The following is a 56,548-nucleotide window of genomic DNA, read 5'->3' as shown; positions in this document are numbered from 1 at the left end:
TCCTCCAGGCCCGCGCCTACGGAGCCGAGATCGAGCTCGTGGACGGCACCCGCGAAGAGGTCTCCGACGATGCGATCCGGCAGTCCGAGCAGATCCCCTACGCCAGCCACAACTGGCACCCCATGTTCATCCAGGGCACCAAGACCATCGCCTACGAGATGTGGGAGTCCCTCGACTTCACCGCACCCGACAACGTGGTCCTCGTCGCCGGAGCCGGCAGCAGCATCATCGGATGCGACCTCGCGTTCGGCGAACTGCTCGAAGCCGGTCAGATCGAGAAACGCCCCCGCCTGTTCATCGGACAGCCCGAGCACTGGGCGACCATCGCCGACACGTTCAACGGCGTCGACCCGGCCGGCCGCGGCCAGCGGATGCCGACGATCGCCGAGGGCGCGTCCATCGCCCACCCGGTCCGGCTGCCCGAGGCGGTGGAGGCCATCCGCCGCTCCGACGGCGCCGCCTACGCCGTCCCCGAAGCGGAGATCCACACCTCGGTCCGCGCCCTGAGCGCCCGGGGCCTGTACGCCGAACCGACCAGCAGCGTCGCCGCGGCGACCCTCGACCACTTCATCGCGACCGGAGAGATCGCCCCGGACGAGACGACCGTGGTCGTGCTCACCGGCGCGGGGCTGAAGTCCGCCGAGAAGATGGCCGCGGTGTTCGCCGGGCACGGTAACGGCACTCAGGAATCGAGCAGCACGCGATGACACACCCCACCGGCCGACAAGATGACAGCCCCACAGACCAGCCCGCGGCACCGGATGACGAGCACCTCGTACGGGAAGTCGAGCGCATCGCTGTCGCCGTCGGGCGCATGTTCCCAGGCCTGTGCGAGGTCGTCCTGCACGATCTGCGCCGACCCGACAGCGCCATCCGCGCGATCGAGAACAACCTGTCCGGACGGCAGATCGGCGACTCCGCCACCGAGCTGGGCCTGCGCCGCATAGCGGACCCCGACTACCCCGGCGTCATCCAGAACTACAGCAACCGGTTCCCCGACGGACGCCCGGCCAAGAGCACCTCGATCGGCATCAAGAACGCCGAGGGCCGCTACGTCGCCGCCCTGTGCCTGAACCTGGACGTCAGCACGCTGTCCCCACTGGCCATGGCCCTCGCCGGCCTCGTCGCCACCGATGCCGCACACCCAGGTGAGACCCTGGAGACACTGCGCGACCGCACCGGACGCGAACTCCGCTCGGCCATCGACTCCTTCGCGGCGCAGTACTCCAGCACCCCGCGCGCCCTCAACCGCGATCAGAAACGCGAGCTGGTACGGCAGCTGCACCGCGAGGGCTTCTTCGAGACCCGGAGCTCCGCACAACTCATCGCCGACCAGCTCGGCGTCTCCCGGGCGACCGTCTACAACTACACGAAGTAGCCACCCGATGAACGACCTCAGAACCGGCCGCGATCTGGCCCGGGAACAGCTCCCCAGCCTGCGGGGACCGCGGCGAGGGGTCGGTGATCGAACGACTGAGGTGGCGGGAGAGCCTGGCCCCCCCCGATCAAGACACCCGTTCGATCGACAGCCTTCGAGATCGGTACGGGCGACAACCACTTACGCGTCCGGATGCTCCGGCAGGGCGAGCCAGTCCGACCAGGAGATCTCGCGGCCGAGGAAGCGCGGCTGCTCGAACGGCCAGTCGGCGGCGATCCACTGCGGCACCAGCGCGTCGAGGGCCTGCTCGACCTTGCTGCCCACCAGCTCGTCCACCACCCACCAGGAGATCTCGCCGTCCGCGCCGGCCCTCCCCGGTGGGTCGATGTAGACACAGCCGAGCAGAGCTGCCTCCGCCGCGTCGAACAGCGCGTAGTTGAAGGACTGGTGTGCGGCGATCTCCTTCTCGTGCCGCAACAGGTCGGCCTGGTCGGCCTCGTAGGTCATGGTGGCCGCGGGCCAGCCCCAGGCCGGGCCGAAGATGGTCCACAGCCGCTCGCGCGAACCCATCACCGCCGGATAGTCGAGCGGGGTGTCCGCCTCCCGGATCGGCCGCAGGTGATGGCCACCGCCCGGCAGCGGTACCAGGACGGGGTGGACGAAGTCATCGGGAAGCCAGCGCATAGCGCCCGACCGTAGCAGCGCGTGGCCGTCCGCTCCCCTGGATTTTCCCCGCATACCGCCAGCCCTGTCTCATGTCGGGCAGGGCCCGCGATCACCCGATCGAGGTCCCGTTCGATCGTCAGACTCGATGATCGGTACGGCAACGGCTTCTCATACCGCTGCTGTCAGATGCGATGTGTCAGCACTGCAGAGTGGGTGTGTCAGAACTCAGCAGATCCTGCACACGTGACTCCCACGCCTCTCGTGGTCCGGGTGTGGTGTCACAGGCCAGGCGCGGTCGCTGTCGAGCCACCGGATGGCGGGCACGATCCCGACCTCGCCCGCAACATCGACCAGTTGCTTGTGGTGGTGCGATACGAGCGACCGGTGTAGTACTGCGGGCCGACCGGGCCACTGGTCCGGGCTTTGCCCCCTGGTCGGACCACAGCACCCTGCGGCCCCGAGCCCGCCCTCGTGCTGGCATCGGGGCCGCCTCAATGCCCGCAGCCCTTCGTGCGCGGGCCGCGCGGCCCGCGCAGGTCTCCGCCAAACTGCCCGCCCGGACCATCTGGCAGATACACGGGTCGGAGACCTTGTCGATCCCCCCGGGGCAGGACAGCGCTTCTGGTCGAAAGGACGCCGGCCAGGCCGCTCCCCTCGATACACCACGGGCCGGGTGGAGCTTAAACCCTTATTTATTGGCTTGTTTGATAGCGAGACAAGCGTTCAGCCACTTTATTACCTCATCCGACCGCGCAGGATGGCCACAACAGCGTTTCGTGGAAAGGTTTTTCAGCATGGCGGATTGGGTGAAGATCGCAGGCAGTCTCTCGGCCATCTCGGCGGGGTCCAGGACGACCGTATGGGGCGCGAACGCGGCGAACGCGATCTACCGGTACACCAACTACGACGGCAGTCCGTGGATCAACATCCCGGGGTCGCTGAGCGATATCGGCGCGGCGTCGGACGGCACCGTGTGGGGGGTCAACAGCGGCAACCAGATCTACCGGTACACCGGGGACCAGGGCACGACGAACTGGGTGGGCATCAACGGGAGCCTGGTCCGCATCGACGCGGGCTCCCGGACGAACGTGTGGGGCGTGGACTCGGCCGGCGGCATCTACCGGTACACGAACCATGACGCCAACCCGTGGATCAACATCCCGGGGTCGCTGAGCGATATCGGCGCGGCGGCCGACGGCACCGTGTGGGGGGTCAACAGCGGCAACCGCGTCTACCGGTACACCGGGGACCAGGACCCCTCGGATCCGTGGGCGGACGTCCCCGGCAGCCTGAAGCGGATCGCGGTGGGCTCCCGGACGAACGTGTGGGGCGTCGACCCCGCCGGCAGTATCTACCGGTACACCAACAACGACGCCAGCGGCACCAACCCCTGGGTCAAGATCCCCGGCTCCGCCGCCGACATCGCCGCCGGCGCTGACGGCACCGCGTGGCACATCACCAGCAGCGGCGACATCTATCGATACACCGGCGACCAGCCGAGCTGACCCCCCTACCCACCTGCGGGCCCGGCCGGGACCGGCCGGGCCCGCAGGACGAACCTCCAAGCCGAAGACAGGACGCATCTACTAAGAGGTCCTAACAGAAGCTGTTGATCATGTGACTGTCGGCTTGGTTGGTCGTTGGTCCGTTCGTGGCGAAGAGAAACTCCCGACCGTGGCTCGTCTCGGACGAACTGTGGTCGCTGGTCATGCCGTTGCTGCCAGCCCCGGCGCCGAAACTGGTGGCAGGGCGGCCGCGGGTTCATGACCGGCAGGCTCTGTGCGGGATCCTGTTCGTGCTCCACACCGGCATCCAGTGGGAGTACCTGCCCCAGGAACTCGGCTTCGGCTCCGGCATGACGTGCTGGCGACGGCTTGCCGCCTGGAACGAGGCCGGCGTGTGGGACCAGCTGCACCTCGTCCTCCTCAAGAAGCTGCGGTCCGCCAAGCAACTCGACTGGTCTCGGGCGGTGATCGACTCCAGCCATGTCCGGGCCGCTCGACGCGGCCCAAAAGCGGGCCCAGCCCGGTCGACCGAGCACGGCCGGGCAGTAAGCACCACGTCCTTGTCGACGGGCAAGGCATCCCGCTCGCCGTGTCGCTGACCGGCGGAAACCGTAACGACATCACCCAGCTGATGCCCCTGCTCGCCAAGGTTCCCTCAGTCGCGGGCCTGGTCGGCCGTCCCAGGCGACGACCGGACACACTGCTGGCCGACCGGGGCTACGACCACGACAAATACCGCCGTCTCGTCTGGGCTCAGGGCGTCAAACCCGTGATCGCCCGCCGCGGCGTCCCGCATGGATCCGGCCTCGGCGTCCACCGCTGGGTCGTCGAGCGGACTATCGCCTGGCTGCACGGCTTTCGCCGCCTACGCGTCCGATGGGAACGACGCGACGACATCCACGAAGCCTTCCTCGGCCTCGCCACCTGCCTCATCACCCACCGACACGTCCAGCGCCTTTGTTAGGACCTCTAATTGGGCGAGAACGATCTTGAACGGCTCACCACGGCGCTTACCACCACACTCATCAAGCCCGGCTTCTACTCGTCTGAGTCGAAGCCGGCCTTGAAGCCCAGTACGGGGTCGAGTTCGGCGGCCGTTCCGCACAGGAGCAGAGCCGGACGCCGGGCCGTTCGGCGGCGGCGAGCGCCTGGTCGAGCGAGAGCCCCGGTGCGTTCGGCGGTGCGTCGGCGCAGTCGACGGTGTGCACGACGGCGTGGACCGGTCCGCGTCGCCCGCCGAGCTGCTGGAGCACCCACCCCGACGGGCGGCGCGGACCCAGCAGCCGCTCCACGACCGAAGGCGGCTCCAGCCGCTCCGTGGGCACGTTCTCGTACGACACCCCGGCCACGGGCTTCAGATGGTCCTGCGGGCGGAGCCACATCCGGTACTCCGCCAGCTCCACCCCGCCGTCCTCGACGTTCCGGTAGACGGGGATCGAGACCAGGTAGACCCACCCGTCCGGGAGCTGGCGCCGCGCGTGCAGACGCCCGACGACCTCCTGCTCGCCGTCGGGCAGCAGCACCCGGATCGGCACCGGCTCGAACTCAGGCGACGTCGTCACGGACCCAGCGTAGAAGCCGAAGCAGAGGGTGTGACGTGCATCACTCCGCGTAGCAAAAGGCCGCTACCCCCAAATAACTACGTCGTAAGAACCTCGCCGGTCTCGTCCCCGTAGCAGTGCCTCAGGCCGCATTCAATACCTCAGCCCCGGGTGTTTCCCCAGGTCAGATATTGAATGCGGCCTTCTCCATGCCCATCGTGACCAGAGCTTGCGCAGCTTGGTCCTGCGGCCGTCACTATGCCTCCCAGCCGCCCGAGCACGGTCGGCTCGACGGCCCGTGGGACCAGCACGCGACGCAAGCACCACCGGACTGCTCACCTACCGCCCACGCCGAACTCCGGCGCCCGAGACAGCACTCGAAGGGATCCACCCAGCCATGGCCATCCACCAGCACAACCCCGCTTCCGTACCCGACCCCGCGCAGCAGCCGGCCGTCCCGCCCGTCCCCCCGCAGCAGCCCGCCGCCGACCCCAAGCCCTGGACCACGGGCCAGATCATTCACGGGGCCCTGACCGTCGTCCTGCTCCTGGCCATCGCCAGCCTGATCCTCCTTCAGGTCCCCAGGCTCGTTCCGGTCGCGGACGCCCTCGGCTCCCTCATCGGGGGTCTCGGAGCAACCGCCATCGGGGCCCTCACGCTCCGCTCGGCCCGCCGCCGGTGACCCGCCTCCGGCCCCGCGTCCGGGTGCGCGGGGCCGGACGCGGGAAGCCGCCCCAGAGACCGGCCCCCGGCGCCCCGCAGCAGCTCCACGGGCCGCGCCTCACCGGCCTCCCCGCCCAGCGCCCGCTACGAGGCGCCGTGACGGCGCCGCAGAGCGCCCCACAGGACCACGCGTTCACCCGCAGGAGTGACGTCCGCCCTCGCGTACACGGGCGCGGCACAAGCGGTGCAACCCCAACCGCCCTGGAAAGCAGGCCTATTGACACAAAACGGGATCATCCGTCATGTTTCCGGCGCGGCCCGGTGCCGGGCCGCGCCCACCGAGAGACCGGAGGACCGTCATGACCGAGACCACGACCACCGCCACGAGCGGGAAGCCGCCGGCGGACTACGGGCCGCAGCAGTTCCCCGACCGGATCGGGTTCGAGTTGTGGAGGTTCGAGCGCGCCCTGGCCAAGGGGCTCATCCCCGCCGCCGACGTCGGCGGCCGACGCTGGTCGGCGACCGTGGTCGAGGACGTCGCCGCCCGCGCCGACGACATCCGCACCGCGACCGGCACCCTTCCCGACATGGGCGCCACCCGCGCCGCCGAACTCCTCCAGGAGCGCTTCGGTGTCCCCGTCGACCCCGACACCCTTCGCGAGCTCCACCGCACCGGCCACATCACCCGGACCGGCACCTACAAGGGACATCCCCTCCTCGACGGCCACGCCCTGGAGCACTTCACCGACCAGGCCACGCTCGACCGCGCCCGCCACGACGGCCGGATCCTGAACCGCGTCGCCGCCGCCCGCCACCTCGACATCCGAGACGTCGACTTCGCCCACCTGGTCAAGGCCCGACGCCTCCACCCGGCCCTGCACGCCCACAGCCAGTGGCAGCCCCCCAGCTGGGCACCCGACGCGCCCCTCTACCACCTCGGCGACCTCGACACCCTCCTCACCGACCCCGCCTACGACTGGACCACCATCCGCGCCACCCCGAAAGGCCGGCCCTCCGCCCTCGCCCGCCTCCCCCGCCTCCAACACGGCACCGGCGGTGCGGGTCCGGACGCAGGTCTCTAGGGTCGCTGACAACCCACGCCGAAATGGCGTGCGCGGGCGAGGCCCGGCACCCAGAGCACTCTGGGCCGAGTACTGCCGGGCCGCCCCAACCCTCCTGTCACCCGCGCGGCGGGGTGCATCCCGCAGGCGAGAGCGTGCGCAGGAACCCGTGCCAACAGAAGGCACTCAGGTAGGTGTCTCAACAGCCCATCTCGTCCCCGCGAAACCGTTGTTAGGCATGAGCTGAACCGTGTTGTGACCGGGGCGGCCATCGAGAAGGCGCGCTCCATCCGCCACCCCGAGACAAGTGAAAACGACCGAGTTGTCCGGCCCGGGCGAACGCAACCACTTGGTGCCCGTGAACGGCTCGCCGGTGTGCCGCACGAGTTGCACGGTTCCGGTATGCGTATTCCCGTCGAGGTAGCGGTCTTCGTTCATCGCCTCAAGGGCGTCGAAGAAGTTGGTGAGATCCAGATCCCGCAGGTTGAGGAAAGTGAACTGACCGGCACCTAGAGAACTCATCTCCCAACGCGTACCGGGCTCATCCCTGTTTCCCAGGCGTGTCTTACCGGATTGATAGTCACCAACGAGGTACTTGCTGGCGGCCTTGCAGAAGAGATGCACCATGACCATGACGGGGCTCCGTTCCGTTTGCGTAAGGCTGGCCCTCTGTATCACCCGCGCGACTCACGCGCCCCATATATCTAGGCTCGCCCGAATTCCCCAGCCGTGCAACTTACTCGTCAGAAATGCCACGAGCCGGTGGACGCCGAAGAGACCGGGCACGGCGACACCCACCTGATCCGCTCAGAGACCTCGTCGATGACACAGGAAGGCCTCAACGAAGGGGTAACCGTCCCTTCGCCCTCCGGCGCATCCAACCCCGCTCGAGTGCGCCAGCCATACCCCAGCAAAGCCGCTGCGGCAGACGAACTTGGCGGTAGACCACGGGCCGTCGACAAACGCGCCGGTCCTGTCGACCCGGAGCGGCACAGCAGACACCCCCGAGCCGACCAAGAGGCACTGCGATCAGCCCCCAGCAGGTTGGGGCAAACCCGAATCACCGCACCGGCCTCCGCGCCCGACCCGCAAAGCCAGCCCACACGCTCCGAGCAGCCCACACCCTGAGCCACCAAACGGACATGACCTCACGTCACCTCACCTGCAGACCTCCAGCCCCAGAAAGGGCCCCACACGCAGCCACGCGCGCTGCGCACCAGCAGAGTCATGGGCCATCTTTGCGTCCCCGCACAGCCAAACGGTGCCGGCAACCTTAGACATATCGGTGACAGCGGCAGGGCGTATTTACTAAGACAGAAAACCCCTCGCGCAAGCCAGGAGCTGTTCAGAATTCCGGCAAACCCGACGACGTCCATAAAATCGAGGCGCGAGAATGGTAACAGCAATTCCTGAATCTATTCAGGAATTGCTGACATGATGAAACCCGAAAACAAGGCGACCGATCCCCCTAGCCAGCCGCCTTTCTGGAAATCGCGGAGCGAATTCCAGCGGTTGGATCGCGGAGCGATCCAACCAGGCGTCACGGAGTGACGCCCCATCAACTGCACTGCGGAGCAGGGCAGTTGAACCGCCGCGTAGCGGCGGCGCGTCGCGTCTGCGGAGCAGACCGCGCGCATGCGCGCGGTCTGCTCCGCAGACGCGACGCGCCGCCGCTACGCGGCGGTTCAACTGCTCTGCTCCGCAGAGCAGTTGATGGGACGTCACTCCGTGACGTCCTGTCGGATCGCTCCGCGATTCGACAGGTTGGCCCGCTCCGCGGTCCAGCCCGCTGGAATTCGCTCCGCGAATTCCAGAAAGGCGGCTGGCTGCGGCATGGGGGTCGCTTGATTTTCGGCTTTCCCTCATCGCATCACCTGAATAAATTCATATTTCGCGAGGAAATGCAATTCCCTCGCAGGATATTCCCTATTGCCCGGTTGGAATTCTCAATAGCTTGCGTTTGACGGGATGTGAGTCTTTTTTAGCAGATGTGCCCTGCCGCTGTCACCGATACGTCTGAAGCAGCCGGCACCGCTTGGCTGTGTGCGCAGAGACGGCCCATGACTCTGCTGATGCGCGGCGCGGGGCTGCGGTCGGGCCTCTTCTGGGGCTGCAGGCCCTCTGGGGTGAGCTGACGTGAGCTCATGTCCGCCTCGTAGCCGAGGGTCTGGGCTGTCGGAGCGTGTCGGGCGTGGAGGCGGGTGCGGCGGATCCGTGTCTATCCCAGTCGGCTGAAGGCCCATCGCAGTACCTCTTGGTCGGCTCGGGGGCGTCCGGTTCGCGTGAGTGCTCGGTGGGTGTGCTTGGTGAGGCGGGCCCAGTTGCGGAAGTTGCCGTGGGCGGCGTGCTGGTCTGCGTAGGCGATGGTGTCGGGGTCGGCGTTGGTCCAGATGGGGTGGTAGAGCGGGATGACGTCGAGGACTTCTGCGGGGGTGAGGTGGGTGAAGTGCTGCCAGATGAAGATGCGGGAGGACAGCATGGGTTCTTTTCGCAGGGTGGCGTGGCAGCCTTCTCCGCCGACGAAAATGACGGCGAGTTGGGTGCGGGGATCATCCCAGAGGTAGCGGATGTATTCCAGCTGGTCGCTGGAGAGCCACTGCGCTTCGTCGAAGACAATCGTGAGTGGCCGAGTAGCGAGCGCGATTTTCAGGAGGTTGTCGAATTCGCCGGTGTAGCGCGGAGGTTGGCCGGGGAGTTCGAGTGCGGTGAACAGTTCGTGGCGTACGGCGCGGGTGGTGGGGCGGGCGTGGAAGGTGATGCGTCGGATGTCTTCCTCGGGTTCGAGTTCACGCAGACAGCTGGTGACCGCGACGGTTTTACCGAAGCCGGCGCCGCCGTGGACGCACATCATCGCGCGGGCCTCGATCGTGTCGGCGATGTTCTCCCGGGCGGTGAGCAGTGCGCGGGTGGTGACGAGGCGGGCTTCGGGGAGGTGGACGTACTGGTCGGTGGGTGGGGGTGGAAGGTGGCTGGTCACGGGGTGTCCTCGTGGGGTTCTCGTCCGGGTGGGTTGGCGGGCCGGGTGTGGGCTTTGAGGGCGTCGGAGGTCGCCCAGGCGGCTGGTGGTGGCATGGGCGGGATGAGGTCTGGCAGTGCCAGGGCGGCCAGATCGGTGTGGTGGTGCCGGCCGAGTTCGCGGGCGGCCTCGGCGGCGGTGATGGTGTCATGGCGGCGTGCTTCGGTCGCCTCGGTGGCAGGAGCGAACCTGGTGCGACGTAGTTGCTCGGCTGCTTTGGCCTCGGCACGCAGGCGGTGGGCGCGCTGGGCGCGGGTGCGGCGCAGTGCGTGGAGCTGCTCGGGTGTGGCGTGGTCGGCAAGGTGGGCGGTGCCGAGGTGGTGGCCGTGGGGTGTGCAGACTTCGATCTCGTGGTGGTGATGGGGCATGAAGCGCACAGTGATCTCGCGGCCGGCCTGGCCGGTCATCCAATCGGCGATGTAGTCGCGGTTGTTGAAACGGACACCGTGGCTGGTGATGGTGCGTGTGCGGCTGTCGGCTTCGAGCGTGAACGACCACACGTCGGAGGGTGGGATGTCTGTGAGCGGGGTCGGATCGGCCTGCCAGGTCTGGAGCGGGGTGTTGCCGTTCAGGGCTGTGGGGCGGTGTTCGGTGTTCCACCACGTCACCCACGCGAGGAGCTGCTCGGTGAACGCCTGGAACGACAGAGGCGGTGCGGGCAGGCGTCGGTCGGGGCCGCGGTGTGGCTGTGTGGGGGTGTAGCCGGGCAGAGCGGCGAACAGCATCCGTGTCGCGCAGCGGTTGAGGTTCTCAACGGTGCCTTTGAGGTGGGGGCTGTAGGGCGGCAGGGTGGTGACGGTGGTGCCCAGGGCGCCGAAGGCGGCGGTGACGGTGTGGGAGAGAAAGTCTTTGCCGCGGTCGATGCGTACCTGTTCGGGCCGGCCTCCGAAGGGTCCGTACGGTTCGGTGCGCAGGACGGCGGAGCGCAGGGCGGCCAGGATCGAGGCGCGGGTGGGGTAGCCGGGGGTGATGGCGAGGCCGGTGATGGCCTTGGTCGCGCAGTCGATGAACCATGTGACGTGGGGGCGGACCAGGACGCCGTCGGCTTCGACACGTAGCGGGGCTTGGACGTGGTCGGTCTCCCAGACGTGGTTGCGCCAGGTACGGGAACGTTTACCGAACACGTCCAGGGCTCGTGCGGCTTGTGGGCCCTTGCGGTAGCCGGCCCGCTCCCCTGCGGTGAGATCACGACGCACCGCGCGCAGGAACGTCGACAGCGACGGGAGTGGGTCCAGGAGCGGGACAGCCTTGTGGGGCGCGCCGCTGGGGAATGGGCTTACTGGATGGTGGCGGGGTGGAGGTGGGGGTGGTGCGTTCTGGATGTGTCGGCGGGGTGGTGGCTGCTCGGGCGCGGGCGGCGAGATCACGGTGGACCGCGGAGGCGTTGCCGTGCCAGTACGCCAGCAGCACCCGGATCTGGGGGGTGATCTCGAACCGGTCGGTAGGGCGTGCGCCTGGTCGTTGGGCGGTGGCGGGTGTGGTGGTGGCGTCCGCGAGCCATCGCCATACGGTGCGTTCCGACACGTCGAGGCACTGGGCCGCGGTGCGGACGTGAGCGCGGGTGAGGCGGCGCTCGGTGCGCAGCACGAGGAGACGGCGTACGGCCGGGGCGCGCAGAGCGGTCAGCGAGATGGTGTCGAGGACGGGAGCGGTCGGGGTGGTGTCAGGGAGGTCTGCGTCCATCTGGGTCCTTTACCACTCCCTCGGTGGGGGTGCGGTTGGTGGTCGCGGTCAGGGGTGGGGGCTGAGGCGGGAGCAGGCGGCGGTGAGCAGCTCTCGGTCCGCGGTGTGATGGGGGTGGCGGGCCAGGGCGGCGTATGTGTGGGAGGTGATCTTCGCCCAGGTGCGGAAGTTCCCTCGCGCGTGTGTCCCGTCGGTGTGGAGCAGATCGGTGTGGGTGGCGGAGTGCCACAGGGGGTGGAACAGGCGCAGTGTGGTGGGGATCTGGGTGGGTTCGAGGCGTGGGGTGTGGTGCCAGGTCAGTACCCGGGAGGCCAGCGCTGGGGCGCGGGCGAGGGTGCGTTCGGCGCCGGTCCCGCACAGCAGGAGGGATGTCTGAGTGGCGGGTGCGTCCATGAGGAGGCGTAGGTAGTCCAGCTCGGGTGCGGCGATCCGCTGGACGTCGTCGATCAGCAGTACGCCGGGGTCTTTGAGGGCATCTGTCAGGACTCGGTCGGCGAGGTCGGCCCGGTGTGCCAGTGACTGGGCGGGGAAGCCGAACGCGGTGAGGAGCGCGGCACGCAGCTGCGGCAGGGCGGGCTTGACCGCGACGAGCGCGCGGTGCACTGGAATACGGCGGGGTAGCAGGCGCAGGGCCTCGTCGACCGCGATTGTCTTGCCGTGCCCGGGATCCCGGTAGATGCAGATGATGCCGCGGGCGGCGATCGTGTGGGTGACGGCTTCGGTCACTCCGCCCAGCTGCCGGGTTGGCACCACATGCGCGCCTGGTGTGTACAGGCGTGCGCCGGCCATGGGCGCAGAGGGCGGTGTTGGGGTGGGCGTGGAGGATGGGCCGGCCACGTCGGCGGGTTCGGGGATGGCCGATGGACGGGCACGGCCGGTTACAGGGGTAGTGCCCGGCAACGCCAGTTCTGCCAGTGCTTGGTCGTAGCGCTCCGGGGTCTTCCGTGCGTGGGACGGGCTGAGTACCTGAAGGACTCGGCCCGCCCGGAGATCGGCGCGTACGGCGCGGTGCATCGTTGCCAGCGAGGGGAGCGTGGCGGGTCGGGTGACCATGGTGGTGTGGGTGGTTAGTTGACGGTGCAGTTCGGAGACGTTGCCGCCGAGTTCCTCGAGGCGGGTCCATAACGCCTCGTCCAGCGTGAAGGCATTGTGCCGGTGGGCCGGGGAGTCCCGGGCCTGGCGGGCGGTGGCCAGCCAGCGCCATACCGTTCGTACTGACACATCCACAGCTTCGGCAGCAATATGGATATGGACCGAGGCCAGGGTTCCCGCCTCGTCCAACGCGAGGAGGCGGTGGACCACGGCCCGACGGGCCAGGCGCCGCTCCTGCGACCGAGAGCCGAGTCCCCACATGTCGGCAGTGGGTGGTCGCGACATCGTAGTGCCTGCGTCCGGGTCGTTGGCCGGTGTAGCGGTCATAGATTCCAGGACACCGTGGCTGTTGGGCGAGGAACACCGGAATGGGCATCCTCATGTCAGCCGACTGTCTGGTGTGCTCCGTCCCTTGTGTGGGCCACGACAGCCATCTGGTCACCCCATGACAGCCAAGATCCCTGCGTCAGAATCACGAGGCAGGCAGCTCATGAGGCCTTCAAGGTAGCCGGGGGTCAGTGCCACCCAACCCGCTGACACCACACCACCCACTCACAGCTGGAATTCGCTCCGCGATTTCCAGAAAACCCACCTGCCGGTCAACAGCGGCGCCGAGGACATGGTGCGCCTGGTCGCACCGACCGACCCTGACGAACAGGAAGGAGTCCGGCTCCTGGACCTGCCGGCATGGCTGGAACAGCGCATCGCAACCCTGCCCGTCGGAGCCGGCTAAGCACTGCTGGCGCCCCGAGCAAACACAGGGCCACGCCCGGACAGCGCAAGCGGAGCCAATGTCAGCCGTGATGCCACCGGCCGGTCCAAGTGAACTGCGCCCGTTGACTCCCTACATCCTCGTCTGCGGCACGGTCGGGCGCCGCCGTTGACCCGTCGCGCGCCATGCGGACAGGGCGCCAAGCGCCTGAAGGTGCCCGCAGCCGCCTTCCGGCGGGCCCGGCACACCGGCTCCTGATCCCGGCCCCGGACGCGTCGTCCTGCCCGTGGTCCCGGGCCACCGTGGAGGCGCTGGACGCCGACGCCACCCGGGCCGTCGCAGCATTGGGGCGTGGTGATCCTGCTGCGCGGCTTGCCCCGCTGGATGTCGCAGGAGGCCAGGGATGTTGTCGGTGGCGGCCGGTACGTTGCGACCATGGGTGTCTATCTGGTGAGCGTCACCGCGCAGGACTGGTCACAGCCCGGGGAGGACGGGTACGGGGACGTCGCCGCCGCGTTGAACACCGAGCTGAAGCGGCGCGGGCTGCCCCCTTACGAGCTGCAGGCCGCAGGGGAGGCGCCGGGCTGGTTCGAGGAAAAGGTCAGCCCGTCCATGGACGGCTTCGTGGCGCTGTGCAGGACGCGGCTGACCGATGCGGAGCTGTCGGCACTCCTCGACTGGAGCGTGCTCATGCCCTTCGCACTGGAGGAGGAGATCGTCCTTCCTGTCGGCACCGCGTACTCCGGCGAAGAGACCGTGGTCGCCGGGGCCCCGCAGGTGCTCGCCCTGGCCGAGCGTCTCGCCCGCGTCGTCGAACTGCCCGTGGACGCGATACCGACGGACGAGAACCTCACACTCAGCATGTGGTTCCTGGAGGGCGGGGTGGAACGAACCGCCCGGGCGCGGCCGGGACCGTGGGCAGAGGACCGGGACGCGGCCTTCTACGTGGCTCTCTACCTGCGCGCCGCGCAGTACTCCATGCGATACGGCTGTCCCATGACCTACTCCTGAGCCATCACGTCGGCCGACGATCGAGGGTCGAGGGTCGTGCCCTAGACATCTGCTTTTTGCGGACCGGTCTGCTCAAGGTGGCCGACCCGAGGTTCTTCGCCCCCCGGGCCGACTCACCGGGCCTTCATACGCCCCCATCGTCCGATCTTCCAAGCACACACGGCGCACAGAGAACCCGCATCATCCGCTTGCCAGGTGCTGTGGTGCCGCCACGAGCCCCCGTGCAGCTCCGCGGGGGTCGCCGTACGAAGCCTCTTCCAAGACCGTCAGAAGGAGCTGGAATTCGGCGTCGCCCAGCGCGTGGGTCACCCTGCCGAGCTGCACGGGGCACCGGCTCACGAGAGACGCGGCGAACCGCAGCACGGCCGCCTTGGCTCCTGGAGGCCCCCTGGGACCACGTCGGGGTCTTCAGGAGGTGGCCGACGCCGTCCCAGTCGACCGCCGGATACCGGGCGGAGAAGTCGATCACCGGATGGTCGACCGCGGCCGCCAGTTCCTGGTCATGGATGAGACGCCGCAGCCAGTAACCGTCGCTGTGAGCCCCCAGTAACTTCGTCGCGGCCCGCATCGGCTCATTCACCACCCCCTCCAGCAAACTCTCAGCAAGCTCCTCCTCCGTCGCGCTGTCACTGACCACAGTCATCGGCATCTCCATTCGTCATGAACGCGAACACGCCGGACAATGCGAAGTCATGGACCGGTGGTACTAACCGCGTCTTTCCGGCCGTCGCCGAGTCGACGTCCTGCCGTGCCCATCACCACGACGCCGAGTCAAGTCCTCGCCGCTGCGATTGTCTCTCCCTCGACGGGTCAGCGGCGAGGGCCGAGGGCAAGCTAGAGAGGGAGTCCCGAGACGAGCGCGTTCGGGTGGTGTACATCCCGACCGTCATAGCGTCATCGGCACGACCATCTGTCCGCCGGTGCCGAGCAGAGCGACGCATGCGGTTGCCCACCAGGCTGCGACTGCCGCGGCTGAACCGAGTCCACCGAACGCGGCAGGCCCCGGCGAGCACCAGGCCGGATCCCGCTGCCGCCCGGGAGCTCCGGCACGAACCGGCCGAGGACCACTTCGGTGGCAATCGGCCCAAGTTCCCTGGCACCGAACAGACTGAACGACGCCTGCGGCAGGAGCCGTCCGCCGCAGACGGCACCACACCGGTGAAGACAGACGAGGCCTGGCAGTTAAAAGTCCGCGACGCCCGTCAGTCTGAGTTCAGGCCCCGCCTGTTTGCTGATCTGGTCGAGCGCTGCCGGGGTCGACTGTCGTGGTGGCGATCTGTGCGAGGGCGTCCTGGAGCCGGCGGACGGCATCTTCCGCCTCTATGTACTCCTCGGGAGTCACAAGGACCGTGCCGAAGGTGCCGCCCTGGTCAGCCGGCAGGGCGCGCCAGCGCGGAACCGGTTCGAGTGCGTGGAGGGCGCCGGAGAGGAACCAGGCCATGCGGCCGTGCGTGCGTGCGAGGGCGATGGCCAGGACGGCGAGGGTTTCCCGCAGGTGTGCGAGCCGGTCGATCCGCGGCAGCGCCTCTTGGGTGTCTGCCGGGCGGATGACGTCACGCAGGCCGGTCTCGGCCTCAAGGGCGAGTGCGCGGTCGCCCGGCTCGAGCTTCCACACCTGGTCCTGGATCTGCTGCTCAGCTTCCTCGGCCAGCACCGCGACGATCCTTCGCATGTCCATACGGACCACTCTATGGAACGGATCCCACCGCTCGATACCGCCGTTGTCCGAACGCCCCGGACTCGAGCGGACCGGGGAGCAGCGCGGGCGGGTACGGGGCGCCGGCCCCACGCCGGGCACCGCCCGGACGAGCGTCGACCAGGACCACGGGCACCACCAGGACGTGGCCGATGCACCGCCGGGCCGGGCCGTGGAGGGTCCCTCACAGACTCACAGCCTGCCCGCCCACCAGGCAGAACAGTCTGTGAGTCGTACAGGGGTGGCGTGTCGTGTCGGCCGGGGTTGGTCAGTCGGCCGGCTCGATGGGGGGTGGGGCCGGGTGTTTTCATACCGCCAGGTGATGGCGTGTTCGACCTGGGAGATGGTGAGCCCGGTCTTCTGCGCGAGTTGTTGGGTGCTCAGGCTCGAAGCACGATAGTTGTCACAGGGGCAGGTCTGTCGTCACCGGCGAAGCTGAGGGGCGTTGTCGTCTGCTGAGCCGAGACACGCTAGTTGGAACCTGGCCAAGATTCTTGGAACCGAAGGTCAAGGCGGAAGCCGCGCGGCTCGAACGACGAGGTCGACGCTTCGGGTCGGTCCCAGGTCGAGTACGCGCTGGTCACCGCTGCCGGGTGGTTCCAACTACCGCGTCCCGGCACACGTCTGCGACCGGTCGCTGAGTCGAGTGCCGGGGTGTGTCAGCGTGTGAGGCCGGCGTCGCGGGCCAGGAGTGCGGCTTGTACGCGGTTGGTGACGTTCAGGGCGGTCAGGATGCGGCTGACGTGTGCTTTGACGGTACTTTCGCGCATGCCGAGTGTGTGGGCGATGTCGGCGTTGGTGTCGCCCTCGGCGAGCAGGGCCAGGACGTCCTTCTCGCGGGGGGTGAGGGGCTCGACGCGCTTTCGTGCGGTGGTGGCCTGTGGGCGGTTGGTGTGGTGGTAGCGGTCGATGAGGCGGCGGGCGGCGCTGGGGTGGAGCATGGCGGAGCCGGTGGCGACGAGATGGACGGCGCGCAGGATTTCGGCAGGGTCGGTGTCCTTGAGCAGGAAGCCGTCGGCTCCTGCGGCGAGGGCGTTGTAGACGTATTCGTCGAGGTCGAAGGTGGTCAGCGTGATGACTTTCGGCGGGTGGGGCAGGGCGCGCAGGCGTGTGATGGCGGTGATGCCGTCCATGCGGGGCATGCGGACGTCGACCAGGGCGACGTCGATGTGGTGGGCGGTGGCCTGCTCGATGGCGCCCAGGCCGTCGGCGGCCTGGGCGACGACTTCGATGTCGTCGTCGCCCTCGAGGAGGTCGGTCAGACCGAGGCGTACGAGGGCGTCGTCGTCGACGACCATGGCGCGGATCATGTGCGGGAGCCGTTCTGTTCGGTGGTGGGGTGGGGGATGCGGGCGGCCAGTCGCCAGGTCCCGGCGCCGCCGGGGCCGGCGTTGAGGTGGCCGCCGAGTGCTTCGACGCGCTCGCGCAGGCCCACCAGGCCGAACCCGGAGGGCACCGGCGGAGCGCCGGGGGCGCCAGGAGGGTTGGTGACCTCGATCAGGGTGGCGGGCGGGCCGTAGTCGACACGGATACGGACGGGGGCGTCGGGGGCGTGCTTGCGGGCGTTGGTCAGGGCTTCCTGCACCAGCCGGGAGACGGCGAGCCGGTGCGCCGCGGGGGCCTGTTCCTGCGTGCCCTCGATGGCGGTTTCGATGTGCTGCCCAGCGGTCCGCGCCTGCTCGATCACCTCTTCGACACTGCGTAGAACCGGTGCGGGCCGGGCGGGGGAGAAGGGGCGGGTGGGGGCGCTGCGCAGGGCGCCCAGGATGTCGCGTAGGTCGTTCAGAGCGTCGGTGGAGGCGGTCCGCAGGAGGGTGAGGCGTTCGGTGACCTGGGCGGGCAGGGGGTCTTTTCTAGTGGCCAGGACACCGGTGTGCAGGGCGATCAGGCTGAGGCGGTGGGCGAGCACGTCGTGCATCTCCGCGGCGATCGCGGACCGTTCTGCGGCACGGGCGGCTTGCTCGCGCAGTTCCCGCTCGATGCGCAAGTGCTCGATCTGCGCGGCCAGGGCCTCGACCAGGCGGCGGCGGCTTCCCGCCCACATGCCGAGGGCCACCGCCAGCGCCAGCAGAAGGGCAGGTCCGTAGGAACGGGTGGCCAGCAGGCTCAGCGCGGGTTGCGCCAGCGCGTTGGTGATCAGTGCGATAGCGGCGCCGGTGACAGCCAGCCAGGTCCGGCCTCGCGAGGCGAGATGGAACAGCGCGACCAGTAGCGGCAGTACCGGGCCCCACAGCCCTGCCGCGGCGACTGTCACAGCGGTCACCGCCAGGGGCCAGCGCCGCCGACCGGCCAGCGAAAGGCCCGCGACCGCCGCAGCGGCAACCGACAGCTCTCCCAAACCCTGACCGGAGGCGATGACGGCGTCCCGCATCGACGAGGCGGTCACCAGGAGGACCATCACCACATCGGCCCACGTTGGCCACCGCATCACGCTGCTCTTGTTCACCCCGCCAACCCTAGGCAGCCGAGCTCGGTCCGCCAGCCGCCGACCAGTCACCATCACCCCCTACTTTCGTAGGGGAAGTGCTTCGCACAAGGGCGGATTCGCAGGGGGCAGGCGGTTCGTAGCGTCGAAGGCATGGACGACTGGACTACCTCACACGACCGTGTCCTCGCGCAGCGCAACGCCGAGGGCTGGATGTTCCTCATCGAAGCAGCCCGCGACCTGCGCACCACCGGCGCCATCGCCCCCAGCAGCAAGGCCCTGGCCCGCCTGCTCACCGACCCGGTGGACGAGCACGGCGCACGGCCCCTGAACGTCCTTGAGGTGGGCGCGGGAACCGGCTCGGTCACCCGCACCCTCATCCGCCGGCTCTCTCCGGGCAGCCGACTGGACATCGTCGAGGCCAACCCCCGCTTCGCCGCTCAGCTGCGCCGCCTCGTCCGCTCCCACCCGCATCTGGCCGGTGAACGTGAGCGGGTCCAGGTCCACCACACCCTTGTCGAACACCTCGACACCGGCCGCCCCTACGACGTGATCGTCTCCGGCCTGCCCTTCACCAACCTCACCCCCGCGCAGGTCGAGACGGTCATGGACCGGTACCTGGAGCTGCTGCAGCCCGGCGGCACGCTCACCTACTTCGCCTACCGCGGCACCCGATACGCCCGCACCCTGACCGCCTCCCCCGCCGAAGCCCGCCGCCACCGCGCCGTCGAAGACGTCCTGGCGGGCTACCAGCGCCGGTACGCCACCGGCTGCTGGAGCGTGTGGGGCAACCTGCCCCCGGCCAAGGTCTGGCAGCTGTGTCGACCTGCCCATCCGGCCACCTCCACGGTCCCGGCGGTTCCGTCGGCCACCACGGTCGGTGCGAGCCGGTGAACACGCTGACCACTCTGATCAGCCAGGTTCCCGCACCCACCGCCTACGCAATCGTGGCCGCTGCGGTGCTCGCCGAGTCCGTGCTGCTGATCGGCGCATTCGTCCCCACTCTGACCCTGCTGCTGACTGCCGGTGCGCTGGCCCGCGCCGGCGAGCTGAACCTCATCCTGGTCATCGCCACCGCCTCGTGCTCGGTCGTGGCCGGTGACGCTTTCGGCCACCGCACCGGGCACCTGCTGGGCGGCCGCCTGCGCACCGGCCGCTTCGGCCGTCGCATCCCCGACGGCGCATGGCAGCGCGCCGATACCCTCATGGCACGACGCGGCGGCCAGGCCGTTCTCCTCACCCGGTTCGTACCCGTCGTACGCACCCTGGCCCCGCACCTGGCGGGCGCCACCCGGATGCCCTACCGCCGCATCGCCCCCTACAGCCTGCTCGCCGCACCCCTGTGGGCCGGCGCGGAAGCCGGCGCCGGATACGCCGCGGCCACATCCGTCCAGCACACCATCGCCCTCGGCGGCCCCGCACTCGCCATCACCGCCGGTCTGACTGCCGCCACGATCCTGACCGCGGCCAAGATCCGCCGCCGCAGGCGAACCCGCACCGCCGACCCCGACATCGGATCGGCCGCTGCGCACGCCTGGCGGCCGACCCCCGTTCGTCGTCGGTGTCGGCTGCGTGGACGATCTGGGCGATGGGTCGCAGAGCGGGGTAGTCGGTGAGTCGGTGGACGCGCAGGATCGGTCGAGGGTGCCCAGGGTGTCGGAGGCGGGGACGGCCGGCACTCCCGTCACGTTCAGGTCTATACCGGGTGCGCATGTCCTTCGGCCGTGAACGGGACCGATCTGGGTAGACGACCAGCATGATCGCCCTCGAGAACCTTGCGGCCGAAGGCCAGGCTTCGCTTTTCCTCATCCTGGCAGGCGTAGCCGTGGCCGCTCTTCTGCTCGGTGCCTTCTGGTACGGCACCCGACGCACTGCCCGGCGCAGAGCGCCCGTCCGGCCGGGGCAGCAGCCCCCTGCGGCGCAGCGACGCGCGCAATCGTGGGAGACGCCGGAAAATGATCCGGATGGAGGAGACGCCCGCTCATGACATCGCGGGCCGCTCCGCTCTGCCGCGAGGCCATTTCGAGTGCGCCCAGAAAGTGATCGTCGAATGTCCGGATGAGCAGCCTGGCCGGGGGCAGTGGAGCGAAGCGGTCGTCGGCCGCCAGCTCGCGACCGGGTCCCTACCCATCACGGAGGTACACCGTGGCCAGTACGGCCTTGACGTCGGGAGCCCTGCCCGCCGGGCTGATCGCCCTCCCTGGCGTATACCGACCTCAGGGCGACACCCGCCTTGTGAGTGAAGCACTCGCACTGGAAACGTTGCGTCCCGGAGCGGACGTTCTGGAGATCGGCACTGGCACCGGTGCGCTGGCCCTTCAAGCGGCGCGCCTGGGGGCCAGGGTCACCGCAGTAGACGTGTCATGGCGTGCCGTGGTCACCGCTCGACTGAACGCCGCCCGGAGGCGGCTGCCCCTGCGCGTGGTGCACGGCGACTTCGCATCGGCGGTCGCGGGGAGCCGGTTCGACCTGATTGTCACCAATCCGCCCTACGTTCCGGCTCCTGGAGGGGGACTTCCCGCTCGGGGCCCCGAGCGTGCGTGGGACGCCGGCCGGAACGGACGGATCGTAATCGACCGTATCTGCACGAGAGCCCCCACCCTTTTGCGTCGGGGCGGCGTACTCCTCGTGGTGCACTCCGGCATGTGTGGAGTGCAGGAAACCCTCGGCCTGCTGGCCACCGCGGGGATGGACGCGGAGGTCACCGCCCGCGCGTTCGTTCCCTGGGGCCCCGTTCTGCGATCCCGTCGAACCTGGCTGGAGCAGCAGGGCCTGGCAGCCGCGGCAGAGGAACTCGAGGAGCTGGTGGTCATCCGTGCCCAGTACCTCTGACATCCCCGAAGTGCCGGCATCGGACAGGGGCCCGGCGCGCAGGGTGACGGTGGACCCGCAGGGCCCGATCATGGTCGAAGGCCCGGTGGAGGTCGTCCTCGCCGACGGGACCTCGGTACGTTCCGACCGGTTCACGGTCGCGATCTGCACCTGCCGCCGCAGTCGCACCTACCCGTGGTGCGACACCAGCCACCGTCCCCGTGAACGGCCCGACCGACCGAACGAGGACGGGAACTCCTCATGAGCGCACCCAGCATCAGCATCCCGGCGACCACGGCCGGGCCCCGTCTGGTCGACGGGCGCGGGGAGCTGTCCGACCGCGTCGTCGAGGCGCTGCGGACCGGAGCCGCTCCGGTGCACACCCGCCGGGCGGTCCGGGAGGCAGACCCGTGGGGTGAGGACCTGCACCTGGCGCTCTACCTGCTCTACGAGCTGCACTACCGCGGGTTCGAGGCGGTGGCCGACGAGCGGGAGTGGGACCCCGAACTGCTGCGACCGCGCCAGGCCATGGAGGAGCGCTTCCTGCAGACTCTGCGCTGCGAGCTGGCCGACGCACCCCGGACCGTCGAGGAGGCGTTCGCACCGCCCCTGGTCGAGCCCGTGGAACTCTCCGACAGCCTCAGCCACCGCCTGGAGAAGGACGGAGAGCTGTGGCAACTGCGCGAGTACGCCGCTCTGCGCTCCCTCTACCACCTCAAGGAAGCCGATCCCCACGCCTGGGTCATTCCCCGCCTCACCGGCCGGGCCAAGGCCGCGATGGCCGCCATCGAGTACGACGAGTTCGGTGCGGGCCGGTCCGAGAACATGCACGCCCAGCTCTTCGCGAACCTCATGGTCGACCTCGGCCTCGACCCCGCTTACGGCCACTACCTCCCGCAGGCGCCCGCGCCTCTTCTCGCCACCGTCAACCTGATGTCGCTCTTCGGGCTCCACCGTGCGCTGCGCGGGGCGCTCGTCGGCCACTTCGCCTGCGTCGAGGTGACCTCCTCCCCCGGCTCCCGTCGCCTCGCCGAAGCGATGCGGCGCTGTGGGGCGGGACCGGCCGCGGAGCACTTCTACGCCGAACACGTGGAGGCCGACGCCGTCCACGAGCAGGTGGTGCGCCACGAGGTCATCGGCGGCCTCCTCGCCGACGAACCCGAACTCGAGGCCGACATCGCCTTCGGCTGCGCGGCCACCGTCCTGCTGGAAGACCGCCTCGGCGACCACATCTCCGCGGCCTGGGCAGCAGGCGGCAGTGCTCTACGCGCTCCGCAACCCGACCCTCGACAGGACACGGTGTCCCCTTCCCCAGCTAGATTCCGGCGGAGCCGTCGGCCACTTCTCCGGCCTCAGGGGGACTAGCCGGCGGCTGATCGGAGGGCAGCAGACCCCGCGACTCGTCAGGGGTGACAGGCTCTGGGTCACCAAGGGGCTGGCCGACATCGGCCGGCCAACTGGGACGGAAGCCTTCGACGGAGTCTGTGAAGTCGGTCCGCAGATACCGCGGGTCGGACGGCTTCAGCCGGATCTGTTGGCGGGTGCGCATTCGACGTCGAGGAAGACCAGGAGGTCGGCTTCTGCCCGGCGGGCTCGGGCCGCACCGACGTCACGGGCGGCGGCCAAGGGGCAGACGCCCGTCTGTCGACGGGAGGCCGGCGAACTTGCGGGGGCGGATCCCTCCCGGCCACGAGAGCCTGGCTTGTGTCGTCGACCAGGGACACGATGACGTACTGGTCGCAGGTCCGCTCGCCGCGCGCGAGGCCGTCCTGCTGGAGGAGGAGGGGGCGGCGCCCCGACGCGAGGGTGATGACCGCGGTGCGCACGCGGACCGACCCGGAGTGGGCCATGCCAGTTCGGTGAGCAGGCGGCCTGCCGTCCGGGCGCCGTCGCCGTGGGACCACTGCTCATAGCCGGCCGACCACCAGGCCGACGGAGCCGCGGTAGGCGCCATCCGCCCCGAGGAGTGAATAACGGGCGGCCGTGCGCGCGCCCGACGATGACTACGTGTGAAATGTCCCAATTGTGCGGGTGTCTCGTGCCGTGCTGGGTACGCGCAGAGCAGCGACGCCATCAACCGAACACCGCTGATCGAGGAGGAAGAGCCTTGACTGCCTTCCAGGACTCGGACGGTCGGCCGGAATCCAAGCCGACCCAGTCAGACCAGACGGCTCAGGGCAAGGCGGGCGACACCGCCGCCGTGCTCGGAGACCAAGCCACGCATGTGGCCCAGAACGCCAAGGAACAGGCCGGCCACGTCGTCGATGAGACGCAGTCCAAGGCCAAGGACATCGTCGGAGACCTTCGCGCAGAACTGCAGGACCAGGCCAGCACACAGACGCAACGCCTTGCCGACAATGTGCGCAAGCTCGCCGGCGAGATACGCGATCTGAGCGAAAACGGAGAATCGAACACCACCGCGGCCGGACTCGCACGTCAGATGGCTGACCGCGGGCAACAGATGGCGGACCATCTTGAGGACCGGGGCCCCGACGGGCTGATCAGCGACCTGCAGGACTTCGCACGCCGCCGCCCCGGAATGTTCCTCGTCGGAGCGGCCCTTGCGGGATTCGCAGTCGCCCGTGCCGGCAAGGGCGTCGGCGCGGCAACCTCGTCCGGAACCCAGGCTCCGGCAGGGGCGCAGGAGACGGCTCACCGGCCAGCTGTGGCGGATGACCCTCTGCCCTCATCCCAGGGCCGCGATGGCGTTACCGCCCCTGCCGAGCCGGCCGACACCTACGGACAGTCGCAACCCCCGCACGTGACGCACGTGCCGTCGGTCTCGCCGGCCCCGCCCGCATCCCCGGCTCCTGCCCAGCCGTACAGCGTGGGTAGGCGGCCTGGAGAAGGGAGCTGACCGTGGCCATCCAGGAGCGGCTCTCGGCCCCCGCCACCACTCCGTCCGCGACTCCCGGCGCACCTCGTGCGGCACACCGAACTGTCTCTCGAGAACGGGGAAGGGACGCCGAGGCATCGGTCGGTGACTTGATCGGCGAGATAGGTACCGACCTCTCTCAGCTGGTACGGGACGAGATCGAACTCGCCAAGGCCGAGATCAAGCAGGAGTCGAAGAAGGCCGGTAAGGCAGCGGGCATGCTCGCCGGCGCAGGGTACGCGGGACACCTCGTCCTGCTGCTCGGCAGTCTGACGGTCATCGCCGCACTCGCCAACATCATGGACCCCGCATGGGCCGCTCTCGCCGTCACCGTGGCATGGGCTGTGGCCGGAGCCGTCCTCTACGTCAACGGACGCAAGCGCCTCGACACCGTCAGCCTCGCACCCGAGCAGACCCTGGAATCGCTGAAGGAGGACGCCCGATGGGCACGACACCCAAGGAATTGAGGCACGACGTAGAGCACCGTCGCGCTCACCTGGCGCGCAACGTCGACCTGCTGGCAGACCGGTTGACACCGCGCAAGATGGCGCAGCGTAAGGCCGCCTCCGTGCGGCACGGAGTTGCTGACGTGAAGGAGCGCGTGATGGGCACGGCGCACGACACGGGACACCGTGTCGCCGACAGCGCGGAACAGGCAAGCGACAGCATCGCGGCGACCGCGCGCGAGTCAGTCGGCAACGTAACCGACGCAGTCCAGAGCACTCCCGCCATGGCCCGGCGCCGGACCCGGGGAAGCCCTCTGGCCGCCGGCCTCATGGCGTTCGGGGCGGGCATGCTGGCCGCGGCACTTCTGCCGACCACTGAGGCAGAGGAACGTGCAGGTCAGTTCCTCAAGGATCACTCGGACGACCTCATGGAGCCGGTGAAGCAGACGGCTGTCGACGCCGCGCAGGAGGTCAAGGAGAATCTCCGCGGACCGGTGACCGAGGCGGTCGCATCGGTGAAGTCCACCGCCAAGGACGCAGCTGCGGCAACCAAGGACGACGCCCTCAGCACAGGACAGGAATCCGCTGAGGAGGTACGTCACATAGCTCAGGGCACCGCCCAGGAGAGCCGTCCGGTCTCCGGCGGCTGATGCCTACGGAAGCGGCTCGCCCCCGCTGGATCCGGCATCGCTCCGCGGCGCCGCCTGACCATCTGCCCCGGGAGTCCTGCGGAGAAGCCGGATCCGGCCGTCCCTCACACCGAGGGGCGTCCGTCAAACCGCGGAGAGACGCGGTGACCTGAGGCGGCCGGCCCATCGTGCCTTCCGTCGCCGTGCGTGCTGTCTGGCGTCAGCCCGGGCCGATCCAGTCGAGGCACAGGACAGTCGCGTCGTCCTTCGGAGGCTGGCCGTCGTAGGCGTCGGTGACCGCTCCGACCAGGGTGCGTACGACCTCGCGAGGATGCTCGGCCGCGGTCTTGCGCAGGAGGGCAGGAAGATCGACCACCCGCGCGTCGCGTTCCTGCATGCCGTCGGTGTGGAGCAACAGACGGTCACCTGGCCGTAGATCCAGGTCCTGCACCTGGTAGCCGCCGTGCCCGGGGACGCCGAACGGCAGGTTGACCTTCAGGCGCAGCTCGTCGACCGCCCCGTTGCGCAGGCGCAGTGGCCAGGGGTGGCCGGCGTTGACGAGACGTGCGCTGGTTCCGTCCAGGGCGATGCGCAGCAGTTGCCCGGTGGCGAGGCTGTGGCGACCGTGGTCGAGGAGGGCCTGGTGGGTCTGCCGGGCCTGTTCAGCCAGGCCTTCCCCGGCCCGGCGGGCGCCTCTGGATGCGTTGACGACCAGGGTCGCCATGAGGGAGGCGCTGACGTCGTGGCCCATGGCGTCGGTGATGGACAGGTGGAGGGTGCGGGCGTCAAGGCTGTAGTCGTAGGTGTCACCGGCGATGTCGGAGGCCGGGACCAGGGCTCCGGCGAGGGTGAATTGGCGTGCTTCGCAGCAAGAGGCCGAGGGCAGGAGCTGACGCTGGATCTCCGCTGACAGGCTGACCGTGGCGGTGCGATTGCCCCAGTGGTAGAGGTCGGTGAACCGGCGATCGGTGACGATGATGTAGGCCAGTGCGTGCGCCGCCACCTCGACCTGGTCGAGGACATCCTGAGGGGCATCGTCGAGGAACAGTTCCAGGACTCCGATGATGTCGCCGCGGTTGGTCACCGGGGCGAGCACCCGCCGCCCGTGCTCGCTCGCGGGAGTCAGGATGAGGCGCTGGCCTCGTAGAACCTCGTCATAGACGCCGGTGCCCGAGAGTGGAACCTGCGTGGCACGGTCTTGCTCGTGCATCGCTGATGTGTCGTGTACTCGGAGCAGACGTCGGCCGGCGACGTCGACGAACAGGAACGACACGTACTGGGCGCCGAACCGGTCGCGCAGATCGCGCGCCACGACGTCGAGAGAGTCCACTGGGGCGGCGTTCTCCGCCGCGGTCAAGACCTCGGCGAGTCCGATCCGCTCGTCCCTCACGTCAGCCTCCTCAGAACTCGGACCGCCACGGTGCTGCCCGCGGCGAGAGGGCCGCTCTCTGGGGACGCTACACAGTCATGGCTCGCTGCCGGGTGTACACGCCGGGTGGGTCCCCAGGGCGGCGTGCCGGTGTCGGCCGGTCGACAGTGTTGTGCGGGACTGTGCGTCTTCCCGGGGGCAAGCCGTCCCTCTACCTCGCTACGCGGTCTTGGGAGGAACAGCCCACGGGCCCGCAGGGGGTTGGCTTCAGGTGCGTGCGTAGCTGGTCTGTTCCTCCACAACGTTCGCGAGCCTGGCGAGCATGCTGCGGTGACGCAGTTGGATCAGTGCGTCGACTGCGGCGTTGTGAAGCGTTCCTCCGATGCCCCGCAGAGGATGCTCGTCCACGATGATCAGGGCCTCGTCACCCCAGGGGCGGACGTCGATCGCCACGCGTGCGGTGCCGAAGGGTCCGCTGTCGACTTCTAGTTCCAGTTCTTCGAGTACGTCGACGCGTCGTACGACGGTGGTGCCCGCAACGGTCCAGGGGCCGAGCCGGACGGTGTACTCCAGTGCGGATCCCAGCTCGGGCCACAGACCGTGGACCACCCGCGATTCGCTCGTGCCCACCACCCAGTCCGCGTAGCGCGTGCCGTCGGCGAGGACCGCCCACACCCGGCCCGGCGAGGCGTGGATCAAGCGGTGTCGTACGGCCATGATCGTCCTCCTGGGCGACGGTGATGCCGGTCCGGTCCTGCGAAGGTGGTTCGTGGCGGCTGCGGCGCCACCCGGTCCGAGGAGGCCGGTGGCGGGCAGGGGCGCGTCCCCGTGGGCCGCGAGAACGTGCCGGAAGTAGTGCAGTCCAGGCCGAGGAGGGCCACGTGGGCGCCGCGCTGCGACATCGCGTACGCCGTGCTCGCGCCGATGCCCCCCGCGGCGCCGGTGACCACGGCGCCCCTGCCCGTGAGTGGGCTCGAATGGGTGTGGGTGTGGTGTCGGCGGGCGCAGGGCCTCATACCATGCCCCTGCCCGGCCGTGTCCGTTCCACACGTGACAGGTCGGCCCTAACAGCGTTCGAGGCCGGCGGCAGGCAGCCGTCTCGGCAGTCCGTGCTGTCGTCGTGGGCCACGACGAGGCTGCGGCTCAGGCGGACGGGAACGGGGGCTCGCCTCCGGGCCGGACAGGCTAGTCCAGGTTTCAGGACATATCGCCTCGGGTCACACGTGTAGGGCCCGAGGGCCCGCCCCGCTGCGTCTGGAGATGTGATGTCCGAGAAGAATCCGGTGAAGGCCGTCGCCGACGAAATCGCCGACGTCATGCACACAGGCCCGGTCGAGGGTCCCGAAGAGGGCGTGCCCGGCAAGCCGGCCCCTGTCTCGCCTCAGCTCGTCGAGCCGACGACACCGGTCGAGCCGTTGCCGCCGAAGGCGGAGCAACGTGGCCCCGAGACGGTCAGCCCGACTGGTCAGCCCACTGGTGCGGAGCAGGCCAGGATGGCGCAGAGCGGCGCCTACCTGACCACTGCCCAGGGCGTCCGCCTGCCGGCCACGGACCACTCGCTCAAGGCGGGGCCGCGGGGTCCTGTGCTGCTGCAGGACCACCACCTGCGCGAGAAACTCATGCACTTCGACCACGAGCGCATCCCGGAGCGCGTGGTTCACGCACGCGGCTCGGCCGCGCACGGCGTCTTCCAGTCCTACGGCACGGGGCAGACGGTCAGCAAAGCCGCGTTCCTGGCCCCGGATGTCGAGACGCCGGTGTTCGTCCGCTTCTCTACCGTCCTCGGCTCCCGGGGCTCCGCCGACACCGTGCGTGACACCCGTGGCTTCGCCACGAAGTTCTACACGGAGGAAGGCGTTTTCGACCTGGTCGGGAACAACATCCCGGTGTTCTTCATCCAGGACGCCATCAAGTTCCCCGACGTCATCCACGCTGGCAAACCGCACCCCGACCGTGAAATCCCCCAGGCCCAGAGCGCGCACGACACCTTCTGGGATTTCGTCTCCCTCCATACGGAAGCCACCCACCACACTCTGTGGAACATGTCCGACCGGGGGATTCCCCGCTCTTACCGGATGATGGAGGGCTTCGGCGTCCACACCTTCCGCCTCGTCAACGCCGACGGCGCGACCACGCTGGTGAAGTTCCACTGGAAGCCAAGGCTCGGCGTCCACTCCCTGGTGTGGGAGGAGGCGCAGATCCTCGCGGGCGTCGATCCCGACTTCCACCGCCGCGACCTCTACGACGCCATCGAGTCCGGCGCCTTCCCCCAGTGGGAGCTCGGCATCCAGACCTTCCCCGACACTGACGACCAGATGTTCGAAGGAATCGACCTCCTCGACTCAACGAAGATCGTCCCGGAGGAACTCGCGCCCGTACAGCCGGTCGGCCTGCTGACGCTGAACGCGAACCCGTCGAACTTCTTCGCCGAGGTCGAACAGGTCGCCTTCCACACCGGGCACCTCGTCCCGGGCATCGACGCCACCGACGATCCCCTCATGGCAGGGCGGAACTTCTCCTACCTGGACACCCAGCTCACCCGGCTCGGCGGACCCAACTTCCCGCAGATTCCGATCAACCGCACCCACGCCCCGGTCAACGACATGCTCCGCGACGGCTCCCACCAGACGGCCGTGCACCGGGGCGTGGCCCCCTACAAGCCCAACAGCCTCGACGGGGGCTGCCCCTTCTTCGCCGGCGCCGACACAGGTGCATTCATCGAGGTTCCCGTTGAGGTACCGGCCGGACGGAAAGTCCGCGAAGCCCCTGCCTCGTACGACGACCACTTCTCCCAACCGCGCCTGTTCTGGCTGAGCATGAGCCCGCTCGAGCGCGAGCACATCATCGCCGCCTACACCTTCGAGCTGGGCAAGTGCTACGAGCAGGCCATCAAGGAACGCGTCCTGACCGTCCTCGCGAACATCGACGGCGACCTGTGCGCCCATGTGGCGGCCGGCCTGGGCCTGCCCGTGCCGGCCGCCACCGAACCACTCGCTGATGTCGACCCGAGTCCGGCGCTGTCGCAGATCGGCGCCACCTGGCCGCTGGACGGACGCGTCATCGGCATCGTCACCGACCAGGACGTCGACACGGCCACCGTGCGCGCGGTCCGCGAGTCCGTTCTGGATGCCGGCATGGTGCCGCTGGTCGTCGCCGCGGCAGGCGGAGTGCTCGGTACGGACGGCGATCCGATCACCGTACAGCGCACCTTCGCCACCGCCCGCTCCGTCGAATTCGACGCACTGGTCGTCATCGGCGCCCCGCAGGCCGGCGCCGACGCGTACGGTGCCCGCGACGCCAAAGCCGGCTCCCCCACAGCTGCCTCCGGCGACCCCCGGGTCCTCACGCTGCTGACCGAGGCCTTCCGGCACGGCAAGGCGCTCGCGGGCTTGGAAGGCGCCGAAACCCTCTTCGAAGCCGCCGGCATCTCTGGAGGTGTGCCTGGCGTCATCCTCTCGGACGGAGCGCAGGCGCTGCCCCGACTGCTGGAACTCCTCGCAGTCCACCGCGTCTGGGAGCGCTTCCCGGCCGCGATCTGACCCGGCCGTATGCGGGGACCCTCCCATGGGCCTTGCAGGGTGTTGCCGAGCCCCGGCCCTTCACGGTCCGGGGCTTCCCCCGGCAGGTGCCCGTCCCGGGGGTACACGCTACCTGCGGGTACGGTCACCCGTACGGACCCCGGCACCGGTGGCCCATCGAGACGGGCGCGTGGCGGGTCACCCAGCCTCGAATTCAAGGACCTGGCCCAAGGCGGCTTCCTGCTCCGCCACGTCCCCGGCACTCCTGGCGATCACCACATACCGCCACGAGCGGCCGTCGGGCGGTGCGTCCGCGTAGAGGACCACGCCCTCGCCGCGATCCGGGTCGAAGGCGAGGCGGGAGGCGCCCAGCCGTGCCAGCACCTCGTCGAAGTCCATGGCAGTCCGTGTCCAGCCCTTCGACACCGACCATGCCGGCTGTGCGGTGGCAGATCCCTCCGTCAGCCGGGTGACCATGGCGTGCGGCGTGGTGGTGGCCGTACGGCGGATGTTGCTCTCACTCGCGTACGCGACACCATCCGTGTCCACCAGCGCGTCGAGCCCGAAGGGCCCGGCATAGCCGTGGTCGGCCAGGTAGCGGCCCAGGGCCGTTCCCCATTCCTCCAGCTCGCCGGCCGCGTGCGCGCAGGACAGTGGCAGCGGAGAGGCGTATCCCGTGAAAGAACCCTCAACCGTGCGCATCGCCCCGCTGAAGAGCGTGCGCGTCCCGGAGGCGGAGACCTCCACCTGGACACTGACCGACTCGGCTACGTCGAGGTGCTCCTCCACCACCCACAGTCCTTCGGGCCCACCGACCGTGTCGAGCGCCAGGCTCGCCCCGCCCCTCAGGTCGTCGCGGGACACGAAGCGCATCCCGTGTCCTCCGGCCGAACGGTCAGGCTTCACCACAACACGCTCGTGGTCCCGCAGGAGATCGCGCGCCACACCTTCGGCCTCCGGGCGCCGGCACATCCGCCCCCTCGGCAGCCGCATGCCGAGTTGCCCGGCCGTCTCGCGGAAACCGGTCTTGGTGTTGAGCAACATGGCCGTCTTCAGGGCGGCCTGTGCGGCTTCGACGGTGGGATACGGATGGACGCCGATGCCGATGTCCCGGGCGAACGCGATCGCCGACGCGTCCAGCGCCGTCGGCAGCAGCGCCGCACCCCGGTCACCGGCGAGAGCCCGGACCTTCTCGACCAGTCCTGCCTCGCGCACAGCCCTGGCCAGCGGGACAGCTCCGGCAGGAGGCACCTCGACCACCGCCGTCGATCCCGGGGGCACCCCCGTCAGGTCGTACACGTAACGCAGGAACTCCCGGCTCAACGGCACGGGAGTGACGAACACGTCCCCCGGCCGAAGCAGCCACGCCTTCCGCGGCGCCTGCTGGGCCCACGCCGTCAGGATCTGCCCCTCGTCGAGATCCACCGCCAAGTCCGAGAGGAAGTTCGCGAACACAATGATCGAGCCCGTCTCCGTCACCGCTCTGCTCCTCCGATTGCCGCTCGGCCGTCCACGGTCAGCCTGGGATCCCCCGCTCAGCCATCCCGGACGCGGCCGGGCCAAAGACGGGGAGGTGCGTGCCCCGGCTCCTGCGAGCAGACCAGGGAGGCAGGGCCGGGAAACGGTTCCCAGGCCTCGGGGCCGGTCCCCCGGCGCACCTGGACCACCCGGCACACCTGGAGCACCTGGAGCCAGGGTGGTGAGGTCGACGTCCCCGGCGTTCCCCCTACCGGCGGCGGTGAGGAAGGTCCTGACATCGGCTGGGCGACACGCCACTCCGATGGCAACGCCGTCATAGCGGACTCGCGCCATACCTGCTGCTCGGGCAGGTAGACGTCAGCTTGGCGGCCATGGGCCCAGCCTCTGCCGCACGAAGCGCGTCGGCACCCCTTCACGTCCAGACGGGTGCCCTTCACCCCCCGGCGGCACGGTGGAACGACCGAGTCGGCGCTCCTGCCGGGAGTCCTCTGCTCCGCTACTCGCAGTCGCCCACTCGCAGTCGCCCCGAGGTCTGCGCGGTACCGCTCGCGGGCCCCGGTGTGATCCAAGGCCCCAAAGACGGCGCGGCCCGGGCGCCACGCGTACACGGAGGGGGCGTCCATTCGTCCTCACATCGCAGAAGGGGCTGCTCCCGGGGCTACCGCGTGCCGGAGGGTTGAGGGCGCAGGGCATGAGTGACTGCCGCGATGCGCAGCTCCTCCAAGCGCACAAGCTGCTTCTCGGCGCGCTCCGCAAGGGTGTCCAGGTGCTTGGTGGAAAGGCGTGAGTCGGTGTCGGCGAGGGTCCTCAGGGTCCGCCAGCACGTCCTTTTACCCTGGACGCCGACGATCATGGACTCTGTTTCCAGCACGTCGCTGAGGGGCGAGCGGGTGAGGAGGTGGCCATTGGTCTTGAGGCGGCCCGCCTTCTCCGCGATCCATCCCATGGCCGCCTTGGACTGGCTGATCGGGATCTGCAGATCGGTCATGATCTGTGCCAGCGAGTCACGGTCCGCATCGACCTGGCGGGTCAGTTCGGTCAGTACCGTGTCCGCCCCCGCGCTCGTCTGTGCCTTTGCGGCGCGCCGGAAGAGTTCCAGGCCCCCGGTGGCGGCCGAATAGTGGTCGTTGAGGTAGATCGCGAGCAGTTGGGCGACGCTGTCGGAACCCTCACCCCCGCGCCCGTCGTCGTCGCAGGTGTCGACGGCTTGGGGGTGCATCGCGCCCCGCACCGAGGTTCCGAGTTCCTTCCAGCTGTCCTCGAAGCTGGTCAGTCCTTCGCGCTCCAGGGTGTCGGTGACGTCGGAGAAGTCGACCCCGGCGCGTTCCAGAGCCTCGAGGTGGGAGGCTGCGGCCGCGTAGTCCTCCACGGTCGGGGGGTGGGCGGGGAGGGTTCCGTGGTCTGCGAACGCGGCCAGGGTGGTGCCGGGCATGGTGTTCACGGTGCCGGGGATGACGAGTTCGCTGACGTACATGGTGTCGGGGTAGGACGGGTCCTTCACCCCGGTGGACGCCCACAGGGGCCGCTGAACGCGGGCCCCGGCCGCGGCGAGGCGCTGCCAACGCGGCTCTGCGGTCATCTCCTCGAATGCCCGGTGGGCCAGCCGGGCGTTGGCGACCGCGGCCTTGCCCTTGAGTGCCAGAGCCTCTGGGGTGCCGAGGGTGTTGAGGCGGCGGTCGACCTCGCTGTCGACTCGGGAGACGAAGAATGAGGCTACCGAGTGGATGTCCGACAGATCGCGTCCCGCTGCCTGCGCCTGTTCGAGACCGGTCTGGTAGGCGTCCATCACGTCGCGGTAGCGGTCCAGGGAGAAGATGAGCGTCACGTTGACGCTGATGGCGTCGGCGATGGCGGCGGTAATCGCCTTGAGCCCCTTGCGAGTGGCTGGGATCTTGACGAGCAGATTCGGCCGGTCGACTGTCTGCCACAGCTTTCGGGCCTGGACTGCGGTGGCATCGGCGTCCTGCGCCAGGCGCGGATCGACCTCGATGGAGACCCGTCCGTCGATGCCACCGGTGCGCTGGTGGACGGGGGCGAGGACCTCGCAGCCGCTTCGCACGTCGTCCGTGGTCAGGGCGAGGACGGCGTCGTCGACGCTGGTTCCCGCGTCGCCGAGGCGGCGCAGCTGCTCGCTGTAGCGGTCCCCCTTGGACAGCGCGGAGGCGAAGATCGTGGGGTTGGTCGTGACCCCCACCACGTGCTTTTCCGTGACCAGCTCGATGAGCTCTCCACCGGCCAGGAGCTCGCGGGACAGGTCGTCGAGCCAGACCGCCACTCCGGCCGCGGACAGTGCTGCGAGGGGGGCGGTGCCAGCGGGAACAGACATGTGAGACCTCTCGCAAGGTGCGGCGCCGTTCGCGGTGAGGTGCTTCTCGCCCGACGGGCGGGCTTTCCGGCGGCGGCACTCGGCACCGTGGTTCCCTTCGCGCATGCCCGCCCTGCCCGTCTGCAAGCGCGGATCTCATGAGGTGAGACGGAAGCGCGGGGTAGGGATTGCGAATGCCGGTGAGGTCGGGGACGCGCGGCGCCAGGCGCGGGACGCCGCACACGTGCGGCGCGCCGTGCTCGGCGGGCGCGGTTGCGCACGCTGAGAAGCATGTCGGGGCCGCTGGAGGCGCGGCCGACATGACGTCCAGCAGAGGGTTGTACGCGGCCGGCACGGGCAGACGCCTGGTGCGCCGCGGTCCCACCGCAGGCAGCACGATCGCCGCGTAGTCGACCAGCGCGGCGCACCACGTCGGTGACGGCGTGGGCCTTACTCATCACCAGGGGCAGCCCTGACATGCGGGAGACGATATGGACGGCACTCCTCTCTCGCCCGCGGAGCGACTGGTGCTGACCATCACCGAGCGTGACCTCGCCCGGGACAGGCGCTTGGACCGTCGTCTGCGCACCATGCGCTGCGGCATGCTTCTTGGCGCGCGACGTCACTGGCTGATGACCATGACCCTGATGCTGGCGATGGCGTCCACGGTCCTGATGGTTCGAGCCGTACAGTCCTCCTCGTCGGCGCTGATCTGGGCGTTCGCTGCCGCTTGGTGCGGGACTCTGGGCGGTGCCGCTTGTCTGGTGCGCCGGTGGTGTGTCAAGGAGGGGAGGCGATTCGGCCATTCACCGGGTGGTCTGACATGACCGCATCTCTGTCCGTCGGGCCGCAGGCTGCCTGCGTGAGTAAAGACCGAGGCTGCCGTGAGTCTGTGCCTTCCCCATGAGAGTTGCAGCTTCCGTCGCAGCGGTGACGGTGGTACCCGACGCCCTGTGATGCGCGGTCATTCGAAGGTGCCGGACCCGCTCAGCTGGTGCGCGGTCATTCGAAGGTGCCGGACCCACTCAGCAGATTGATCAGCGCCGGCAGCCCCGCCTCCTTCAGCGCGCGACGCTGGCGGTCAGCGGGAGTTCCGGCCTGCTGGAGTCGGCGGACGAGGCCGCGCACGCCTCGAACGTCGCCCGCGTCCTCCAGGGCGGGCGTGATGTGCCGCATCAGTGCGTTCAGTGCCTGCCCGCTGCTGCACGGGCGGCCAAGCGGATCCACCAGTGTCCCCTTCAGACCGTGGCGCGCCGCGTACCAATTCGCGGCGTGCGCCAACTCCGGCGCGACGACCGGCAGGGAGAGACCCGCCTTCTCCTCCGCGATCGCCGTGGCCACCAGCCCCCGGACGATGCCGGCGAACATGACGGCGTCGTCGGCCCGCAGCTGGACGTCGAGGCAGCGCACCTCGACGGTGGGATAGCGGTCGGACAGCCGCGCCTGCCAGTAGGCCTGCCCCCGGTCGGCGATCACCCCTGAGGCCACCAGTGCCTCAAGGCGCTCTTCGTAGTCGCTGAATCCGTCGAAGTGCGGTGGTGGGCCGCTCACGGGCCAGCGACTGAAAACGATGGTGCGCCAGCTCGCGAACCCCGTGTCCCGCCCGCTCCACAGCGGCGAATTGGCGGACATGGCCAGCAGCACCGGAAGCCATCCTCGGATCCGGTTCAGCACCGCGACGCCTGTCTCCGGATCAGGGACGCCGACGTGCACATGCATCCCGCAGATCAGCTGCTCATCGACAAGCTGCCGGGCTTCGCGCGCCATCCTCGCGTAGCGCGGCGTGGGGGTGACAGGTACGGTCAGCCCCCCAAGCACGGGCGCCGCACCTGTGGCGGCGACTCGGCAGCCGATGGCCTGCGCGGCAGATGCCAGTGCGTGGCGCAACCGCAGCAGGTGGCCGCCGACTTCGTCGAGGGTCCAGCACACGGGAGTGGCCACCTCGATCTGGGCCTGGAGCAGCTCGTACTGGATTTCCGCGCCGTCCGCGAAGGGGCCCAGACCCGTGGCCCGGCGCACCTCCTCGGCCAGGGGGACCGGAACAGCGGTTGCCGGGTCCACCAGCAGATACTCTTCCTCTACGCCCAGGGTGATCACCCTTTGCGCCTACCCGCACATTTCATGATCACCTGCCCGGTGCGCACCTGACCGGTGGCGCGGTTCGGACGGGTGCGCTTCGCCTCGGCGCAGAGGGCCGGCGCCCCCGCACAGGGACCGGAAGTCCGTGCTCCAAAGCCGGCGGTCGCGCTACGTGCGCTGGGCGATGCCCCCTGACCGTGGGATGGCCGGGGGAATCGCGACTTTCGCGCGTCGGGCCAGTTCTGGGAGGTTCGCCGAGAAATCCGCCCCCGTACAGATTCGGACTCTTCGTCTGAGGGCAGCCGCCGGGCGACAGGCAAACCCATACCGAGGGTTCGGCAGGGAGAAGCGATGAGAGCGCTGACCTGGCACGGTAAACGGGACGTACGCGTGGACACGGTGCCCGACCCGGTGGTCCGAGACCCCGACGACATCGTCGTCGAAGTGACGACCACCGGTCTGTGTGGCTCCGACCTGCACCTCTACCTGGTCCTGGGGGCCTTCCTGGACGTCGGCGACATCCTGGGTCACGAGGCCATGGGTGTCGTGAAGGAGGTCGGCCCCGATGTCACCGGCCTGAAGCCGGGCGACCGGGTCGTCATCCCCTTCAACGTCTCGTGCGGAACGTGCTTCATGTGCGAACGCGGCCTGCACTCTCAGTGCGAAACCACGCAGGTCCACGAGCACGGCACCGGCGCCTCCCTCTTCGGCTACACCAAGCTCTACGGCCAAGTGCCGGGAGGCCAAGCCCAGTACCTGCGGGTGCCCTTCGGCAACACCCTCCCCATCCCGGTACCGCCCGGTCCGCCCGACGACCGTTTCGTCTACCTGTCCGACGTCCTGCCGACGGCCTGGCAGGCCGTCGAGTACGCGGCGGTTCCCCGCGGCGGCAGCGTCGCGGTCCTGGGGCTCGGACCCATCGGGGACATGAGCTGTCGCATCGCTGCCCACCGCGGCGCGGAGACCGTCATCGGCATCGACCTCGTGCCCGAGCGTCTGGAGCGGGCTCGGCGCCGCGGTGTGCACACCCTGGATCTGCGGGAGTACAAGGACGGCCTGACGGACGCTGTGCGCGAGCTCACGGAAGGGCGCGGGCCGGACGCGGTCATCGACGCCGTCGGCATGGAGGCACACGGCAGCCGGGTCGCCTCCGCGGCGCAGACGGTGACCACCGTGCTGCCCGATGCCCTGGCCGCCGGACTGATGAAGACCGTCGGGGTCGACCGGCTCTCCGCCCTGTACGCGGCCATAGATCTCGTCCGGCGCGGGGGAACCGTGTCCGTCTCCGGGGTGTACGGGGGCGCCGCCGACCCGATGCCCTTGCTGACCATGTTCGACAAGCAGCTGCAGGTACGCATGGGACAGGCCAACGTCCACCGCTGGGCGGGCGACATCCTTCCGCTGCTCACCGACGAAGACCCCTTGGGGGTCGACGGCTTCGCCACTCACCGGCTGCCGCTGGAGCAGGCGCCGGACGCCTACGAGATGTTCCAGAAGAAGCAGGACGGCGCCGTCAAGGTCCTCTTCACACCCTGACGGGCGCACGATGATCGGGCGCGGCCGACCATGCGCGCACCTTGCACCCTCGGGTCGCCCGGCCCTGCCGCGGAACTGCCGCATGCGGAAGGCGATTCCGGGCAACCGCTCGTATGTGAGGTGAATGGTCATGAGCGTCAACATAGGAGACCATACGGCGGAATACAGGCGGGCCGGATCACCTCCCAGGGTACGAGTGGTGCGCATGTCCGGGGACCTCGACATCCATCACGCGGACGAAGTTCGCTCCATGCTGCGCAGAGCGGTGACCGAGGCTCCGGCCGGCGCCGAGGTGGTGATCGATCTCCTGCACTCGTCCTTCTGCGATTCCTCGGGCCTCGAAGTACTCATGACAGCAAGGCGGTGGGCCACGGAATCGGGCCGGACCCTACGGCTGGGGGCACCCTCACATCAGATGGTGCGGCTCATGGACATCACCGGCACGACCACGTTGTTCGCGATGGGCCCCGCGCCTCAATACGTTGAGCCCGATAGTGGGCACCCCACGGATCGTCGGCGGGGACGGGCTGACTGACCGACCAGGCGAGGATGCCGGGGCTTGCGTACGTGATGCTCGGTGCCTTAAGCGGTCCGCTGCATGGCGGCCTGCGCGCCCCGCGCGTCGTACCCGTCCTCCGCCACAGGCGCAGGCACGTTGGGCGTGGGCTGCAGACGGTGCGCTCCTTCTTGTCAGACGGTGCGCGGTCTCCGGGCCCCGGGTGGGGGCTGGCAAGGGTCTGCCCCGTCAGGGAGCGATCAGACTGGTCTCCAGGTAGCTGGCGCCCAGCTCCTGGCAGTACTGGCGGACGACGCTCCGGGCCCTGTGCAAGTGGGGGCTGGGCATGATCCCGCGCACCGCAGTAGCCCGCGGCTCAGCCCGGGCCGGCGGGCCCTTCGTGTACGCGTCCTCGGTCATCCTCCGTGCCGGGGCGTTTCGCGCCCCGGCTTACACCACGGCGGGAGGGGCTCATTCCAGGCCGTGCTCGAGGGCGATGTGGAACAGGCTCCGCACTCCGACCGCCTCAAGGACCAGGCGGACCGGTCTGGGGAGGGGGCCGACGAGAATGAGGTGGCAGCGGTGACGGGCCGCGAGCAGTTCGTCGACGAACGCGGGGGCGGCGAAGGTGACCCCGGTCAGGTCCAGCAGAACGCGGTCGGTCTGAGCGGTGCAGACACTCACGACGGCCTCATGGAGGCAGGCCACCGTGTCCGCGTCGAACTCTCCGTAGGCAGACAGGACCACAGTCGCGGGCGACGCGGACGGCTCGTAGCAGACCAGCGCCTCGTCTTTCACAGCCCGCCATGCCGGCAGACCCTCCACGAGCACCAGACGCGGACGCGCGTCCCCCCACTCCGGGACCCGGTCGCTCATGGTCCTCACCACGACCTCGTGAAACCCGCACGGCCCCGAGACTGCGGTGCACCTGCCCCCTGCCCGTCCCCGCACCGCCCCGCGGAACTCGGTCTTGGGGCGGCCGTCTGCGGAAGGCAGGCAGCGGCATGAGCAGGAGCCTCTCACTCATACAGCGGCTTCCCCGGCGACGGCCCCTCACACTCGCCTCAGCGAGCGTGCCGCTTCCCTCCGTCCCAGCCCGCGCCTCGCCGGAACGTCCACGGTGAGGGCCGTCGTCACTCGTCACGAGGGCTCCGGGCCGCGCCACCCATCGGTCCCGTCCGGCAGGGGCCATGGGATGGGGCGACGGTCCTGCCGCCGGGCGCGGTGGCAGGACCGTCACACGGATCCGGCCCATAAGGGCAGGCCGGGGCACGTGTCGCTGCTCCCAACGATCGACCGAGCCACCGGTCACTCCGGGCTGATCCGTTCGGGTGCGCAGGCGGACGAAGGTGACCTCGGCGCGGTCCTTGCGCGGCTGGCGCTACGGCACGAAACCAACTCCTGATGGTGCGGGATGGGTATCCGCCCGTCCTCGTGGGCCCGCCTGAGTGACGCTTGCCGACGCGAGCCATTTCGCTCCCGCCCCGGACCAGGAGCTGCCGTCGCACGCGCGCGAGCGGGCGTGGAACGCGGGCCCCGACGGACGTGCGGTCTCGACAGGATCTGTGCCGCGCTCCCACCCGTCTGCGGCCGGGCGGGAGACTCCTGATGGTGCACTCCGGGCTGTGCGGGGCCGAGGACAGCGTCGATCGGCTCTCCCGGGCAGGCCTCGCCGCCAAAGTCACGGCAAGAACCCGCGTGCCCTGGGGTCCGGTGCTGGGCTCGCGGAGGGCCTGGCTGGAGCGGCAGGGCCTGGTGGCCCAAGCCGACCAGTGGGAAGAGCTCGTGGTCATCCGAGCCCAACGCTGACCACACGCTCGCGCCGCATGCTGCGCCGGACCTTGACCGCCCCGCGCCTCCGACGTCAACGCCCACAACCAACCTCCGAGCCTCCCCTCGACGAGAACTGCACCATCCACCACGGCCAGAGTGGGGACATCACACCCGCCCCGTGACGGGTGAGGATCCCGAGCGCGGCATGATTGCGTGCCCTTGGGCGGCGGCGGGGGGTTGTGCACCTCATGGAGACCGCTGAGCCGGTGACCGTGACCGGCGACCACCCGGACACTGAGGACCCGCGGCTGCCGCTGCTGACTGCTGACTGCTGCGGAGGTCTTGCAGACGGTCGGTGTCGGCGTACTCCTGTGAGTACGTTCACTTGTGCGCCGACAGGCCAGGACCCATCAACATTCGCTCTTCGCTTTCACCTATGCAGCCACGCTGTCCTCCTGGCGGCCCTCACCTCGTGAATCGAGCTGTTGTGACCTCACTGGCCGTTCTCACCCTGACATGGGCGGCGTGTGCCCGTGGCTTGACGTTGAGCTGTTCCAGGGCCTTGGCCCGGTTGCCGAGGTCGAGGTCGCGGGGGATGTTCAGGCCCTCGGTCAGCGGCCCCAGGAGCGCTTCGCGTCCGCACTCGCGGGAGGGCCCCCGGTCGGCTACCTCCCCCACCGGCGCAGCAGGTCCATCCCCGCGGGCGCGGGGTCGACACTTGCTGAGCTGGCGCGTGCCGGCCAGGCCACCGAGGGGTGATGCCGCTGCTCCGTCCGCACCAGCGCGGGGGCACTTGCCTCCGGTGCCTCAGCCAGTCGCGTTCAGCGGGTGGAGGCTACTTCTTGCGGGGCCACGGATCGTCCGCCTCGGTCGGCCGATCGGTGTCTCCGTCCCCCAGCGGCTCAGCCAGTCGCACCGGGTGCACGCGTAAAGCGAATTCACGCCGTGGATGCGGCACCCGCAGCTCGGGCACTCGATCGCCGTGATCTGCGCCGGGGACAACGGCGGCCGTTTAGGCCGCGCGCTCGCCACGGCAACTGACGGCCGACCGCTACCCGGGTGGTCCACCAACGCCGGCCGCACCCAGGGCACCGGGTGACGCCAGGCCCGCACCACGCTGCTCAAGGCCGTCGCACGCCACCACCACGCTCTCCTGCTCGCCGCCGTCGTCGAGCTCGGCGGTGAGCTGGAGCTCCCAGCTACCCGTAACGGGCGCTGCAGGGGCGCGGTCAGCCCAGAAGGCTGCGCGGTCAGCGACGCCGGCCGCCGCCGATGCGGCGGTCGTCGGCCAGTGCGGTCAGCGGGCCGAACTCGCGGGCAAGCTCGTTCCACGTCAGAACCTCGCCACAGCGGGCCGGGAACTCCTTCGGGTTGAACTCGGGCATGGTCCAGGTGCCAGTGCCCCGGTCCCGCAGCCACAGGTCCCCGTCACCGTCGACCACAGTCGGCGGGACCGGTACGGGCTCGGCCTGATCGGTGGGCTCCCAGGTGACCCGGCCCGGGTGGGAAGCACGGCGCAGCTCGGTGGTGGCCAGCCGCGCGGCCAAGTCACGGATGGACTCTTCGGCGTCCTTGACCGAGTCGAGTCGGAATGCGTCGTCAAGTACGGGCAGGGCTGGATTCTTGCTGCGCTTTGAACTCATACGCTGACTACCTCCGGTGGGGGGCGCCACATCCGTTATGGCACCCCGTAGAGCACCACGGTATCCGAGGCGGGAGCCGGGTCAGGCCTCCTCCGATGGAACGGTCAGCAAGCCAGCCGGCGCTCAGGAAGATGTTCTGCGCCAGGTCAGCGACTTGTTCGGTGAGGCGAGGAAGGCACTCGACCCGCTGACGAAGTAGCTGGAAGCAACCGTCCAGCCCACGGTTCAGCCCCCGCTCGGTGCAATCCTCTCCGGGGCGAGCGCGGCCTCCAGGCGGTCCAGGCGTTCGTCGAGGGCGCGGACGAAGCGTGCAAGCGATCAGTGAGGACTGAGCAGTCAGCATCGGAAGGCACCTGCCGGCATGACCGATCCGGTACGAAGAACGACGGCAAGCTCCAGGTGCCATTCTTCCTGCGCCTCGCCTCCCCCATCCGGATTCTGCGGGGCCATGCCCCCGCCCAGCGTCGGGGCCGCGGGCCCTCCCAGCCGAGAAGGTGCATGATCATCAGTGAATCCACCGCACACGCTGCCTACTGGCAGCCGCTCTGGGCCGACGGCCGTCAGTACCGTCCACTAGACGGCAGCGAGAAGCGGCTGATGAGCGAGTACCTCGGTCCCGGTCAGGCTCGCCCGGCGCTCGACATCGGCTGCGGCTCCGGGGCCCTGGCCCGACACCTCCACCACGAGTTCGGCTACCGCGCCACGGGCGTCGACTGCGCCCCCAGCGCCATCGCCCTCGCCGCCGCTCACGACACGGGTTCCGGCCCCGGACCGGTCTGGACGTGCCTGGACATCACCACCGAGGACCTCACCGCCCTGCCGGACCCCGCGTACGCCCTGATCACCTGCCGCCTGGTCTACCGCTGGATGGACGACAAACCGGCGTTCCTCGACCGCGTCCGCCGGCTCCTCGCGCCCGGCGGCACCTTCTGGGTCGTCACCGAGATCACTGGCCGCCGCACGACAACCGACCCACCCCTCCACGAGCTCGGAATCACCCCCGAGGACGCCGAACTGCTCACGAACGGATGGTCCGCCATCCACACCGCAGACCTCGACGTCCTGCGCTGCTACGCCCTACGCCCCTGATGCGGCCGGACGCGACCCGTTCGACCAGCAGCCTTCTACCGAAGTCCGTCAACCGGGCACTACGGTGGGACACGAAGACCTCCGTGCGGTGAGTTCCTAGACAGCTCCCACTGCACCGGAGGTCTTCGCCATGTTCATGACCTGTCGAGTGTCGACAACGCTCGTGCTCCATACACCGAGGCCGTGACTTTCGGATCAGGTATGCATCGCCCCGCACGACACCGCAAGCCCCGTCAGTTGGGGAAGGAGAAGTAGAGAGCCTCGCTGTAGAAGGACGCGAAGTGCCTCTGCCAGTCAGCTCGGACTGAGGCCAGCCAGTCGTCGTTCTCGCCGGCGATCGCCGCCTCGGCCTTGGCCACGGCTTCGGGGATGTCCTCGGAGGCCAGACGCCGCACGCTCGCGGCCGGATCATCGTCCGTCATCGAGACGATCTCCCCGGTCTCAAGGACGAAGTAGTTCGCCTGCTGCTTCTCGAGGTGGGCCGTGGTCCTGGCCACGCAGTCGGCGAACTCGGCGTCGTCCTCCAGGCCCTCGCCGACCGCACGCAGGAGGCCGAGGAGCAGGGCCGCCCCGTCGGCGTAGTCCGCGGCGATACCGATCGGAGGGTTCCAGATCATGGACGGGACGATCGTCGTTCCACGCCCCACCAGGAGCTTGTGCGCGAGCGGGATGTCCCAGTTGTGCTCGGATATGCATCGGATCCGCTGGGGGACCTCTGTCTCACTCGGCATCGAGTCTGCGGAGTAGAGATACGAACGGTTTGCCATGGTGGGGAAGCTAGCACCGGCGACCGACAATGCCCGCGCCGTTGGACTCCTCCCCCGCGGTCAGAACGCAGGGGAGGGACTCGGCACGGGCGGGCGGGGTGCCAGCCCGTGCCCGGTGCTGCACGTGGTGGGCGGTGCCCCCGGGCGCCATGCATTCTGCCCGAACCGGCGCCTGGTGCCTCACACCTGGTAGACCGCACTCCTCGCGCTTCTGACGGGCCAAGGAGCTCACCGAGCAGCAAGAGCCCCGCCCTTCGTCGATATCGCACTCTTGACAGCGGTCCGCCCCGCAACGCGGGCGAGGCCTGGTGTTCCAGTGGCCAGACGCCGGCCCTTCTGACCACACCACAGAAGTTGAGCCAGAACCCGTTCTCCTCGACAGAGTCAGGAGGCGGATTCCTGGAGAGGTGTCAGATCACCGCGTTGTAGATGTCCCAGCCCCAGCCGATCCTCTTCCGGACGGAGCCGGGGACGGAGCGGAAGTCCGGCTCGCTGCCCTCGTGCGCCCACACCTGGCCGGTCGTGTCCCGGGCGACGACGTGGTCGTGCCAGAGGCCGCGGGGGTCGGCGGTGCCCACGATGTCGCGGTAGGCGTTCCAGCCGGCGCCGACCCGCACGCGCGGGTCGAAGGGGACGGCGGGGTAGGCCCCGAACCGGTACGCGTTGTACTTCCACAGCACGCCGCTCTTGTCGCGGGCCACCAGTCCGCCGGTGCTGAACGTGCTGATGGTGGTGTAGGCGTTCCAGCCGCCGCCCACGCGCACGGGTGTCTTGAACAGGGGCCCGGAGAGCGAGCGGTCGTAGTGCCAGAGGACGCCGTCCTTGTCCCTGGCGACGAGTCCGTGCTCCAGGGAGACGAGGCTCGTGTAGACGTTCCAGCCGCCGCCGATCCGCACGCGTGGCTGGAACGGGGCCGCCGGGTTGCCTGAGCCCTTGTAGTGCCAGAGGACGCCGGACTTGTCCCGGGCCACGAGGTCGCCGCTGCCGGCCGCAGTCGTCTGGGAGAGCTGGGTGATCGTGTTGTAGACGTTCCAGCCGCCGCCGACCCGTTTGCGGGGCTTCAGGGACGTCTCGGGCTTCCCCGTCCCCTCGTACCGCCAGAGGACGCCGCTCCGGTCGCGGGCGTGGACGGCGCCACGGCTGGATGCATCCGGCGTGCCCGCGACGAAGCGGAGGAGGACCGGGCCGTGGGCCGCCACAGCTCCGGACGCGTCCTTCACCGTGAAGTCGCCGTCGAGGGAGCCGATCTCCTGCAGCGAGTGCTCCGCGCCGATCGCGAGTTCGTACGTCAGCGTGCCGTCCCCCGCTTCGACGGCCGGCAGGTCGAGCACGATCGGGTGCTCCCCTGGCTCCGCCTCCCCGTCAGGTGCCCGCCAGGCGAGCGGTCCCAGAGCGGCGCCGTCCACCGAACCGGCGGCGCGGAGCTTCGCGGCGACCCGTGGTGACGTGCCGCCACCGGGCAGGTAGGGGACGGGCAGACCCAGCCGCGCCGTCACCGAACCGGTCACGCCCTGTGGGAGCGTGACCTTCAGGCGCAGGGTCACCGGTGCGTCGTCCCCCGCCGGCACGGTCAGCCGGCCGCCGTCCTGAACCACCGGGCCCGGCACGGCAGGGGATTTGGCCTGGACCGTCACCGGTGCCGCGACTGCCGCCGCTCCCCCGAGTGCCACCGGCGCGACTCCGGCGACGAGTGCCGTCGCCAACGCCAGGCTTGCACGAGTTCGCATCACGAAATCCCCCGTAAATTGAGCCTATTCACGAGAAAGAGGAGATACCCCCGCTTCTGTGACACCTCTTCGACCGCCGAGGTGGCCGAAGGGTTGTACGCGTCGGACTTCGCCGGGCCGGCCTCTCGGGGCGGCCGCCCGAATCGCCGTCCCCTCGTGTGCGGGTTCGGCGAGCGGCCAGGTGTCGTGCACGCTGCCGACTGAGCCCCTGCGGCTCTTGCTCGACCAGGTCCTCGCCGCCGCCGAGCGGCCCCAGGTCCGGCACTGCTCGCTATCGCGGGGCCGCGGCTGAACTCGATCCTGTCCTGAAGGGCTTCGACACTCGGTTCGACGGCGAGGCGCAGGCCGGGGTCGCGGGGCTCGGTGGGTGTGGCGGTAAGTCCCGTGGGTGAGCGCCGCGCAAGATCGTTCTTGCCAATGGGGCGAGAACGATCTTGCGCTCACCGTTCCGGCGAGTCCGCCAGGCGCTGGGCCGCCTCGTTCTGTGTGATCACGCAGCGGATGTTGCGGATGGCACGGCAGAGGCGGAAGAGCGGGCGGTCCCCGCCTGTCCGGCGGCGCCGGTAGTGGGCGTCCGCGCCAGCGGAGCCGCGGAGGGAAGCGAAAGCCCATAGGCGGCCGACATGGTTGAGCCGGTTGTTCTTGACGAACCGGCGTCCGATAGCGGCGTTTTCCGGAGGCCCGCGTGAGCGGGGCCGAGCCGGCGTACGCCTTCAGCCCTCCAGCCGTGGCGAACCGGCTCCTGTCGTCGCCGAACCAGAACCGTACGCCGAGGGCACGTACCTCGTGGTCACCGGGACTGGTCGCAGGGACGTCCGCGCGGTGGCGGTGGAGGAGATGGGCCGACTGGGATTCAGCGCCCGGGGTGGCCGGAGCCGGCCAGGCCCTTGTGGAGGGCGGAGGTCAGGAACGCGGCGGCAATGGTTGCGGCCGCGCTGCCGATCATGACCATCCCCACGCCTATCACGAAGAGGCCGCTCGCGTCGTCCGACCAGTCGTAGGCGGCGGCCAGGGTCAGGCCGCCCGAGGTGCCCAGCGCCGCGGGCACGACGTGCCCTCGGGACGCCGACCAGCACACCGGTATCAGCAGGGTCAGCCCCAGCCCGATCACCTGCCATGCCTCGTAGGGGCCGGTCGAGGAGCCGTCGGGGTGCACGTCGCGGTGCTGGTCCCATCCCAGCCAGGCCGCCCACATCACCGCCGCCACACCGGCGAGCAGCGCGGTCGTCACCGGCAGGGACACGGGATTGCGCGGTTCGTTGTTCATGACCCCAGCCTCGCGGCACTCCCCGCCCCGCGTCAGAGCGCGGATACTCAGTCGAACCCGAGTAGGAAGCACGCCCTCGCGTACGTATCCGGAACGGGATCGAGAACGTTCGGGGCGAATCAGTACCTGTCCTGACCGGTTCCCGAGGCCGCTTCGTACTCCGCCTCGAGAACCCCGACTCGGTGCAGGAAGAAGCGGTCGGCATCGTTCGACGGATCAAGACGCTGGAACGCGGTTGTACCCGTGTGTACCCGGATAGTCGCTCTCCTTCCGCGCGCCAACCTCAAATCTCTCTCAGGGGATCTCCCTTTTCCTCATGTGGAAAACCTGCCGCGATAGATTCCTCTCGAACAATCGCCCTGACCAGGCGATGACTTCGGAGGGGGATCAATGCACACCAATGTCAGGAAGTTGCCGGCTGCACCCGTGATAACCATGGCGATGGTCCGAGGGACGAGCACCATCGCGTTCGCCGAGACCGCCGAACCGACTCCGGTCGAGGAAGGCGTTGGCCAGCCCTGGCCACCGTCCGAGGAGGATGAGAGCGGCTTCACGCCGGCACCTGCGGAAGAGGCGGAGCTGCCTCCGGCAACAGACACGCCATACGGGCGCTGTCACGCCGCACGACTCTTGGTGATCGGGGCCGCTGTTTCCGCGGTCCTCGTTTCCGGCGGCTGCTCTCCCGAAAAGGAAGACGCCCCGACGCCATCGCAGCCTCCTGGATCATCGTCGCCCACCGCAACCAAAACCCTTGACGAGAGATCCAAGGGGTCGGTTGATGTAGCTCCCACGATCCCCGATGCCGACGCTATCGCTGCCGTGTCAAACATCAGGGGGAATATGGCGGTGCCACTCACGGGAGGCGTGCGCAAAGGGTCTCTGGGGATCATGGTCTCCTGCAAGGGGAAGGGAACCGTCAGGGTTACCTTCGAACCTTCTGGGCTCGCTTTCCCACTGGAATGCGTGGACCAGGTGGTCAGCACCACGTACAACCAAATCGACCTGAAGTACGACCGCTCTTCCGCCCATGTCCACGTCGAAGCTCCGGGATCGGTGCGCTGGGCTATGACCGTCGGACAGTAGTCCTCCGAGATGGGTCCCGTGGTCTCACGCATCGGGACCCGTCTGCGTGCTCGCTCAAGCGCCAGATGGTCGGCCGAGCCGGCTTCTCGCTTCTGCGCAAGCGAGTGCTGCTCGCTTCGTGACCTGTCAGCTGCTGAGGTCAGGGGGCTCGAAGGTGTTCGACTCGCGGATGGTCACTACGGACATGACGGAGTCGGTGGGCGGCACCAGCTCCCCGGAGGCGACCTCTACGAGGTGCGCCGGAGCTTCGCCGTGCTGCAGTGCGGTCACGTACTCGACGATCTGAGCGTGGGAGAGCACCGGCACCCTTCGGCGCAGGGCGTGCATGGCATGAACCCTCCCGCGAGCGTTTGCCACCGTCCGGACCTCATCGTGCAGATCGTCCACTGCGGTCCGCGTGACCTGCCCTCGAATACGGGCTCGATAGTCCGCCTCCCACTCACCCGTTACCGCGGCGACAACACCGATCTGATGCAGGCTTCCATCGACGCGGTCAACAAGGTACGGCCCATTCCCGGCCAGCATGAAGTCCGGATTCCGAGTGCGCAGATACTCCTCAGACGTCCAGGAAACGGTCCACACCAGGTCGTGGCGCTCTACATGCGAGACGGCCATGCGCATCGGGGCAAGGCCAGCCGACAGCCCCCGCTGGTAGTCGCGTTCCAGCTCTTCCTCAACGATCCGAGCTGCGGCATCTCGCTCCATCACTCGGCCAGCATCCCGTACGGATCCGACGGGCGACCACCAGGTTTCCTGCTCGCCACACGGTTGGGCAGACACCAGGGAACGCTCGCGAACGGCGCCGACGCGTGCTCCTGACGACGGTGAAGACGTCCCGCGTGATGGCGAGGTCGAAGCCCTCCACGAGCTTGGCGACCTTGGCGGCGACGACCCGGTTCTCGTTCGTGACGACGCCGATGACGGCGTTTCTCTCCGATGCCGGGGCGGTAGTCGGGGCCCCGTTGCTGAATCGGCGAGTGAGTACGAGAGGGGGCGCGCGGGAGCGCCGGGACAGCGTTGTCGAGGGCTGGTGGGCGCATTGTTAGGTCTTTAGCTCATGTGCTAAATATCTAGCATGACAGAAGCTCAGGACGAGGCAGGGGCGTTCCGTGCGCTCGCTGATCCGACGAGGCGCCAGATCCTTGAGGACCTCAGAGGTGGCGAGCTCGCGGCGGGTGAGATCGCGAGCAGGTTCTCCATCAGCGCGCCGTCCATCTCACGGCATCTCGGCGTGCTCAAGGGAGCGGGACTGGTCACCGAGCGCCGGGACGGCAACCGCATCCTCTACTCGCTGGCCGAGGACCGCCTGGCGACCTGCATCGGCCGGTTTCTCAGTGCCGTCTGCCCCGAGCAGATCGTCCTGCGCCACACCAAGTGGCGCCCCGGTGCACAGAACGAGGGATCATGAGGCAACCACGCCTGTCCAGCGTCGTCGAACGACGGCTTCTGGTGAACTACCGGGTCGCCCCGGACGTCGCGGCACGCCTGCTTCCGCAGCCGCTGCGCCCGCAGCTGGTGAACGGCCACGCGGTAGCGGGCATCTGCCTGCTGCGGCTGGGAGGTGTCCGGCCGGAATGGGCTCCCAGGGCGCTCGGGCTGCGGAGCGAGAACGCGGCGCATCGGATCGCCGTCGAGTGGGACGGACCGGACGGCGTCGAGACCGGGGTCTACATCACGCGTCGCGACACCGCCTCGCGGCTCAACGTGTGGGCCGGAGGCCGCGTCTTCCCCGGTGAACACGGCCGGGCCGGTTTCGAGGTGCACGAGACGCCCGACCAGGTGCGGGTCGCCTTCGCCACGTGGGACGGCGACACCCAGGTGGACGTCACCGTCGAGCCGGCCGACGAACTGCGGGGCAGCGAGCTCTTCACCGATCTCGCCGAGGCCTCCCGCTTCTTCCAGGACGGGGCGCGGGGTTACTCGGCCACCAGCTCCGGCCGCCACCTGGACGGCATGGAACTGCACACCGACGCCTGGCACGTGGAAGCCGGCCTGGTCCGCTCCGCCGCTTCGTCCTTCTTCGACGACCCGGACCGTTTCCCTCCCGGCAGCGCGACCCTGGACTGCGCCCTGGTCATGCGCGACGTTCCCGTCGGCTGGCGCCCGCTCCCCGCCATGGCCGTCGCCTGAGACGCTCGCGAGCGGCGTGAGCGTCTGAACCGTGGCGTCTGCGACCGGCGCGCCGTGGGGGCTCCTGAGGGACGGTCGTTCAGAACAGCGGTCCGGTGACCGTTGCGGCCGGTGGGAAAGGGGCGGTGACGCCGCGGTTCACCGCTTCACCGCCCGACGTCGTCGCCCGCGACCGCGCCGGAAGACTCTGGCTGCGCCAGGTGCGCGCAGGCCCATGCCCCCTGGTTCCACCCGCACCCTTGTCGGTGGCGGGTGGAACACGTACAACCTGATCTTCTGAGCCTTGTGCGTCGGCCGCCTCTGTCCTCGCGGGCTTCGGTCAGGCGGTCCGGCCCGGAGCGGGCCGTTCCTTCAACGTGTCGACGACGGCCCGCTCCAGTACGGCGGTGCGCTCGGTGACCGTGCCGGGCTTGATGCCGTGGGCCGGCTTGACCTGGATGCCTCGGCTGCCCAGGTAGGCGAAGCTCTCACGGTCGAAGACGAGCTCGATGCGTTCGCCGGTCTTCTCGTCCAGGCGGGCCAGGGCGAGGCCGGCGCGGCCGGCGGCGTCCTGGGAGTTCTGGACGACGACCACACCGGGGATCCTCGCGGCGGCCCGGTAGAGCGCGGCGGCGTTCGGGGCCGGCACGAGCTGCTCGTTGACGATCGCCTTGATCGTCTCGAACGCCTGCTGGTCCCGGTCCCGTGGGCCACTGACGGTCTTGTAGATCCCGTTCAGCAGCGCTTCCGGGTCGGTCGGCCGGGCCTTGAGCCAGTCGTACGAAAGGGTGAGGGCCTCGCCCGGGATGTCCTTGCCGTTCACAGGCTTGGCGTGGGGGTTGTCGTTGCCGAGGCCGATGCCGCCCTCGGGCACGTAGCCGGGCTCGTCGAGCCAGCCGCTGAGCGCGTCGGGGGACTTCCAGATCTCGCGCTGGTGCAGCGGCTGCACCCACGTCCTGGACTCGTCGTTGTCGGCGTCGAGCGACTGGGAGAGGTAGGAGACCTTGCTCTTGATGTAGATGTACTGGCCGGGCTTCGGCTCCGGAATCCGCTGCGTGCTCGCGGCGGCGGCGATCTGCTGGACGGTCGAGACGAGCTGGAGGGTGCTGCCCTCCTCGACCGGCACGACGGGCGCCTCCACGGAAGCCGACCCCAGGCGCGGTGCGCCGACTTCGCCGGCCAGGACGTTGACGGCGACGACGGCGGTGAGCGCGGCGGCGGTGGCCGGGACGGCTATCAGCAGGGCGCGCCGGAGCGGCCGCTTCGCGGCCGTGGGGGCGGGGGTTGGGGCGGTGGCGGGGGCGGTGGTGCGGAACTCGTTCAACAGGTACTCCTCAAGCAGCAGCTGACGGTCGAGCGGCATCCGGGAGGCCGACGGGGCCGGCAGCAGCCGGGCGAGCTCCGCCTGGTCCAGGGGCTCGGTGCGCTTCCAGAACTCGCGGGTCATCCGTACGTCTCCTCGTGCGACTCGTACGACCGGGCCGCGCAGGTGCGGCCGTCCTGTACTTGTCCGGGACGCGGAAGCGGTTCCCGGTTCTTCGTCAGTTCCTGTCCGGCGAGTTCGCGCAGTCGTGTGCGGGCGCGTGAGAGGCGTGAGCGCACGGTGCCGATGGGGACCCCGAGCGCGGCGGCGGCCTCGGCGTATCCCAGTCCGGACCAGACGCACAGGGTGAACACCTCGCGCTCGGTGCGGCGCAGTTTCCTCAGTGCCCGCTGGGCGGCGGCGAGCTGGTCGGCGTCGGCCATGCGTCCGACGAGTTCGTCGGCGAAGTCCGGGACGGTGTCGCGGGCGGGCAGGCGTCCGAGGGCCGCCTGATGGCGGCGTGCGGCACGACGGGTGTTGCGCAGCACGTTGACGGCGATGCCCATGAGCCACGGGCGCGGGCCGGCCTCGTGGTCGAGGAGCCGGTCCCGCAGCCGCCAGGCCTCCAGAAAGGTCAGTGAAACGACGTCCTCGGCGAGGCCCCGGTCACCGCTCACGCGGACGGCGTGCCGATGGACCAGGGGGGCATGGTCACGGAAGAGTTCCCTGAACGCTTCGGGGTCTCCCGTGCGTATCCGGGCGTGCGATGTGTAGTCCACGAAGTGCCTTGTCCGCCGCCGGTGCCCGGTTCCGGTGACCTGTCTCACACGGGGCGTCAGGGGGTGGTGGCTGTTCCGTGAGTTCGTGCACCGCACCCGTGGTCCGGGCAACCCTTCAGCCGGAACTGTAGGGCCCGGGTGGCCTCACCACGGTGATCGCACGGTGGCCCTGCGGCGGCCTCGGGGCGGCGACCCTGGGCGACCTCAAGCGGGGTACTGGTGGGGGTGTGGGGCGCCGTGAGTCTTGTGGGGCCAGGGAGTTCTTGGTCTGGGTGTACGGGGCTGACCAGACGGCGGATCACGGGGCAGACGGAGAGGAACGGCCGACGGTCGGCCGGGCAGGAGGGCGCAGCCATGGCACAGGAACCCCGACCCGTTTCGGCGGCGAGCGCGGCGGCCCGGTCGGCCGCGGAGGAGGTGTCCGACCCCGCGGCGAGGGCGGTGGCGCTCGCGCTTCTGGCCGTCTGTGACGAGCTGCGGACCGTGGCCGAGAGGATGGGCAGTGTGGACACACGGCTGGAACAGGTGAACCAGTACCTCGGGGCCCTGGCCAACAAGCCCTGACCCTTCGCCGCCGGCCGGTCGGCCGAACCACACAAGGGCCAAGGGTCCTTGCGGGGTCTGTCCGGCCTCGGTGACGACGCCGCTGCTGACCAGGGCGACGGCGGGGCACAGTCGCTCCCTGAGCGCCTGCGACGCCTTCGGGTGCTCTTGGACGAATAGGTTCAGGCGCGCCGCGAGCGTCCCGTCAGCGCGGGCGCGGTAGCCGCTGGGAGCGCATGATGGTCGTAACGCCTGCCCGGGATGTCCTTCGCACGTCGTCACCGGGCAGGCGTTTCCTTCCCGGCCGAACTGCGGCTCCGCCTCCGGCATCCGTGACTGTCTCGCTCCGCCGGACGGCACCACCGGCGGTGGTGCCGTCCGGCGGACAGCCCCAGTCGGTCGCGACGGCAGCTCCGCTCACCGTTGGTTGGGGACCCTCGCGCACAGTGCGTGGTCGATCAGGGCGCCGGCGGCGCGCTCCTGGGCCCGCATGTGCTCCAGAGTGTCGCCGCGTGCCTCGGACATGGAGACCACGGCGCTTCGTCTGCCGTCGCCGGTGACGCGAGCAGCGCAGCGATGCCGAGTGCCACGGCGAGGTGCTTTCGCGGGTGGACATCACGCCTGGCCTCCGGCGTCCCGTGCTCGTTCGCCAGGACTTCGGCGTACATCGAGTTCTTCCAAGGCCGGCTCTGAGGCTCGCGCGACCGGGCTGCTGCGGCTTCCGGCTGCGGATGGCCGGATCTCCCTGGTGGCACGTGACGACGTGGCCCGCGCTCTCGCCGCGCTCGCGGTCGGTGAGCCGACCGGGCGTCACCACGACATCACAGGCTCGTCCAGCTCTTCCCGTGCCTGTGCCAGGGCCGACAGCGGTCCGGGGGCCGGGGTGTGGAGACGGTTCCTGTGGGCAGGCGGACGGTCGAGGGTGGTCGAGGACGCCCTTCCGTGCGAAGACCGTTCGGCGTGGCGGCCGGGAACTCCGAGTACCGGCAGCAGCAGCGGGAGCACGGTTCTACGAGGCAGAGGAGCTGAGGACATGACCGACCGTCAGTGGAGTTACAGCACGTCGTCCGGGCACCTGGGGGGCACCGACCTGACCGGCTGGCGGGTCGAGGCGAGCGACGGGCACATCGGCAAGGTGGACAAGCACTCCGACGAGGCCGGTGACGCCTACGTGGTCGTGGACACCGGTGTGTGGATCTTCGGCAAGGAGGTGCTCATTCCCGCGAGCTCCGTGGTCCGTGTCGACCTGGTCGAGCAGACGCTCTACCTCGGACTCTCCAAGGAGCAGGTCAAGGACTCGCCGGAGTTCCACTCCGAGAAGCACCTCGTCGACCAGCAGTACCGCGAGGAGATCTCGTCCTACTACCGCACGGCCGGCCCCTTCTCCGGCGGCGCGGGCGCCATCTGACGTCCGCTTCCCGCTACTAGGATTCGCCTCCGCCCGGCCACCCCGCCCGTTGCGCGGGGTGGCCGGACGGCTGCCGCTTCCCCCGGGGCCCTTCAGGTTCCTTCGTCGAAGCGGCCCGCCTCCACCTGAAGGGCGAGAGTCTGCAGCACCTCGGCCGAGGAGACGTCCGTCCGCCCCTCGTCGTGTGCCATGGCGAGGCTGGTGAACGCGAGGGTGAAGCCGGAGATCATGGTGTGCAGCGCGGGACCGAGGGCCACGGCGAGGAGCCGGGCGACGTCCTGGGGAGCGGCGTCCGCCGGCACTCTGATGTGGGGCAGCATCTCGTTCAGCATCTGCGTGACCACCCGCGGTGCGAGGTCGGACGCGCCCTCGACGTCGCCCTCGTCCTCCACGGCCCGGCGGATCTCCTGAGCCTCCGTCAGGATGGCGATCACACGCTTCAGAACCTCGGCTCGCTCCATCCCCGGAGCCTAGTCCCGCGACGCCCGCCGCGCTTGAGGTCTGTGATCACCGGGGATTTCCGAGGGCGTTCTCTCCCGGGCCTGGTCCTGTCGGACGTGTACCCGGGGATCCGGGGCGTGGTGTTCAGTCGGCCCACATGCGGACCAGGCATCGGGAGAGCAGGGGGTCGTGCGCGTCGGTGAAGGCGGTCCTTCCGTGCAGGACGTGTCTGTTGTCGACCAGGAGGAAGTCGCCCCGGAGCAGTGTGATCCGCATGGCTGTCCGTGGGTCGGTCAGGATCTCGTCGAACGCGTCCAGTGCCGCCAGGAGCTCGCCCGAGACGGGATGGCCCGTCTCGTGCCGGCCGCGTTCGATGTGATGGCGGTTGTAGAGGGTCTCCAGCCTTCCCGAGCCGGGTGGACGGCGGAACACGGGGAAGAACCGGTCGAACCCGTCGCCCCGCCCGAAGTGGACGCGCTGGTACAGGCGGCCGAGCAGGGCGGGTTGTCGGGTCAGCAGGCGGTTGTGCACGGTGGCTCCGCTGACCAGTAGCGACTCACCGCCGCTCCTCGCCGGCCTCACGCACAGCAGGCCGAGCACACGCGGTGGGCGTTGTTGTGGCGACCGGTCGGTGTGGGGCGGCAGGGCGCCGTCGCCCCGGTCCGCCCCCGCCGATTGCGTTCCGGCGGTCACCAGCCGGTCCGCCGCGGTTCCGCTCGGTCGTACGTCTCCCAGCGACCGGCCCAGTCGCCTCGCCAGGTCCGCGCATTCGCCGTCGGACGATCCGTCCAGTCCCAGGCCTCGTACGACGGCGAACCCGGGCCCTTCGCGAAGGCATCGGTCGACGTGCTCGACCACCCTCGGCCAGGCCTGGGCGAGCGCTTCCGCGTCGGATGTGCCGGATCCGGACCCGGACCCGGTCGGGGTCGGGGTCGGGGTCGGGGTCGGGGTCGGGGTCGGTAGCCGGACGAGCCAGTCGTCCTGGCGCAGCGAGTCCCTATCCCACACCAGGGGTCCTTCAGCAGCGGCCCGCTGTGTCACGTACTGCCTCCCGTCTCTTTCTCGGCCGTGCGGGGGCGCGGGATCTCTGCCCGGGGCCCTCGCCCTGCAGGTGACCCGTCGCCCGTCGCCGGGGCTTGGTCGGTCTGCCCTTCTGTCGCGGTCCCCGCCATCCTGCCCGGGGGCGGGCGCGCCCCAACGGCGCCCGGTGGCGTGCGAGGGCGCGCCCGCGTCCCCCTCGTGTGCCTGGTGCGTCGCGCGCCCTGTTTGGCTGTCCGGGATCACCCCCAGGGGCGCCGACAGGCCGCCCGGCCGCCGGTCGGTCAGGGTCTCGGCGACGCCGTGGCTGCTCGGCGGGTGGTGATCTCGTGGAGTTCCTCCTGTGTGAGGGCGATCCCGAAGACCTCGCGCAAGGTTCCGTCGAGGGCCTCGGGGGCGATCTCCTCGGTGGTGCTCGTCCCGTCGGGGCGGGTCGTGACGAGCGTCAGGTCGTCCAGGCTGTGGTGGGTGGTCGGGGTCATGCGCTGCGCGAAGAGCCGGCGGACGAACGGGGAGCGGGTGTTCGTGCCCACGAAGTGGCTGCCGACGGCGTAGTCGATCGGGTACTGGGCGGTCAGGGTGAAGGTGTGCCGGTCGATCCAGGGGGTCGAGGCCCGACCGGGGTCGTCGTCCGGCCCGGACGGGTTGGGGGCGGTCTGGTGTAGCCACCACTGATCGATGCCGTGGGTGCCGGGGCGCCGTTCCAGCCGGTGCCGCCAGCCGTCGTACGTGGTGTGAGCCCCGTCGGCGAGTTCGATCGGCCCGAGCGGGCCCGCCCCGAAGCCGACGTCGCACAGCCACTCGCGTGCGTCGTCGCGGGCGGTGACGGCGAGCAGGGCGTGGGTGGCGGGAAGCACCTTGGACGCGCCGAGGCTGACCCGTCCGATCATGCCGGTGACGTGGAATCCGAGGCGTTCGAGGGCGGCGGCGAAGAGGAGGACGTGCTCGAAGCAGTAGCCGCCGCGACGGTCGCGGACGAGGCGGTCCTCGATCGAGGGCAGGTCGAGTGGCAGGTCCCGGCCGAGGAGGGCGTGGACGTTCTCGAAGGGGATGCCGGTGGTGTGGGCGCGCTGGAGGCCGCGCAGGGCGGCGAGGGTGGGCTCGCGGGGGCCGTCGTAGCCGACGCGGGCCAGGTAGGCGTCGAGGTCGAGCAGCTCGCCGGACCATCGGTCGGGCCGGTGGTCCGTCGGGCTGGCCTGGGGGGCCGGGGCGGGGGGCGAGGTGTGGGGGGTGGGTGCCTCGGGGGTGGGTGCCTCCGGGGTGGGTGCCTCCGGGGTGGGTGCCTCGGGGGTGCGGGCCGCTGGAGTGGGTGCCTCTGGAGTGGGTGCCTCGGGGGGCGGGGTGGAGGTCGAGGCGGGGGGCGGGGTGCTCCCGGTGTCGGATGGCCGGATGTTCATGGTTCCAGCCTCCTGCCTCGACCTCACTTGAGGTCAAGCCTGGGCTCCCGTTCTGATCCGCGAGTCGGGACCGTATGGAGTGGCGAGCATGGGCATCCCCTCTCCCGCCCCCGCTTTCCGGCCCCCGCTCTCCCGCCCCCGTTTTCCGGCCGTACCCGGCCGCAGCGTCGTTCGCGTCGTTCGCGTCGG

51 protein-coding genes and 2 pseudogenes (1 of these 53 running past the window's edge) are annotated in these 56,548 nt (G+C 69.6%); 26 read left to right on the top strand and 27 right to left on the bottom strand.

The features are described from left to right. Together ACRRSS_RS36880 and ACRRSS_RS36875 are read left to right on the top strand one after the other, a co-directional pair. Positions 1-707: the 3' portion of a threonine synthase gene (locus tag ACRRSS_RS36880; RefSeq protein WP_435975599.1), read on the top strand. It extends 478 nt beyond the left edge of the window; only the last 707 of its 1,185 coding nucleotides appear in the window; its start codon lies beyond the left edge, outside the window; the stop codon is at positions 705-707. Continuing rightward, positions 704-1,378 (top strand): helix-turn-helix transcriptional regulator, encoded by a 675-nt coding sequence (locus tag ACRRSS_RS36875; protein ID WP_435975598.1) that lies wholly within the window; start codon positions 704-706, stop codon positions 1,376-1,378. The genes ACRRSS_RS36880 and ACRRSS_RS36875 overlap by 4 nt, the downstream gene beginning before the upstream one ends. A gap of 180 nt (positions 1,379-1,558) precedes the next feature. Here the strand turns inward: ACRRSS_RS36875 and ACRRSS_RS36870 are convergent, their stop codons facing one another. Further along, entirely contained in the window at positions 1,559-2,062 is a 504-nt protein-coding gene (locus tag ACRRSS_RS36870; RefSeq protein WP_435975597.1) for an N-acetyltransferase, read from the bottom strand. Between the two features lie 776 nt (positions 2,063-2,838). Here ACRRSS_RS36870 and ACRRSS_RS36865 point away from each other — a divergent pair. Together ACRRSS_RS36865 and ACRRSS_RS36860 are read left to right on the top strand one after the other, a co-directional pair. After that, positions 2,839-3,549, top strand: a complete 711-nt coding sequence (locus ACRRSS_RS36865; protein WP_435975596.1) for a tectonin domain-containing protein — start codon at positions 2,839-2,841, stop codon at positions 3,547-3,549. Between the two features lie 203 nt (positions 3,550-3,752). Then, positions 3,753-4,513 (top strand): IS5 family transposase gene (locus tag ACRRSS_RS36860; protein WP_435975671.1). Its coding sequence is split into 2 segments (ribosomal slippage): positions 3,753-4,053 and positions 4,053-4,513, totalling 762 coding nucleotides; the frame shifts between segments, so codons are not numbered across the junction. A 61-nt stretch (positions 4,514-4,574) separates the two neighbouring features. Here ACRRSS_RS36860 and ACRRSS_RS36855 read toward each other — a convergent pair. Beyond that, positions 4,575-5,111, bottom strand: a complete 537-nt coding sequence (locus ACRRSS_RS36855; RefSeq protein ID WP_435975595.1) for a DUF6233 domain-containing protein — start codon at positions 5,109-5,111, stop codon at positions 4,575-4,577. Between the two features lie 376 nt (positions 5,112-5,487). Here ACRRSS_RS36855 and ACRRSS_RS36850 point away from each other — a divergent pair, with 376 nt between their 5' ends. Further along, the gene (locus ACRRSS_RS36850) at positions 5,488-5,772 is read left to right on the top strand and encodes a hypothetical protein (protein ID WP_435975594.1); all 285 of its coding nucleotides are present in this window, start codon (positions 5,488-5,490) and stop codon (positions 5,770-5,772) included. A gap of 340 nt (positions 5,773-6,112) precedes the next feature. After that, positions 6,113-6,835, top strand: coding sequence for a hypothetical protein (locus ACRRSS_RS36845; protein ID WP_435975593.1), 723 nt, complete (start codon positions 6,113-6,115; stop codon positions 6,833-6,835). A 165-nt stretch (positions 6,836-7,000) separates the two neighbouring features. Here ACRRSS_RS36845 and ACRRSS_RS36840 read toward each other — a convergent pair whose 3' ends face one another. From ACRRSS_RS36840 to ACRRSS_RS36820, 5 genes are all read right to left on the bottom strand, one after another. Beyond that, positions 7,001-7,447, bottom strand: a complete 447-nt coding sequence (locus tag ACRRSS_RS36840) for a hypothetical protein (protein WP_435975592.1) — start codon at positions 7,445-7,447, stop codon at positions 7,001-7,003. Positions 7,448-9,032: 1,585 nt separating this feature from the next. Further along, a complete protein-coding gene (locus ACRRSS_RS36835; protein ID WP_435972219.1) occupies positions 9,033-9,791 on the bottom strand; it encodes an AAA family ATPase in 759 nt (252 codons plus the stop codon). After that, positions 9,788-11,026: a Mu transposase C-terminal domain-containing protein gene (locus ACRRSS_RS36830; RefSeq protein ID WP_435972218.1), complete on the bottom strand. Its 1,239-nt coding sequence runs from the start codon at positions 11,024-11,026 to the stop codon at positions 9,788-9,790. Before ACRRSS_RS36830 ends, ACRRSS_RS36835 begins: the two co-directional genes overlap by 4 nt. Continuing rightward, on the bottom strand, positions 11,016-11,513 hold the full coding sequence (locus ACRRSS_RS36825) for a hypothetical protein (protein WP_435972217.1): 498 nt from the start codon (positions 11,511-11,513) through the stop codon (positions 11,016-11,018). The genes ACRRSS_RS36830 and ACRRSS_RS36825 overlap by 11 nt, the downstream gene beginning before the upstream one ends. 48 nt (positions 11,514-11,561) lie before the next feature. Next, positions 11,562-12,263, bottom strand: coding sequence for an AAA family ATPase (locus tag ACRRSS_RS36820; RefSeq protein ID WP_435972216.1), 702 nt, complete (start codon positions 12,261-12,263; stop codon positions 11,562-11,564). 1,489 nt (positions 12,264-13,752) lie between these two features. Here ACRRSS_RS36820 and ACRRSS_RS36815 point away from each other — a divergent pair. After that, positions 13,753-14,328 carry a hypothetical protein gene (locus tag ACRRSS_RS36815; RefSeq protein WP_435972215.1) on the top strand — a complete coding sequence of 192 codons (576 nt, stop codon included), beginning with the start codon at positions 13,753-13,755 and terminating at the stop codon, positions 14,326-14,328. A gap of 1,213 nt (positions 14,329-15,541) precedes the next feature. Here ACRRSS_RS36815 and ACRRSS_RS36810 read toward each other — a convergent pair. The 3 genes from ACRRSS_RS36810 to ACRRSS_RS36800 form a co-directional block, all read right to left on the bottom strand. Beyond that, a complete protein-coding gene (locus tag ACRRSS_RS36810) occupies positions 15,542-16,006 on the bottom strand; it encodes a hypothetical protein (protein ID WP_435972214.1) in 465 nt (154 codons plus the stop codon). A 677-nt stretch (positions 16,007-16,683) separates the two neighbouring features. After that, positions 16,684-17,334: a response regulator gene (locus ACRRSS_RS36805; protein WP_435972213.1), complete on the bottom strand. Its 651-nt coding sequence runs from the start codon at positions 17,332-17,334 to the stop codon at positions 16,684-16,686. Then, positions 17,331-18,422, bottom strand: coding sequence for a sensor histidine kinase (locus ACRRSS_RS36800; RefSeq protein ID WP_435975670.1), 1,092 nt, complete (start codon positions 18,420-18,422; stop codon positions 17,331-17,333). Before ACRRSS_RS36800 ends, ACRRSS_RS36805 begins: the two co-directional genes overlap by 4 nt. Positions 18,423-18,602: 180 nt before the next feature. Between ACRRSS_RS36800 and ACRRSS_RS36795 the strand changes: the two genes are divergently transcribed. The 9 genes from ACRRSS_RS36795 to ACRRSS_RS36755 all read left to right on the top strand — a co-directional run bounded on the left by ACRRSS_RS36795 (position 18,603) and on the right by ACRRSS_RS36755 (position 25,231). After that, positions 18,603-19,343: a class I SAM-dependent methyltransferase gene (locus tag ACRRSS_RS36795; protein ID WP_435975591.1), complete on the top strand. Its 741-nt coding sequence runs from the start codon at positions 18,603-18,605 to the stop codon at positions 19,341-19,343. Further along, positions 19,340-20,065, top strand: a complete 726-nt coding sequence (locus tag ACRRSS_RS36790) for a DedA family protein (protein ID WP_435975590.1) — start codon at positions 19,340-19,342, stop codon at positions 20,063-20,065. The genes ACRRSS_RS36795 and ACRRSS_RS36790 overlap by 4 nt, the downstream gene beginning before the upstream one ends. 140 nt (positions 20,066-20,205) lie before the next feature. Then, positions 20,206-20,436: a DUF6479 family protein gene (locus ACRRSS_RS36785; RefSeq protein WP_435975589.1), complete on the top strand. Its 231-nt coding sequence runs from the start codon at positions 20,206-20,208 to the stop codon at positions 20,434-20,436. Between the two features lie 188 nt (positions 20,437-20,624). Next, entirely contained in the window at positions 20,625-21,281 is a 657-nt protein-coding gene (locus ACRRSS_RS36780) for a HemK2/MTQ2 family protein methyltransferase (protein ID WP_435975669.1), read from the top strand. Then, positions 21,265-21,525, top strand: a complete 261-nt coding sequence (locus tag ACRRSS_RS36775) for a CDGSH iron-sulfur domain-containing protein (RefSeq protein ID WP_435975588.1) — start codon at positions 21,265-21,267, stop codon at positions 21,523-21,525. Before ACRRSS_RS36780 ends, ACRRSS_RS36775 begins: the two co-directional genes overlap by 17 nt. Then, positions 21,522-22,625 carry an iron-containing redox enzyme family protein gene (locus ACRRSS_RS36770; RefSeq protein ID WP_435975587.1) on the top strand — a complete coding sequence of 368 codons (1,104 nt, stop codon included), beginning with the start codon at positions 21,522-21,524 and terminating at the stop codon, positions 22,623-22,625. Before ACRRSS_RS36775 ends, ACRRSS_RS36770 begins: the two co-directional genes overlap by 4 nt. A 742-nt stretch (positions 22,626-23,367) precedes the next feature. After that, entirely contained in the window at positions 23,368-24,117 is a 750-nt protein-coding gene (locus ACRRSS_RS36765; protein WP_435975586.1) for a hypothetical protein, read from the top strand. A gap of 128 nt (positions 24,118-24,245) precedes the next feature. Beyond that, a complete protein-coding gene (locus tag ACRRSS_RS36760; protein WP_435975585.1) occupies positions 24,246-24,602 on the top strand; it encodes a phage holin family protein in 357 nt (118 codons plus the stop codon). Continuing rightward, the gene (locus ACRRSS_RS36755; protein WP_435975584.1) at positions 24,578-25,231 is read left to right on the top strand and encodes a DUF3618 domain-containing protein; all 654 of its coding nucleotides are present in this window, start codon (positions 24,578-24,580) and stop codon (positions 25,229-25,231) included. The genes ACRRSS_RS36760 and ACRRSS_RS36755 overlap by 25 nt, the downstream gene beginning before the upstream one ends. 199 nt (positions 25,232-25,430) lie before the next feature. Here the strand turns inward: ACRRSS_RS36755 and ACRRSS_RS36750 are convergent, their stop codons facing one another. Together ACRRSS_RS36750 and ACRRSS_RS36745 are read right to left on the bottom strand one after the other, a co-directional pair. Then, positions 25,431-26,600 carry a PP2C family protein-serine/threonine phosphatase gene (locus ACRRSS_RS36750; protein WP_435975583.1) on the bottom strand — a complete coding sequence of 390 codons (1,170 nt, stop codon included), beginning with the start codon at positions 26,598-26,600 and terminating at the stop codon, positions 25,431-25,433. 246 nt (positions 26,601-26,846) lie between these two features. Then, the gene (locus tag ACRRSS_RS36745; RefSeq protein ID WP_435975582.1) at positions 26,847-27,296 is read right to left on the bottom strand and encodes an SRPBCC family protein; all 450 of its coding nucleotides are present in this window, start codon (positions 27,294-27,296) and stop codon (positions 26,847-26,849) included. A 548-nt stretch (positions 27,297-27,844) separates the two neighbouring features. On the opposite strand from ACRRSS_RS36745, the gene ACRRSS_RS36740 reads away from it, so the two are divergent. After that, the gene (locus tag ACRRSS_RS36740) at positions 27,845-30,118 is read left to right on the top strand and encodes a catalase (protein WP_435975581.1); all 2,274 of its coding nucleotides are present in this window, start codon (positions 27,845-27,847) and stop codon (positions 30,116-30,118) included. Positions 30,119-30,295: 177 nt separating this feature from the next. Here the strand turns inward: ACRRSS_RS36740 and ACRRSS_RS36735 are convergent, their stop codons facing one another. Together ACRRSS_RS36735 and tal are read right to left on the bottom strand one after the other, a co-directional pair. Further along, a complete protein-coding gene (locus ACRRSS_RS36735; protein ID WP_435975580.1) occupies positions 30,296-31,576 on the bottom strand; it encodes a peptide ligase PGM1-related protein in 1,281 nt (426 codons plus the stop codon). A 1,225-nt stretch (positions 31,577-32,801) separates the two neighbouring features. Then, positions 32,802-33,902: pseudogene (tal, locus tag ACRRSS_RS36730) on the bottom strand (transaldolase); the annotation flags it as partial. A 506-nt stretch (positions 33,903-34,408) separates the two neighbouring features. Between tal and ACRRSS_RS36725 the strand changes: the two are divergent. After that, on the top strand, positions 34,409-34,708 hold the full coding sequence (locus tag ACRRSS_RS36725; protein WP_435975579.1) for a DUF3040 domain-containing protein: 300 nt from the start codon (positions 34,409-34,411) through the stop codon (positions 34,706-34,708). Between the two features lie 175 nt (positions 34,709-34,883). Here the strand turns inward: ACRRSS_RS36725 and ACRRSS_RS36720 are convergent, their stop codons facing one another. Then, complete coding sequence (locus tag ACRRSS_RS36720; protein WP_435975578.1) at positions 34,884-35,978, bottom strand: carboxylate-amine ligase; 1,095 nt, start codon at positions 35,976-35,978, stop codon at positions 34,884-34,886. 333 nt (positions 35,979-36,311) lie between these two features. On the opposite strand from ACRRSS_RS36720, the gene ACRRSS_RS36715 reads away from it, so the two are divergent. Further along, a complete protein-coding gene (locus tag ACRRSS_RS36715) occupies positions 36,312-37,496 on the top strand; it encodes an alcohol dehydrogenase catalytic domain-containing protein (protein WP_435975577.1) in 1,185 nt (394 codons plus the stop codon). Positions 37,497-37,620: 124 nt separating this feature from the next. Next, positions 37,621-38,031, top strand: coding sequence for an STAS domain-containing protein (locus ACRRSS_RS36710; RefSeq protein ID WP_435975576.1), 411 nt, complete (start codon positions 37,621-37,623; stop codon positions 38,029-38,031). Positions 38,032-38,463: 432 nt separating this feature from the next. Here the strand turns inward: ACRRSS_RS36710 and ACRRSS_RS36705 are convergent, their stop codons facing one another. Both ACRRSS_RS36705 and ACRRSS_RS36700 read right to left on the bottom strand, forming a co-directional pair. Next, a complete protein-coding gene (locus tag ACRRSS_RS36705; protein ID WP_435975575.1) occupies positions 38,464-38,868 on the bottom strand; it encodes an STAS domain-containing protein in 405 nt (134 codons plus the stop codon). A gap of 2,147 nt (positions 38,869-41,015) precedes the next feature. Further along, positions 41,016-41,408: a hypothetical protein gene (locus ACRRSS_RS36700; RefSeq protein WP_435975574.1), complete on the bottom strand. Its 393-nt coding sequence runs from the start codon at positions 41,406-41,408 to the stop codon at positions 41,016-41,018. Between the two features lie 498 nt (positions 41,409-41,906). Here ACRRSS_RS36700 and ACRRSS_RS36695 point away from each other — a divergent pair, with 498 nt between their 5' ends. Beyond that, positions 41,907-42,497 carry a class I SAM-dependent methyltransferase gene (locus tag ACRRSS_RS36695; protein WP_435975573.1) on the top strand — a complete coding sequence of 197 codons (591 nt, stop codon included), beginning with the start codon at positions 41,907-41,909 and terminating at the stop codon, positions 42,495-42,497. A gap of 233 nt (positions 42,498-42,730) precedes the next feature. Here ACRRSS_RS36695 and ACRRSS_RS36690 read toward each other — a convergent pair whose 3' ends face one another. The 4 genes and pseudogenes from ACRRSS_RS36690 to ACRRSS_RS36675 all read right to left on the bottom strand — a co-directional run bounded on the left by ACRRSS_RS36690 (position 42,731) and on the right by ACRRSS_RS36675 (position 46,258). Further along, on the bottom strand, positions 42,731-43,264 hold the full coding sequence (locus tag ACRRSS_RS36690; protein WP_435975572.1) for a DUF7822 domain-containing protein: 534 nt from the start codon (positions 43,262-43,264) through the stop codon (positions 42,731-42,733). A 410-nt stretch (positions 43,265-43,674) separates the two neighbouring features. After that, entirely contained in the window at positions 43,675-44,991 is a 1,317-nt protein-coding gene (locus ACRRSS_RS36685) for a hypothetical protein (protein WP_435975571.1), read from the bottom strand. A gap of 539 nt (positions 44,992-45,530) precedes the next feature. Continuing rightward, positions 45,531-45,744: pseudogene (locus ACRRSS_RS36680) on the bottom strand (transposase); the annotation flags it as partial. A 100-nt stretch (positions 45,745-45,844) separates the two neighbouring features. Next, positions 45,845-46,258, bottom strand: a complete 414-nt coding sequence (locus ACRRSS_RS36675) for a hypothetical protein (RefSeq protein ID WP_435975570.1) — start codon at positions 46,256-46,258, stop codon at positions 45,845-45,847. Between the two features lie 390 nt (positions 46,259-46,648). On the opposite strand from ACRRSS_RS36675, the gene ACRRSS_RS36670 reads away from it, so the two are divergent. Further along, positions 46,649-47,341, top strand: a complete 693-nt coding sequence (locus ACRRSS_RS36670) for a hypothetical protein (RefSeq protein ID WP_435975569.1) — start codon at positions 46,649-46,651, stop codon at positions 47,339-47,341. A 126-nt stretch (positions 47,342-47,467) separates the two neighbouring features. Here the strand turns inward: ACRRSS_RS36670 and ACRRSS_RS36665 are convergent, their stop codons facing one another. Further along, entirely contained in the window at positions 47,468-48,046 is a 579-nt protein-coding gene (locus ACRRSS_RS36665; protein WP_435975668.1) for a YrhB domain-containing protein, read from the bottom strand. Between the two features lie 370 nt (positions 48,047-48,416). On the opposite strand from ACRRSS_RS36665, the gene ACRRSS_RS36660 reads away from it, so the two are divergent. Together ACRRSS_RS36660 and ACRRSS_RS36655 are read left to right on the top strand one after the other, a co-directional pair. Further along, positions 48,417-48,749, top strand: a complete 333-nt coding sequence (locus tag ACRRSS_RS36660; protein WP_435975568.1) for a metalloregulator ArsR/SmtB family transcription factor — start codon at positions 48,417-48,419, stop codon at positions 48,747-48,749. Continuing rightward, positions 48,746-49,471 carry a DUF2071 domain-containing protein gene (locus tag ACRRSS_RS36655; protein ID WP_435975567.1) on the top strand — a complete coding sequence of 242 codons (726 nt, stop codon included), beginning with the start codon at positions 48,746-48,748 and terminating at the stop codon, positions 49,469-49,471. Before ACRRSS_RS36660 ends, ACRRSS_RS36655 begins: the two co-directional genes overlap by 4 nt. Before the next feature lie 319 nt (positions 49,472-49,790). On the opposite strand, the gene ACRRSS_RS36650 is transcribed toward ACRRSS_RS36655, so the two are convergent. Together ACRRSS_RS36650 and ACRRSS_RS36645 are read right to left on the bottom strand one after the other, a co-directional pair. Next, positions 49,791-50,897: a CU044_5270 family protein gene (locus ACRRSS_RS36650; protein WP_435975566.1), complete on the bottom strand. Its 1,107-nt coding sequence runs from the start codon at positions 50,895-50,897 to the stop codon at positions 49,791-49,793. Further along, entirely contained in the window at positions 50,894-51,532 is a 639-nt protein-coding gene (locus ACRRSS_RS36645; RefSeq protein WP_435975565.1) for an RNA polymerase sigma factor, read from the bottom strand. The genes ACRRSS_RS36650 and ACRRSS_RS36645 overlap by 4 nt, the downstream gene beginning before the upstream one ends. A 354-nt stretch (positions 51,533-51,886) precedes the next feature. Here ACRRSS_RS36645 and ACRRSS_RS36640 point away from each other — a divergent pair, with 354 nt between their 5' ends. After that, positions 51,887-52,096, top strand: coding sequence for a hypothetical protein (locus ACRRSS_RS36640; RefSeq protein WP_435975564.1), 210 nt, complete (start codon positions 51,887-51,889; stop codon positions 52,094-52,096). A gap of 1,012 nt (positions 52,097-53,108) precedes the next feature. Beyond that, positions 53,109-53,483 carry a PRC-barrel domain-containing protein gene (locus ACRRSS_RS36635; protein WP_435975563.1) on the top strand — a complete coding sequence of 125 codons (375 nt, stop codon included), beginning with the start codon at positions 53,109-53,111 and terminating at the stop codon, positions 53,481-53,483. A 92-nt stretch (positions 53,484-53,575) separates the two neighbouring features. On the opposite strand, the gene ACRRSS_RS36630 is transcribed toward ACRRSS_RS36635, so the two are convergent. The 3 genes from ACRRSS_RS36630 to ACRRSS_RS36620 form a co-directional block, all read right to left on the bottom strand. Further along, a complete protein-coding gene (locus ACRRSS_RS36630; protein ID WP_435975562.1) occupies positions 53,576-53,944 on the bottom strand; it encodes a hypothetical protein in 369 nt (122 codons plus the stop codon). A 124-nt stretch (positions 53,945-54,068) separates the two neighbouring features. After that, a complete protein-coding gene (locus ACRRSS_RS36625) occupies positions 54,069-54,782 on the bottom strand; it encodes a TauD/TfdA family dioxygenase (protein WP_435975667.1) in 714 nt (237 codons plus the stop codon). 464 nt (positions 54,783-55,246) lie between these two features. Further along, entirely contained in the window at positions 55,247-56,359 is a 1,113-nt protein-coding gene (locus tag ACRRSS_RS36620) for an arylamine N-acetyltransferase family protein (RefSeq protein ID WP_435975561.1), read from the bottom strand. Between the last annotated feature and the right edge of the window lie 189 nt (positions 56,360-56,548).

The organism is Streptomyces sp. Qhu_M48, assembly GCF_051305195.1.
Lineage (GTDB): Bacteria > Actinomycetota > Actinomycetes > Streptomycetales > Streptomycetaceae > Streptomyces.
The sequence above is the reverse complement of the archived record's forward strand: the minus strand, read 5'-3'. Positions and strand labels throughout refer to the sequence as shown.

Excerpts from the sequence above, each read along its gene's own strand:
- ACRRSS_RS36710 (WP_435975576.1), top strand. The coding sequence starts at position 37,621 with ATGGTCATGAGCGTCAACATAGGAGACCATACGGCGGAATACAGGCGG.
- ACRRSS_RS36850 (WP_435975594.1), top strand. The coding sequence starts at position 5,488 with ATGGCCATCCACCAGCACAACCCCGCTTCCGTACCCGACCCCGCGCAG.
- ACRRSS_RS36675 (WP_435975570.1), bottom strand. The coding sequence starts at position 46,258 with ATGAACAACGAACCGCGCAATCCCGTGTCCCTGCCGGTGACGACCGCG.
- ACRRSS_RS36650 (WP_435975566.1), bottom strand. The coding sequence starts at position 50,897 with ATGACCCGCGAGTTCTGGAAGCGCACCGAGCCCCTGGACCAGGCGGAG.
- ACRRSS_RS36840 (WP_435975592.1), bottom strand. The coding sequence starts at position 7,447 with ATGGTCATGGTGCATCTCTTCTGCAAGGCCGCCAGCAAGTACCTCGTT.
- ACRRSS_RS36705 (WP_435975575.1), bottom strand. The coding sequence starts at position 38,868 with ATGAGCGACCGGGTCCCGGAGTGGGGGGACGCGCGTCCGCGTCTGGTG.
- ACRRSS_RS36655 (WP_435975567.1), top strand. The coding sequence starts at position 48,746 with ATGAGGCAACCACGCCTGTCCAGCGTCGTCGAACGACGGCTTCTGGTG.
- ACRRSS_RS36635 (WP_435975563.1), top strand. The coding sequence starts at position 53,109 with ATGACCGACCGTCAGTGGAGTTACAGCACGTCGTCCGGGCACCTGGGG.
- ACRRSS_RS36685 (WP_435975571.1), bottom strand. The coding sequence starts at position 44,991 with ATGCGAACTCGTGCAAGCCTGGCGTTGGCGACGGCACTCGTCGCCGGA.
- ACRRSS_RS36740 (WP_435975581.1), top strand. The coding sequence starts at position 27,845 with ATGTCCGAGAAGAATCCGGTGAAGGCCGTCGCCGACGAAATCGCCGAC.
- ACRRSS_RS36670 (WP_435975569.1), top strand. The coding sequence starts at position 46,649 with ATGCACACCAATGTCAGGAAGTTGCCGGCTGCACCCGTGATAACCATG.
- ACRRSS_RS36640 (WP_435975564.1), top strand. The coding sequence starts at position 51,887 with ATGGCACAGGAACCCCGACCCGTTTCGGCGGCGAGCGCGGCGGCCCGG.
- ACRRSS_RS36825 (WP_435972217.1), bottom strand. The coding sequence starts at position 11,513 with ATGGACGCAGACCTCCCTGACACCACCCCGACCGCTCCCGTCCTCGAC.
- ACRRSS_RS36620 (WP_435975561.1), bottom strand. The coding sequence starts at position 56,359 with ATGAACATCCGGCCATCCGACACCGGGAGCACCCCGCCCCCCGCCTCG.
- ACRRSS_RS36745 (WP_435975582.1), bottom strand. The coding sequence starts at position 27,296 with ATGGCCGTACGACACCGCTTGATCCACGCCTCGCCGGGCCGGGTGTGG.
- ACRRSS_RS36630 (WP_435975562.1), bottom strand. The coding sequence starts at position 53,944 with ATGGAGCGAGCCGAGGTTCTGAAGCGTGTGATCGCCATCCTGACGGAG.
- ACRRSS_RS36810 (WP_435972214.1), bottom strand. The coding sequence starts at position 16,006 with ATGGACATGCGAAGGATCGTCGCGGTGCTGGCCGAGGAAGCTGAGCAG.
- ACRRSS_RS36845 (WP_435975593.1), top strand. The coding sequence starts at position 6,113 with ATGACCGAGACCACGACCACCGCCACGAGCGGGAAGCCGCCGGCGGAC.
- ACRRSS_RS36700 (WP_435975574.1), bottom strand. The coding sequence starts at position 41,408 with ATGAGTTCAAAGCGCAGCAAGAATCCAGCCCTGCCCGTACTTGACGAC.
- ACRRSS_RS36805 (WP_435972213.1), bottom strand. The coding sequence starts at position 17,334 with ATGATCCGCGCCATGGTCGTCGACGACGACGCCCTCGTACGCCTCGGT.
- ACRRSS_RS36795 (WP_435975591.1), top strand. The coding sequence starts at position 18,603 with ATGGACGACTGGACTACCTCACACGACCGTGTCCTCGCGCAGCGCAAC.
- ACRRSS_RS36800 (WP_435975670.1), bottom strand. The coding sequence starts at position 18,422 with ATGGTCCTCCTGGTGACCGCCTCGTCGATGCGGGACGCCGTCATCGCC.
- ACRRSS_RS36875 (WP_435975598.1), top strand. The coding sequence starts at position 704 with ATGACACACCCCACCGGCCGACAAGATGACAGCCCCACAGACCAGCCC.
- ACRRSS_RS36690 (WP_435975572.1), bottom strand. The coding sequence starts at position 43,264 with ATGGCAAACCGTTCGTATCTCTACTCCGCAGACTCGATGCCGAGTGAG.
- ACRRSS_RS36785 (WP_435975589.1), top strand. The coding sequence starts at position 20,206 with ATGATCGCCCTCGAGAACCTTGCGGCCGAAGGCCAGGCTTCGCTTTTC.
- ACRRSS_RS36695 (WP_435975573.1), top strand. The coding sequence starts at position 41,907 with ATGATCATCAGTGAATCCACCGCACACGCTGCCTACTGGCAGCCGCTC.
- ACRRSS_RS36770 (WP_435975587.1), top strand. The coding sequence starts at position 21,522 with ATGAGCGCACCCAGCATCAGCATCCCGGCGACCACGGCCGGGCCCCGT.
- ACRRSS_RS36660 (WP_435975568.1), top strand. The coding sequence starts at position 48,417 with ATGACAGAAGCTCAGGACGAGGCAGGGGCGTTCCGTGCGCTCGCTGAT.
- ACRRSS_RS36715 (WP_435975577.1), top strand. The coding sequence starts at position 36,312 with ATGAGAGCGCTGACCTGGCACGGTAAACGGGACGTACGCGTGGACACG.
- ACRRSS_RS36870 (WP_435975597.1), bottom strand. The coding sequence starts at position 2,062 with ATGCGCTGGCTTCCCGATGACTTCGTCCACCCCGTCCTGGTACCGCTG.
- ACRRSS_RS36665 (WP_435975668.1), bottom strand. The coding sequence starts at position 48,046 with ATGGAGCGAGATGCCGCAGCTCGGATCGTTGAGGAAGAGCTGGAACGC.
- ACRRSS_RS36865 (WP_435975596.1), top strand. The coding sequence starts at position 2,839 with ATGGCGGATTGGGTGAAGATCGCAGGCAGTCTCTCGGCCATCTCGGCG.
- ACRRSS_RS36815 (WP_435972215.1), top strand. The coding sequence starts at position 13,753 with ATGGGTGTCTATCTGGTGAGCGTCACCGCGCAGGACTGGTCACAGCCC.
- ACRRSS_RS36755 (WP_435975584.1), top strand. The coding sequence starts at position 24,578 with ATGGGCACGACACCCAAGGAATTGAGGCACGACGTAGAGCACCGTCGC.